Annotated in this window: 43 protein-coding genes (2 of these 43 running past the window's edge); 38 read left to right on the top strand and 5 right to left on the bottom strand. The window is 64.3% G+C overall.

What is annotated here, in order from left to right:
- The 38 genes from BZG29_RS00695 to tatC all read left to right on the top strand — a co-directional run.
- Window positions 1–10,192: the 3' portion of a filamentous haemagglutinin family protein gene (locus tag BZG29_RS00695; RefSeq protein ID WP_077398241.1), read on the top strand. Its footprint begins 3,512 nt before the window's first position; only the last 10,192 of its 13,704 coding nucleotides appear in the window; its start codon lies off the left edge, out of view; its stop codon occupies window positions 10,190–10,192.
- A 147-nt stretch (window positions 10,193–10,339) separates the two neighbouring features.
- Entirely contained in the window at window positions 10,340–11,977 is a 1,638-nt protein-coding gene (locus BZG29_RS00690; RefSeq protein WP_216350339.1) for a ShlB/FhaC/HecB family hemolysin secretion/activation protein, read from the top strand.
- 56 nt (window positions 11,978–12,033) lie between these two features.
- The gene (locus BZG29_RS00685; protein ID WP_077398240.1) at window positions 12,034–13,824 is read left to right on the top strand and encodes a DUF2341 domain-containing protein; all 1,791 of its coding nucleotides are present in this window, start codon (window positions 12,034–12,036) and stop codon (window positions 13,822–13,824) included.
- A 13-nt stretch (window positions 13,825–13,837) separates the two neighbouring features.
- A complete protein-coding gene (locus BZG29_RS00680; protein ID WP_034753784.1) occupies window positions 13,838–14,248 on the top strand; it encodes a biopolymer transporter ExbD in 411 nt (136 codons plus the stop codon).
- A 10-nt stretch (window positions 14,249–14,258) separates the two neighbouring features.
- Window positions 14,259–14,975, top strand: a complete 717-nt coding sequence (locus BZG29_RS00675) for a hypothetical protein (RefSeq protein WP_253192740.1) — start codon at window positions 14,259–14,261, stop codon at window positions 14,973–14,975.
- Window positions 14,976–15,012: 37 nt separating this feature from the next.
- Entirely contained in the window at window positions 15,013–16,746 is a 1,734-nt protein-coding gene (locus BZG29_RS00670; RefSeq protein WP_077398239.1) for a putative porin, read from the top strand.
- Window positions 16,747–16,752: 6 nt separating this feature from the next.
- Entirely contained in the window at window positions 16,753–17,457 is a 705-nt protein-coding gene (locus tag BZG29_RS00665) for a hypothetical protein (RefSeq protein WP_150130779.1), read from the top strand.
- 29 nt (window positions 17,458–17,486) lie between these two features.
- Window positions 17,487–17,975: a YbjN domain-containing protein gene (locus tag BZG29_RS00660; RefSeq protein WP_253192739.1), complete on the top strand. Its 489-nt coding sequence runs from the start codon at window positions 17,487–17,489 to the stop codon at window positions 17,973–17,975.
- 208 nt (window positions 17,976–18,183) lie between these two features.
- On the top strand, window positions 18,184–21,288 hold the full coding sequence (locus BZG29_RS00655) for a DEAD/DEAH box helicase (protein ID WP_077398236.1): 3,105 nt from the start codon (window positions 18,184–18,186) through the stop codon (window positions 21,286–21,288).
- Window positions 21,289–21,337: 49 nt separating this feature from the next.
- Window positions 21,338–22,465: a PAS domain-containing sensor histidine kinase gene (locus tag BZG29_RS00650; RefSeq protein WP_077398235.1), complete on the top strand. Its 1,128-nt coding sequence runs from the start codon at window positions 21,338–21,340 to the stop codon at window positions 22,463–22,465.
- A 138-nt stretch (window positions 22,466–22,603) separates the two neighbouring features.
- Window positions 22,604–23,284, top strand: a complete 681-nt coding sequence (locus BZG29_RS00645; RefSeq protein ID WP_034753797.1) for a response regulator transcription factor — start codon at window positions 22,604–22,606, stop codon at window positions 23,282–23,284.
- 154 nt (window positions 23,285–23,438) lie between these two features.
- Window positions 23,439–24,146 (top strand): transposase, encoded by a 708-nt coding sequence (locus BZG29_RS00640; protein WP_077398234.1) that lies wholly within the window; start codon window positions 23,439–23,441, stop codon window positions 24,144–24,146.
- 194 nt (window positions 24,147–24,340) lie between these two features.
- On the top strand, window positions 24,341–29,041 hold the full coding sequence (locus BZG29_RS00635; protein WP_077398233.1) for a glutamate synthase-related protein: 4,701 nt from the start codon (window positions 24,341–24,343) through the stop codon (window positions 29,039–29,041).
- A 79-nt stretch (window positions 29,042–29,120) separates the two neighbouring features.
- Window positions 29,121–30,584: a glutamate synthase subunit beta gene (locus BZG29_RS00630; protein WP_077398232.1), complete on the top strand. Its 1,464-nt coding sequence runs from the start codon at window positions 29,121–29,123 to the stop codon at window positions 30,582–30,584.
- 259 nt (window positions 30,585–30,843) lie between these two features.
- On the top strand, window positions 30,844–31,653 hold the full coding sequence (locus BZG29_RS00625; protein WP_034753922.1) for an ABC transporter ATP-binding protein: 810 nt from the start codon (window positions 30,844–30,846) through the stop codon (window positions 31,651–31,653).
- Window positions 31,650–32,432 (top strand): lipid asymmetry maintenance ABC transporter permease subunit MlaE, encoded by a 783-nt coding sequence (gene mlaE, locus BZG29_RS00620; protein ID WP_034753807.1) that lies wholly within the window; start codon window positions 31,650–31,652, stop codon window positions 32,430–32,432. Before BZG29_RS00625 ends, mlaE begins: the two co-directional genes overlap by 4 nt.
- Window positions 32,433–32,512: 80 nt before the next feature.
- Window positions 32,513–32,983, top strand: coding sequence for an outer membrane lipid asymmetry maintenance protein MlaD (gene mlaD / locus BZG29_RS00615; RefSeq protein ID WP_070346035.1), 471 nt, complete (start codon window positions 32,513–32,515; stop codon window positions 32,981–32,983).
- Window positions 32,980–33,864 (top strand): VacJ family lipoprotein, encoded by an 885-nt coding sequence (locus tag BZG29_RS00610; protein WP_077398231.1) that lies wholly within the window; start codon window positions 32,980–32,982, stop codon window positions 33,862–33,864. Before mlaD ends, BZG29_RS00610 begins: the two co-directional genes overlap by 4 nt.
- Before the next feature lie 72 nt (window positions 33,865–33,936).
- Window positions 33,937–34,572, top strand: a complete 636-nt coding sequence (locus BZG29_RS00605) for a phospholipid-binding protein MlaC (RefSeq protein ID WP_077398230.1) — start codon at window positions 33,937–33,939, stop codon at window positions 34,570–34,572.
- Window positions 34,573–34,624: 52 nt separating this feature from the next.
- Window positions 34,625–34,972: an STAS domain-containing protein gene (locus tag BZG29_RS00600; protein ID WP_077398229.1), complete on the top strand. Its 348-nt coding sequence runs from the start codon at window positions 34,625–34,627 to the stop codon at window positions 34,970–34,972.
- A 210-nt stretch (window positions 34,973–35,182) separates the two neighbouring features.
- The gene (locus BZG29_RS00595; protein WP_077398228.1) at window positions 35,183–36,100 is read left to right on the top strand and encodes an ABC transporter ATP-binding protein; all 918 of its coding nucleotides are present in this window, start codon (window positions 35,183–35,185) and stop codon (window positions 36,098–36,100) included.
- A complete protein-coding gene (locus tag BZG29_RS00590) occupies window positions 36,097–36,858 on the top strand; it encodes an ABC transporter permease (protein ID WP_034753822.1) in 762 nt (253 codons plus the stop codon). The genes BZG29_RS00595 and BZG29_RS00590 overlap by 4 nt, the downstream gene beginning before the upstream one ends.
- Window positions 36,859–36,916: 58 nt before the next feature.
- Window positions 36,917–37,153, top strand: a complete 237-nt coding sequence (locus BZG29_RS00585) for a BolA/IbaG family iron-sulfur metabolism protein (RefSeq protein WP_034753824.1) — start codon at window positions 36,917–36,919, stop codon at window positions 37,151–37,153.
- A gap of 4 nt (window positions 37,154–37,157) precedes the next feature.
- Window positions 37,158–38,408 carry a UDP-N-acetylglucosamine 1-carboxyvinyltransferase gene (gene murA, locus BZG29_RS00580; RefSeq protein WP_077398227.1) on the top strand — a complete coding sequence of 417 codons (1,251 nt, stop codon included), beginning with the start codon at window positions 37,158–37,160 and terminating at the stop codon, window positions 38,406–38,408.
- A 12-nt stretch (window positions 38,409–38,420) separates the two neighbouring features.
- Window positions 38,421–39,089 (top strand): ATP phosphoribosyltransferase, encoded by a 669-nt coding sequence (gene hisG, locus BZG29_RS00575; protein ID WP_077398226.1) that lies wholly within the window; start codon window positions 38,421–38,423, stop codon window positions 39,087–39,089.
- Window positions 39,090–39,115: 26 nt separating this feature from the next.
- Complete coding sequence (hisD, locus tag BZG29_RS00570; RefSeq protein WP_077398225.1) at window positions 39,116–40,441, top strand: histidinol dehydrogenase; 1,326 nt, start codon at window positions 39,116–39,118, stop codon at window positions 40,439–40,441.
- Window positions 40,438–41,400 (top strand): site-specific DNA-methyltransferase, encoded by a 963-nt coding sequence (locus BZG29_RS00565; RefSeq protein WP_077398224.1) that lies wholly within the window; start codon window positions 40,438–40,440, stop codon window positions 41,398–41,400. Before hisD ends, BZG29_RS00565 begins: the two co-directional genes overlap by 4 nt.
- 33 nt (window positions 41,401–41,433) lie before the next feature.
- Window positions 41,434–42,528, top strand: a complete 1,095-nt coding sequence (hisC, locus tag BZG29_RS00560) for a histidinol-phosphate transaminase (protein ID WP_077398223.1) — start codon at window positions 41,434–41,436, stop codon at window positions 42,526–42,528.
- A 19-nt stretch (window positions 42,529–42,547) separates the two neighbouring features.
- Entirely contained in the window at window positions 42,548–43,138 is a 591-nt protein-coding gene (gene hisB, locus BZG29_RS00555) for an imidazoleglycerol-phosphate dehydratase HisB (RefSeq protein ID WP_010402123.1), read from the top strand.
- A 38-nt stretch (window positions 43,139–43,176) separates the two neighbouring features.
- Window positions 43,177–43,815: an imidazole glycerol phosphate synthase subunit HisH gene (gene hisH, locus BZG29_RS00550; RefSeq protein ID WP_077398222.1), complete on the top strand. Its 639-nt coding sequence runs from the start codon at window positions 43,177–43,179 to the stop codon at window positions 43,813–43,815.
- Between the two features lie 49 nt (window positions 43,816–43,864).
- Complete coding sequence (gene hisA / locus BZG29_RS00545; RefSeq protein WP_070219639.1) at window positions 43,865–44,638, top strand: 1-(5-phosphoribosyl)-5-[(5-phosphoribosylamino)methylideneamino]imidazole-4-carboxamide isomerase; 774 nt, start codon at window positions 43,865–43,867, stop codon at window positions 44,636–44,638.
- Between the two features lie 60 nt (window positions 44,639–44,698).
- Entirely contained in the window at window positions 44,699–45,460 is a 762-nt protein-coding gene (gene hisF, locus BZG29_RS00540) for an imidazole glycerol phosphate synthase subunit HisF (protein WP_070290307.1), read from the top strand.
- A 26-nt stretch (window positions 45,461–45,486) separates the two neighbouring features.
- Window positions 45,487–45,924 (top strand): phosphoribosyl-AMP cyclohydrolase, encoded by a 438-nt coding sequence (hisI, locus tag BZG29_RS00535; protein WP_034753847.1) that lies wholly within the window; start codon window positions 45,487–45,489, stop codon window positions 45,922–45,924.
- Window positions 45,921–46,292 (top strand): phosphoribosyl-ATP diphosphatase, encoded by a 372-nt coding sequence (locus tag BZG29_RS00530; protein ID WP_034753849.1) that lies wholly within the window; start codon window positions 45,921–45,923, stop codon window positions 46,290–46,292. The genes hisI and BZG29_RS00530 overlap by 4 nt, the downstream gene beginning before the upstream one ends.
- 15 nt (window positions 46,293–46,307) lie before the next feature.
- Window positions 46,308–46,679, top strand: a complete 372-nt coding sequence (locus BZG29_RS00525) for a histidine triad nucleotide-binding protein (protein WP_077398221.1) — start codon at window positions 46,308–46,310, stop codon at window positions 46,677–46,679.
- 80 nt (window positions 46,680–46,759) lie between these two features.
- The gene (gene tatA / locus BZG29_RS00520; RefSeq protein WP_034780931.1) at window positions 46,760–46,996 is read left to right on the top strand and encodes a Sec-independent protein translocase subunit TatA; all 237 of its coding nucleotides are present in this window, start codon (window positions 46,760–46,762) and stop codon (window positions 46,994–46,996) included.
- Between the two features lie 48 nt (window positions 46,997–47,044).
- Window positions 47,045–47,578, top strand: coding sequence for a Sec-independent protein translocase protein TatB (gene tatB / locus BZG29_RS00515; protein ID WP_034780928.1), 534 nt, complete (start codon window positions 47,045–47,047; stop codon window positions 47,576–47,578).
- Window positions 47,575–48,330 (top strand): twin-arginine translocase subunit TatC, encoded by a 756-nt coding sequence (tatC, locus tag BZG29_RS00510; protein ID WP_077398220.1) that lies wholly within the window; start codon window positions 47,575–47,577, stop codon window positions 48,328–48,330. The genes tatB and tatC overlap by 4 nt, the downstream gene beginning before the upstream one ends.
- A 93-nt stretch (window positions 48,331–48,423) precedes the next feature.
- Here the strand turns inward: tatC and BZG29_RS00505 are convergent, their stop codons facing one another.
- The 5 genes from BZG29_RS00505 to BZG29_RS00485 all read right to left on the bottom strand — a co-directional run.
- Complete coding sequence (locus BZG29_RS00505; protein ID WP_077398219.1) at window positions 48,424–48,957, bottom strand: hypothetical protein; 534 nt, start codon at window positions 48,955–48,957, stop codon at window positions 48,424–48,426.
- Window positions 48,958–49,128: 171 nt separating this feature from the next.
- Window positions 49,129–50,988, bottom strand: coding sequence for a DUF885 domain-containing protein (locus tag BZG29_RS00500; RefSeq protein ID WP_150131075.1), 1,860 nt, complete (start codon window positions 50,986–50,988; stop codon window positions 49,129–49,131).
- A 167-nt stretch (window positions 50,989–51,155) separates the two neighbouring features.
- Entirely contained in the window at window positions 51,156–51,644 is a 489-nt protein-coding gene (locus BZG29_RS00495; RefSeq protein ID WP_077398217.1) for a hypothetical protein, read from the bottom strand.
- A 69-nt stretch (window positions 51,645–51,713) separates the two neighbouring features.
- A complete protein-coding gene (locus tag BZG29_RS00490) occupies window positions 51,714–55,895 on the bottom strand; it encodes a DEAD/DEAH box helicase (RefSeq protein ID WP_077398216.1) in 4,182 nt (1,393 codons plus the stop codon).
- Window positions 55,892–57,671, bottom strand: the 3' portion of a protein-coding gene (locus BZG29_RS00485) for a S9 family peptidase (protein WP_077398215.1). Its footprint extends 164 nt past the window's final position; 1,780 of the gene's 1,944 nt are visible here — the last part of the coding sequence; its start codon lies beyond the right edge, outside the window; its stop codon occupies window positions 55,892–55,894. The genes BZG29_RS00490 and BZG29_RS00485 overlap by 4 nt, the downstream gene beginning before the upstream one ends.

Here is a 57,671-nt window from a genome sequence, read left to right as displayed (position 1 = left end):
TGCGCCGCAGGACCTGGTGGTCAAGCCGCTGCTGGTGCTGGACAATGAGCTGTTCCAGCGCGGCTTCGCGCACTACAACATCAACGGCCAGCAGGGCGTGCAGGTGGCGCAGGGCGCCACCATCGACGTCAGCATGCCCTTGCTGCGCGCCGACCTGGCGCTGGCGGCGCAATTGCCGACCGGCGCCGATTCCGCCGCCGTCCTGCAACCGTGGCTGGCCCCGCTGTGGCAGGAAAATGCCGCAAAAGGCGTGCTCAAGCAACGCGCCGGCGCCGATATCGCGCTGTCGGCCGGCACCCGCAGCGCCAAGGCGCCGCTGGTGGTGGGCCAGGGCGCCACGCTGCGCGTGGATGACGGCAAGAGCATCAGCCTGACCGGCAATGGCCAGATCACCGTGGAAGGCACGCTGAGCGCGGCCGGCGGCCGCATTTCCGTGTTGCCGGGCATGCTGATCACCGGTGGCGAGATCAACCGTCCAGACGGCAGCGCCAATGCCCAGTCGATCTGGATCGGCGAGCGCGCGCTACTCGACGTGGCCGGACGGGCGGCCACCGCCACCGACGCCCAGGGCGGCGTGTATGGCCATGTGGGCGCCGGCGGCACCATCGAGATCGGCGCCAGGCATAACCTCGACGCCACCCAGGTCGAGGCGGCCGACGCCTTTGTCATCGTGCGCCCCGGCGCGCGCCTGGAAGCGTCCGGCGCCGCCGCCTTGCTCGACTTGCCCGGCCAGGGCAGCGTGCAGGTGGCCAGCGACGGCGGCAGCATCGCGCTGAGCTCCTTCCGCGGCTTGTTGCTTGACGGCACCATGCATGCGGCAGCGGGCGGGACAGGCGCTGCCGGCGGCACGCTGGCGCTCAACCTCGAAGCGCCGAACTACGGCATCGTCGGCAAGCTCGACTTGAAGGGTCTGGGCGTGGAAGACGCGGTGCGCGTGCCGCGCGAGCTGGTGCTGTCGCGCCTGCAGGGCGAAAGCAGCCTGGCCGCCGACCTGCAGGTGGGCGACAGCGATCCTGCGCTGCGCTACGGCGTGGCCCGCCTCGGTGCGGACCGCGTGGCCGCCGGCGGCTTCGACCACCTGGCCTTGCTGTCGAACGGCTTGATCAGTTTTGATGGCAACCTCGACCTGTCGCTGGGGCAGAGCCTGCGCCTGACATCCAGTGCATTGGCCCTGGCCGGGCATGCCGACGGCGCCAGCGCGCAAGTCAAGCTGGCGGCGCCCTACATCCGCCTGGCCGGCACCAGCCGCACCCAGAGCGACGACCACCTGATGCCCAATCCGGTGCGCGGCTCCGGCAACGGCGGCGTCGGCGCCGGCAAGCTGGGCGTGCCCAACGTGGACGACCACGCCAGCCTGACGCTGAATGCCGCGATGATCGACCTCGCCAATGCCGTCAATGTCGGCAGCAACGGCGTGATCGGGCAAAACGCCGCCGCCGACCTGGAAGTCAAGCGCGATGCCTTTGGCGAGCTGGCGCTGCGTTCGAGCGGCGACATCCGCATGCGCACGGCGGCCGCGCTGTACACGCCCGGCAATCTGACCCTGGCGGGCGCGCAAATCTATCCGGTGAGCGGCGCTACCGGCAAGGTGGAGGTGGGCAAACGTAACGTGATCAACGAATTCGGGCAATTGGCGACCGAGTTCGATCCGGCCCGCAGGCTGACCATCGAGCGCAGCGGCGACCCTGCCGCGCCGTTGCCGGCCCTGCCCTACTCGGTGTTCGGTTCGCTTGAACTGAGTGCCGGCACGGTGAACCAGGGGGGCGTGCTGCGCGCGCCGCTGGGCAAAATCACGCTGGGCCAGAATACGAATGGCGCAGTGACCGGCCACACCAATCTGCTGCCTGGCAGCGTGACGTCGGTCAGCGCCAACGGCCTGGTGATGCCGTACGGCGGCTCGCTCGATGGCCTGAGCTACATGATGGACGGCGTCGACGTCGTGTACAAGGGCGTGGGCAATGACCCGGCCGTCGTGCTCACCGGCAAACACGTCGATGTGCGCGCCGGCGCCGTGCTCGACCTGTCAGGCGGCGGCACCCTGACCGGCGCGGCCTTCCTGGCCGGACGCGGCGGCTCGACGGACGCCCGCCTCAACCCGCTGGTGCAGACGTCCGGCAAAGGCAGCTTCGTGCTGCCGGGCCTGGCCACCAATCCCGTCTACGCCATCGTTCCGGGCGCGCAGCCGGGGTATGCGCCCATCGTGGCCGAGAATGGCGCCGGCGATCCGGCGCTGGGGCGCCAGATCACCATCGGCGCCGGCGTGCCGGGCCTGGCCGCCGGCACCTATACCTTGCTGCCGTCGAGCTTTGCGCTGCTGCCCGGCGCGTTCCGGGTGGAATTGAACGGCCTGGCCGCCGGCGGCTTGCCCGTCGGGTCGGCCACGGCCATGCGCAACGGCTCGTTTGCCACCGCCGTGCAGCTGGGCACCAGCAATACCGACCGGCGCGCGGCGCTGCCATCGCAGGCGGTATTGACGCCGGCCGACGTGCTGCGCAGCTATTCGCAATACAATGAAACGAGCTACGGCGCATTCGCGCTGGCGCAGGCGGTGCGCGACGGCGTGCCGCGGCCGCTGCTCGAACGCGACGCCAAGGCGCTGCACATTGAACTGGTGCAGTCCAATGCGGGTGCTGGCGGCACGGGCGTGATGCAAGATGCGCTGCGCTTTGCCGGCACGACCAACTACACGCCAGGCAAGGACGGTTTCGGCGGCAGCGCGCTGCTGCTGGGCGGCTCCGGCAAGAACTACGAAATCATCGGCGGCGCCAGCGCGCCCACCGTCGACTTCAAGGGCATGGCGGTGCGGGTCGACGCCCTGAACGCCATCGGCGCCCCGCGCCTGGGCATCGGCGGTTTGCCTACCGTCAACTACAGCAGCACCAACGGCAACCAGCAAGCCAATATCGCCCAGTTCCAGGGCGGCGTCGATAACATCGTGGTGCGCGACGGCGCCGTGCTCAAGGCTGGCGAAGTCTTCCTGGTGACCAATAGCAAGGCAGGCGGCATCGTCATCGAGCAGGGGGGCGGCATCAATACCCTGGGCCGTGGCGCCGCCGCCTGGGATTCGGGCAACGGCTACGTGTATGCGCCGGGCACGTCCAGCGTGCTGGCCGTGTCGAATGGCCGGCTGGACATGCTGGCGCCCGGCGTGAGCACCGATCCGCGATCCGGACCGGGCCGCATCGACATCGGCGCCTGCGCGGCGGGCGCCGTGTGCAGCGGCAGTACGCCGCTGTATTCGGAAGGCAGCATTGTCGCCGCCACCGACCAGAGCTTCAACCTGCGCGACGCCACCACCTACGGCACGCGCAACCTGGTGCTGGCCGTGGGCGGCATCAATGTGGGCAGCGAAGCGTCGCTGGCCGCCATGGCTGCGCGCGACGCGTTGCCGGCCGGACTGACCCTGAACCAGGGCATCCTCGACCGCCTGCTGCGCGGCGACGCCAGCGCGGGCGCGCCGGCGCTGGAAAGCCTGGCGCTGACGGCGCGCGACGCCATCAATTTCTATGACAGCGTCGAATTGTCGACCATCAATGCGAGCACGGGAAAATCGTCGCTGGAGCGGCTGGTGATCGGCACCCCGGCGATCTACGGCGCCGGCGGCAGCGACGCCGTGGCGCGCATCAAGACCGATGTGCTGGTATGGAACGGCGCCACGACCGCGCCGGGCCTGGTCGCCGCCGGCGGCGCCGGCCGCGGCAGCGGGCGCTTGCAGGTCGACGCCCGCCAGGTCGAGTTCGGCTATGGTCCGAACAGCCGGCCCGACACCATCCACGGCATGGACCGCCTGATCCTCGGCTTTGCCGATGTCGCCATCAATGCCAGCGAGCGCATCACCGCCAACCATACGGGTTCGCTGTCGGTGTACCAGTCGCAAAGCGGCTGGGATACGGCCAGCAAGGGCTATCTGCGCAGCGGCGGCAACCTGGCGCTGAACACGGCGCTGCTCACGGGCGCCGCCGGCTCCGTCAACAAGATCAAGGCGGGCGGCGACATCCATGTCGCCAGGCCGTCCGGCGCGGCCGCCACCGCCCCGGATGCGGCCGCGCTGGCCGGCGCACTGGGCGCCGAAGTGGCGCTGGACGGGCGCAGCGTGACGCTCGACACGGCCGTGCTGTTGCCAAGCGGCAAGCTCAGCGTGTCCGCCGAGCAAGACGTGGTGCTGGGCGACGGTGCCCGGCTCGACCTGGCCGGCCGCAAGATCGATTTCAACGGCGTGCCCAAGTACAGCTGGGGCGGCGACGTGGTGCTCGACAGCCGCCACGGCGACGTGCGCCAGGCGGCCGCGTCCACCATCGATTTCTCGGCTGTCTCCAATCGCGCCGGCAAGCTCACCGCCACCGCGCTGGACGCGCAGGCGGGCAGCGTGGCGTTGCTGGGCAGCATCACCGGCGGCAGCAGCGGCCACTACGACGCGGGCGGCACCGACGTGCCGTTCGCGGCGGGCGGCCTCGACGTGCGCGGCCAGCATATCGAGGATTTCAAGGGCTTGAACCAGCGCCTGAGCAAGGGCGGCGTGTTCGGCAGCCGCAGCTTCCAGCTCAAGCAGGGCGACCTGGTGCTGGAGAATGAATTGAAGGCGCGCGAAATCACGGTTTCGGTGGATGGCGGCCGTCTGGCCGTCAACGGCACCGTCGACGCCAGCGGCGAGCAGGTGGGCAGCATCCGCCTGGCCGCGCGCGACGGCGTCAGCGTGGGCGGCAGCGCGCTGCTCGACGCCCACGGCAGCGTGCTGCGGGTCGACAGCTACGGCCAGGTGATCGAGGCGCCCAACCGCGCCGTGATCGACATCGATGCCGGCAGCGGCCGTCTGGTGCTCGATACCGGTGCGCGCATGGACTTGCGCGCCGGCACGGCCGGGAAGGCCGAGCGCATCGCCTCGCTGGGCACGCTGGAACTGAACGCCCGGCGCCTCGGCGGCGCCACCGGCAACGACGTCGCCATCGATGCGGCCGGTCCGCTGGCCATCGACGGCGCCCGCGCCATCACGGTCAACGGTTTCTGGTCGTACACGGACGCCCGCCCGGGCACGGAAACGACGGCCGACGGCCGCCCTTACCAGGTCATCGACCAGGCTTACCTGGACCGCAAGCACGACGATAGCGTCGATTTCATGAAGGGCGCCCTGGCCAACGACGGGCTGATGAACGGCCGCCTGTCCGGCCTGCGCAACTACAAGGACGCCTTCCACCTGCGTCCGGGCGTGGCCATCCTCAGCGCCACGCCGGACGGCGACCTGCATGTCGATGGCGACATCGACCTGTCGGGCCATCGCTACGCCAGCGTCAATCCGCACACGCAGAAGACCGGCGTGGCCGGCTCCGGCGAAGCGGGCGCGCTGGTGCTGCGCGCCGGCGGCAACCTGAACGTCTTCGGCAGCATCAATGACGGCTTCGATGGCAAGGCCTTGCCGGTCACGCCGGACGACAAGGGCTGGATGCTGGCCAAGGGCCGGGTGCCGTTCGGCGCCGACGTCATCGTGCCGCATGGCCAACTGGTCACGCTGGCCGACGACACCTTCTTCCAGTCCGGCCGCACCCTGAACTACGACCTGCCGATGAAACCGATGAGCTTGCGGGCGGGCACGGCGTTGCCGTCGCAAGCCACCCTGACGGCCGCCGTGGAATTGCCGGCCGGCACGGTGCTGGGCGGCGCCGTGCGCAATGCCGCCGGCGATATCGTGTATGCGGCGGGCACCGTGCTGGCGAAGGCCGTCACGCTGGGCAGCGGCACGCGGCTCGATGCCGGCACCCGCTTGCCCGTGGGAATGTCCGTGGCGGCCATGACCTGGCCCGGCGGCGTACCGCTGCCGTACCCGGTGGGCGCGGTCAGGGACACGCCGAGCCCCGACTACGATGGCGATGGCACCCCCGATACGCCTGCCAATGGCGTGGCGCTGGCCGGCGAACTGCAGCTGCGCAAGGGCGCGCTGGTGCCGAGCGAAACCTGGGTGCGGCTGCCTGGCGGCGCCGATTCGGTGGCCCTGCGTCCGGCCGATGCCGACGGCAACCAGGGCCGCAACTGGGCGCTGGCGCCGATGCTGGCCAGCGGTTCGCAGTCGTGGTCGATGCGCCTGGTGGCCGGTGCCGATATGCAGGCGGCCGATAGCCGCGCGCTGCGCCCCATGGGCGACAACCGCAGTCTGCTGCTGGCCGACCACCACTACGGCGCGGTCCTGGGGCTCAGTCTGCCGAAGGTGGCGGCGCCGCCGATCGACGGCGTGGCGGGCAATTTCTACTGGATGGGCAACTCGGAGATGTTCGGCTATCCTCCCGGCACGCTGGTTAATCTCGCCGAATTTACTAGCGTGGAAGCCTTGCTGGAATACAACAATTTCGGCCCGGATGTGGGCGATCTGGTGACCTGGCTGCCCGAAGGCGCCAGTTTCCCGATGGTAGCGCTGCCTGCGCGGCAACAGCTGTTCAGCGTGCTGCGTACCGGCACGGGCGACCTCGATCTGCTGGCCGGCGGCAACTTCAGCCAGAATTCGCCGTACGGCGTGTACACGGCCGGTACCCAGGCGGCCAACGTGGCGGCGGCTTACCGGCTGCCGCGCGCGGCCGATCGCAAGGGTTCCATCCTCGGCCCCGATGGCGATGCCTTCAAGCCCTACGTCGACGGTGGCGCGCAAAGCCTGTACCAGGCCTGGTATCCCGAGCATGGCGGCAACGTGCTGGTGCGCGCGCAGGGCGACGTCACCGGCGACCTGGTGGGGGGCGGCTACACCACGGAGCGTCGTCCCGACGATGTGGGCTATTTGCGTCCGCAGCAGGACAGCAGCGCCGTCGGCACCTGGCTGTGGCGCCAGGGCACCGGCAGCGCGGTCGCCCAGGGCGATGGCGTGCCCACCGCCTGGTGGATCAACTTTGGCAGTTATGTCGCTGGCGGTCTTGGCACGAACTTCCTGTACGAGACCCAGCCCGTGATGACCGGCTTTACCGGCATCGGCACCCTGGGCGGCGGCAACCTGGTACTCGAGGCGGGCAGGGCCGCCGGCATGCTGTCGCCGCGCACCGATCCAGGCGCGAAATTCGTCTCGCGCAGCCAGGGCCTGAACCTGGCGGTGGCCAGCACCGGCCGGGTATCGGCCGACGGTTCCGTGCTTACGCTCACCGGCGGCGGCGATCTCGACGTGCGCATTGGCGGCGGCCTCAATCCGGTGGCCGAGGTGCGCTCGTTTGCCGACACGACCGGCGAGATCACGCCGGATACCCGTTTTTCCGGCACGCGTGGCGACCTCAATAGCACCTTCGTCAACCTGCGCGGCGCCTTGCGCATGGAGGCGGGATCGGTGGGCGGCATCGAGCTGCGCTTCGACATGGGCGACAGCCAGGAGTCGCGCGCCTATCAGGTCTACACGGCCACCTCGTCCATCGCGGGCGGCGGGCCGGTGGTGGTGCCGGGCGACTCCGGCGTGCGCATCGATGCGCGCGGCGACCTGGTGCTGGGCGGCGTGGGCGACGCCGGCCGCGTCACCCAGATCAACAACGGCACGCCGTTCACCGCGAAGGGCGTGGCGCAGGACGGCGAAGGCTACAGCTGGTTCTCGCTGTGGACGCCGTCGACCGCCATCGACCTGTTCAGCGCGGGCGGCAACCTGACGCCGTCCACGGCCTGGAGCGACGACCGCGCCAGCGGCAATCAGGCTTCCAGCGGCGGGCGTTTCGTGATGCCGTCGCAATTGCGCGCCGTGGCCGCCAGCGGCAGCCTGTATGTCGGCAACTCCGCCCAAGGGGCGAGGGATATGGACACCAGCACCAATGCGCCGGCGCGGCCGGCCACCGGCCTGCTGCTGGCACCATCGCCGGTCAATGCGCATTTCACCCGCCGCACGCCGGGGCAGCTGGAATTGCTGGCCGCCGATTCGATCTACGCCGGCGCCTATACGGTGACGGCGTCGGGCGCCGATCCGACCGCGCTGCCAAGCCCGTTCAATCCGGGTTTCGCGGGCGTTTCCGGCACCACCGCGTATGGCGACATGTACACGCATAACGTCAACCAGGAGGCACAGGCGCCCAGCGTGCTGTTCGCGTCGCGCGAAGCGGGCGCTTCACCGCAGCGTTATCCGCTGTTCACGCTGACGCCGCCCACCGCCTCGGGCTACGCGGTGCAAGACCAGCTGCCGGCGCGCTACTACGCGCTGGCAGGCGACATCATCGGCCTGCGCACCGGTTCCATCATCACGCGCGGCGGCGGCAATGCGGCCAGCCACAGCACCTGGTACGAGGGCGCCGGTCCGGTCGATATCCGTGCCGGCCGCGACATCGTCAACTCCGGCACGGCGCTGGGGCTGGTCGAAGCCACGCCACAGGGATTGCTGGGCTGGACGTCGGAGATAGCGTACGCCAATCCGTCGCTGCCGCTGCGGCCGACGGAAAACTTTGTCGGTTCGGCGCGCGGCAATTTGATACTGCACAACAATCCGGACGAGGTGTCGGTCGTGCATGCCGGCCGCGACATCCGCTATGGCACGTTCTACGTGGGCGGTCCGGGCACGCTGGAAGTGACGGCCGGGCGCGATATCGACATGGCCGACAAGGCCGAGCTGAAGAGTATCGGCGCGGTGACGCATATCACGCCTGGCGACCGCAGCAGCGGCGCCAGCATTGCGGTGGCGGCCGGGGTCGGGGCGTACGGCCCCAACTATGACGCCTTTGCCGCGCGCTATCTCGACGCTGCCAACCTGATCGATCCAGGCAAGCCGCTGGCCGACCAGCCCGGCAAAGCGGTGGCCGTGTATGGCGGCCGCCTGGGCCTGGCCGACTGGTTGCGCGCGGAATTCGGCTACAGCGGCGACGCGGCGGGTGCGCCCGCCTTCCTGGCGGCGCGCCAAGGCGAGCTCGACAAGTCTCTCCAGGCCAGCAGCGGCGGCGCCAGGCGCGACCTGCAGCGCGAATACGGCCTGTCGAGCCAGCTGCACCTGGTCAACTGGCTGGAAACCCGTTATGGCGCCGGACAGCGCAATGGCGCCGGGCTGACCTTCGATGCCGCCAGCATGGATGCGCGCAAGTTTTTCGCGGCCTTGCCGGCCGAACAGCAGCGCGTCTTCCTGCGCAACGTGTATTTCGCCGAACTCAAGGCTGGCGGGCGCGAGTACACGGCTGCCGGCGGCGTGCGCGAAGGCAGCTACCTGCGCGGCCGCGAAGCCATCGCCACCTTGTTCCCGAGCAAGGATGCGCAGGGCAAGCCCGTGACTTATGCGGGCGACCTGACCATGTTCAGCGGCGCCACCTACTATCTGGACGGCGCCTCAGGCGGCAGCACCAAGCGGCCGCGCAAGGGCGTCAATTATCTGACGCGTGAGCAGTATGTGCGTTTGGGCGACACCCACGCGCCGGTGTTCGACCTGGCCGATGCCGGCATCCACACCGATTTCGGCGGCAACATCGACATCCTGACGCCGGGCGGACGGACCCTGGTGGGCGTCGATGGCGGCTTCGTGCCGGGCGAAGGCTCGGGCGTGCTGACGCAGGGCGCCGGTGAAATCCAGATCTACGCCCGGGACAGCATCCTGCTGGGCCAGAGCCGCATCTTCACCACTTTCGGCGGCAACATCCTGGCCTGGTCGGCGCAGGGCGACATCAATGCGGGGCGCGGCTCCAAGTCCACCGTGGTGTTTGCGCCGCAGCGCCGGGTCTACGACGACATCGGCATGGTGACCTTGTCGCCGACCACGCCGAACACGGGCGCCGGCATCGCCACCCTGAACCCGATCCCGGAGGTGCCGCCCGGCGACATCGACCTGATCGCCCCGCTGGGCAGCATCGACGCGGGCGAGGCGGGCATCCGCGTCTCGGGCAACGTCAACCTGGCGGCCTTGCAGGTGGTCAACGCGGAAAACATCCAGGTGCAGGGCAAGGCCACGGGCATGCCGGCCATTGCCGCCGTGAACGTGGGGGCGCTCAGCAATGCCAGCGCGGCCGCCTCGCAAGCCGTGACGGCGGCGCAGGACGTGCTGCAGCGCGAACGGGCCGCCACGCGCCAGGCGCAGCCATCGCTGTTCACGGTGAAAGTGTTGGGTTTTGGCAACGAGCAGGCGGACGAAGCCGGTGTTGGCAAGCACACGGGCGGCGAACCGCAGGCGTCCAGCTACCAGCCGGCCGGCGTGGTGCAGGTGCTGGGGGCGGGGCCGTTGACGGCGCCGCAGCTGCAGGCGCTCACGCCGAACGAACGGCGCGGTTTACAGCCTTGAGCGGAGTTTTATGAACATTTGATGACATTCGGCAGTCGTCGCGCGCGGCGGCTGTCTAGGCATCAGTAGATCAGCATTAGCAACAAACAATACGCCGGCCCAGCGCCGCAACACAGGGCAACCGTTTGATTTTAAGGTGAATGGAAGATGCGTGAAATGACAACCAAGGGCAGGGGCGTGCCGCCAGCGGCGCCTGCGACCGCCTTGACGATGCTGTGCCTGGCCATGCTGGCGCTGCCCGGCATGGCGCGCGCGCAGGACGCGGTCCCGGCGGCCGCTCCTGTGGCCGGGCCGGAACGGCAAGTGACGATCGAGGAATACCTGGTGCGCGGCAATACCGTGCTCGATGCGCGTGCCATCGAAGAGGCGGTGACGCCCTTCCTGGGGCCGGGCCGCACCCTGAAGGACGTGGAAGGGGCGCGCGACGCCCTCGTTGCGGCATATCAAGCCCGCGGCTACCAGTCCGTCTACGTGGATTTGCCGGAGCAGCAGGTGGAGCAGGGCGTGGTGGTGCTGCAGGTGAGCGAAACGAAGGTGGGACGCTTGCGCGTCGTCGGCGCGCAATACAACTCGCCGCTCGACGTGCGCCAGCAAGTGCCGGCCCTGACGGAAGGCAAGGTGCCGGACTTTACGCAGGCGCAAGTGGAGCTGACGGCCCTGAACCGCGGTCCCAAGCGCCAGGTGATGCCGCTGGTCAAGCAGGGCAGCCTGCCCGGCACCATGGATGTGGACTTGAAAGTCGAGGACAGCAGCCCGTGGCGCGCCAGCATCGGCTTGAACAACGATTACAGCGCCGATACCAAGAAGCTGCGCAGCAGCATGTCGGTCGGTCACGACAATCTGTGGCAGCTCGGGCATAGCGCCACCCTCAGCTTTTTCGGCACGCCGGGCGATCTGAACCAGACCAAGGTGTGGTCCGCCTCGTACGTGGCGCCGATCGGCACGCAGGGCTGGAGCGTGGAAGCGACCGGCTACCAGTCGAACAGCAACGTGGCCAGCACGGGCGGCACCAGCGTGCTGGGCAAGGGCCACGCGCTGGGCATGAAAGTCAACTACACGGTGCCCAACAGCGGCATCTGGTGGCACAGCTTTTCTGCCGGCATCGACTTCAAGGATAACCAGGAAGCGCTCAAGCTTAATGGCACGGGCAGCAATATTCCGCTCAAGTACGTGCCCCTGAGCGTGTCGTATAACGGCTTTGCGCAGACGGATGCGGCGACCTATGGCCTGGGCCTGTCGCTGGTGGCCGGCACGCGCGCCGCGTTCGGCTATGGCAGCAACAGCGCCGCCTACGACAACAAGCGCTACAAGGCTTCGCCCAGCTTCCTCGTGCTGAAGGGCGACGCCAACGCCACTTACACCCTGGGCAGCGGCGCGCAGCTGCACGGGCGCATGTCGGGCCAGCTGGCCGATGCGGCGCTCGTGTCGGGCGAGCAGATGGCCGCCGGCGGCGCCAATTCCGTGCGCGGCTACCTGTCGGCCGAGGCGACGGGCGACTACGGCATTTCCGGTACCGTCGAATGGCGCACGCCCCAGCTGACGTATTTCAGCCGTCTGGAAAACTGGCGTTTATTCGCCTTTGCCGATGGCGCGCGCCTGCGCCTGCGCGATCCGATGATCGAGCAGAAAGACCTGTTCGGCCTGGCCTCCGTGGGCGTGGGCAGCAGCTTCCAGTTCCTGCGCTACCTGAATGGCCGCATCGATTTCGCTTACCCGCTGCGCGATGGCCCGCGCACGCACAAACACGTGCGCCGCATCAATTTCAACCTGTCGGCCAGCTACTGACGGGCCAGCTCATCAGCACTGCACTTTTTTAGACTTTTCTTCGGAGAATCACTGTCATGCAACGTTTTCGACGTCTGTTATTCCTGCTCACGATCCTGGGCACGCTCGTTCCCGGCCTGGCGCATGCCTGGTGGCAGCCCGACTGGGCTTACCGCAAACCCGTCACCGTCGACGCCGGCCCGAAGGCGGGCGCCGTGGGCGGCGATCCCGGCCGCATTCCAGTACTGCTGCGCTTGCATTCTGGCAATTTCAACTTCGAAGGCGTCAGCGACAACGGCGCCGACCTGCGCTTCGTGGCGGGCGACGACAAGACGGTGCTGAACCACCAGATCGAACAGTTCAATCCGCTGCTGGGCATCGCCCTGATCTGGGTCGACGTGCCGGCCCTGACGGCCGGCACGCCGCAGCAGTTGTGGATGTATTACGGCAACCCGAAGGCGCCCGCTTCCGGCAACGGCCAGCGCACTTTCGACCCCGATTACAGCCTGGTGTACCACTTCAGCGAGCCTGGCGTGCCTTCGCGCGACAGCACCGCCTACGGCAACCATGCCCAGACGGCCGTGCCGGCACTCGACGGTTCCGTCATCGGCGCCGGTGCCCGCCTGGGCACGGCGCCCCTGATGCTGCCCGCCTCGCCTTCGCTGGCGCTGGCCGCCGGCGCGCCCTTCACCTTTTCCGCCTGGGTGCGTCCCGACAACCTGGGTGCGCAGCAAGTACTGTATGCGCGCCGCGACGGCGCCAGTGAATTGCTGATCGGCGTCGACCAGGGCGTGCCTTTCGTGCAGGTGAATGGCCAGCGCAGCAAGCCGGGCCAACCGATCCAGGCCGCGCAATGGTCGCACCTGGCCGTCAAGGCCGACAAGAACAACGTGGCCCTGTACGTGGGCGGCCGTCCGGCCGTGTCGCTGGCCACCGCCCTGCCGGCGTTCAGCACGGCGGCCTCGGTGGGCGCCGATGCAGCGCCGGTCGCTTCCGGTGCTTCCACCCTGGCCAACTTCACGGGCGCCATCGACGAGCTGCGCCTGTCGCGCACGGCCCGTCCCGACGCCCTGCTGCTGGCCGACGCCGTCTCGCAAGGTTCCGAATCGCGCCTGGCCGTGTTTGGCGCAGATGAACAGCAAGCGGGCAAGAGCCATTTCGGCTTCATCATCGCCGCCATGCCGCTCGACGCGTGGATCGTCGTCGGCGTGCTGGGCCTGATGATGGTCTTGTCGTGGATCATCATGATCGGCAAGGGCCGCAGCTATGGCGCCATCTCGCGCGCCAATGCGCAATTCATGCAATCGTTCCACGAAGCGGCCGGCGCGCCGCTCGATCACCTGGCGCGCAACGGCAAGCTGAGCGCTTCCGTGAAGACGGATTCCTCGCTGTGGCGTTTGTATGACGTGGCCATCGACGAGATGCGCCGCCGCCACGACCGCGGCTACGACCTGAACGCCGTTTCGAACGCCACCATCGGCGCCATCCGCGCCGCCATGGATGGCGTGATGGTGCGCGAAAGCGAGCGCATGTCGAAACGCATGATCTGGCTCTCGACTACCATCGAAGGCGCGCCGTATGTCGGCCTGTTCGGCACCGTGATCGGCATCATGCTGGTGTTCGTCGTGGCGGCCATGGCCGGCGCCGTGGACATCAACTCGGTGGCGCCGGGCATGGCGGCAGCGCTGCTGTGTACGGCTGCGGGCCTGGGCGTGGCAATTCCCGCCCTGTTCGGCTACAACTGGCTGTCGTCGCGTTCGGACGCCATCGTCGCCGATATGGCCGTCTTCGTCGACGAATTCGCCACGCGCCTGGCTGAAGAGCAGGGCGACGGACGCCAGATGCGTCCCGTGCTGCAACAGGCGTGAGGGGCGCATAACCATGGCCACCTCCGCCAAGTTTACCCCCCGCAAGCGTAGCGGCGGCATCAACATCACGCCCTTCGTCGACGTGCTGCTGGTGGTGCTGGTGATCTTCATCCTGACCAGCAATGCCAGCATTCCCGGCATCAAGGTCGACCTGCCCAAGGCCAGTTCGGCCATGGCGCTGGAAAAACCGAAGACCAAGGCCATCACCATCGACAACGCGGGCCAGGTCTTCCTCGACGCCTATCCCGTCACCTTGCCCGAGCTGGAAGAGCGCTTGCGCACGGAAAAGGCCCTGACGCCCGACTTCCCCGTGATCGTGCGCGGCGATGCCGCCGTGCAATACGCGAAAGTGGTCGAAGTGCTCGACTTGCTGCGCCGCATAGACCTGAACCAGGTGGGCCTGGTGACCGGCAAGCCGGCATGAGGAGCGCAAGGTGAAGCGTGACGACATGATGAAGATGGCCGCCTCGGAACCGTCGGGCGCGGCGCAGTGGTGGCGCCGCTGGGGCGGCGTGGCCGGCGGCGCGCTGCTGGCCGCTGGGCTGGCCGCGCTGGTCTGGTATTTGCTGTCGGACACGGCGGCCACCAAGCGCGAAGTGGCGGCCCCGCCGATGCTGATGCTGCCCCCGCCGCCCCCGCCGCCGCCGGAACCTGAAAAGCTGCCGGAACCGACGCCCGACAAGGTGGTGCCGGAAGTGTCGGAGCCGGAACCGACGCCGGCCGACAAGCCGATGGATGACGCGCCGGAAAGCCCGTCGCCGGACAAGGGCGACCCCGTCACCATCGACGGCGCGGCGCAGGCCGGCAGCGACGCCTTCGGCATTCAGGCCGGGCGCGGCGGCGGCATGACGGGCGGCGGCGGTGGCGGCGGACTCGGCGCGGGATCGTATGGCCGCTATGTCGCCAACGCGCTGCAGCTGGCCTTTGCCCGCGACCCGCGCACGCGTCAGCTGGCGTTTGCCGACATCCGCGTCGACCTGTGGCTCGATGCGGAAGGCCGGACGTCGAAGGTCCACCTTGTGCAAGGCACGGGCAATGCGCAGACGGACGAGCAGGTGCTGGCCATGGTGCGCGACTTCCGCGCCGACGAGCGGCCGCCCGCGTCCCTGCGTTTCCCGGCCCGCGTATCCATCAAAGGCCGCCGGCCATAGCGTCCTTAATTCATATTAATTTTTACCGAAAGAAACAATGAATTCCATATTTTCTTCCCCACAGCGCATGCGCCGCCTTCCGCTGGCGCTCGCTGCCCTGGCCCTGAGCGTGGCGGCGGGCGCCGTGCAAGCGCAGGCACCGGCCGACAGCACCATGGTCAAGCTGATTCGCGGCCTGATCCAGAGCGGCGCCCTCAACAAGGATGCCGGCGAAGCCTTGCTGGCGCAGGCGCAGAGCGAAGCGCTGGCCGCGGCGCAAGCCCGTCCGGCCGCCGCGCCGGCCGCCCTGGCGCAGGTACAGCCGGGCGACGTGCGCGTGCCCTACATTTCGCAAACCGTGCGCGAGCAGATCCGCGACGAAATCAAGGGACAAGTGCTGGCCGAGGCGAAGGCGGGCGGCTGGGCGGCGCCGAACGAAACGCCGGCCTGGACCAAGCGCATCCGCGTGGAAGGCGACGTGCGCGCGCGCTACGAATCGCGCTATTACGACATGGCCAACAGCAATATCGAGATCGACTGGCGCTCGCTCAACAGCGGCAGCGGTTACGACGTCAATTCCAACACCAACCTGGCCCTGCCGGCGCTGCTGAACACGCGCGAAGACCGCAAGCACTTGCTGCGCGCGCGCGCCCGCCTGGGCATCCTGGCCGACATTTCCGACAGCACGCAGGCCGGCATCCGCCTGGCCAGCGGCAATGACGACAGCCCCGTATCTACCACGCAAACCCTCGGTGGCGGCCTGGGCAAGAAAAACATCTGGCTGGACCAGGCCTGGCTGTCCTACCAGCCCGCTTCCTGGCTGAAACTGACGGCGGGCCGCTTCGACAATCCGTTTGTTTCCAGCGATGAATTGTTTTCCAGCGAACTCAATTTCGACGGCATCGCCGCCAAGGTGCAGCAACCGGTGGGCGACAGCAAGGACGTCACCGTGTTCGGTACCCTGGGCCTGATTCCGCTCGAGTATTCGTCCGACAATGCGCCGAGCCGCAGCCAGGCAAAAATGTCCAGCGAAAACAAATGGCTGCTCGGTGCGCAAGTGGGCGCGTCGTGGAAGATCAACAGCGACCACCAATTGCGCGGCGCGCTGGCCTACTACAACTTCCGCAACATCAGCGGCGAGTATTCGCAGCCGTGCGCGCTGTACGCAGGCGCCGATGGCTGCAACACGGACTGGTCGCGTCCATCGAGCATGCAAAAGGGCAACAGTTTGATGCTGCTGCGCAATATCGCCCTGAATCCGCTGGACCCGGCGAACACGCCGCAGCCGCAATTCGTGGGCCTGGCGTCGAAATTCCGCCTGGCCAACCTGAATGCGCGCTGGGATAGCAAGGTGGCCGGCGGCACGGACTTGCGCATCGAAGGCGATTATGTGCGCAACATGGCCTACGACAAGAGCGACATGTGGGCGCGCGCCAAGGGCGGCATCATGAACAACTTCGGCGGCACGGGCGGCGTCTCGCAAGCCGATTTCAGGAGCGGCGGCAATGCCTACATGCTGCAGGCGACCCTGGGCAAGGCCAGCCCGGCGGCGCGCGGCGACTGGAACGTTTTGCTCGGTTACAAGCGCATCGAACCGGATGCCTTGCCTGACGCCTACAACGATTCCACCTTCCACCTGGGCGGCACGAATGCGCGCGGCTACTACCTGGGCGGCGCGTATGCGCTCGACAAGAATACCTGGCTGAACGGCCGCTGGACGTCGAGCCGCGAAGTGTTCGGTTCGGCGCTGTCGATCGACACCCTGCAAATCGAATTGAACGCGCGTTTTTAAGGAGCCATGATGTTGATATCCAACAAAATGCGCGTGCCGCTACTGTTGCTGAGCTTGCTGGCCGCCGGCACCGCCCAGGCGCAGGGACAGAAGGGGCAAAGCATGGAAGAGCGCCTGCGGGCCGAGTTGCGCAATGTCACGGCGCAACTGCAGCAGACGCGCGGCGAGCTGGAATTGCTGAAAGCCAAGGGCGTGCCTGCCGCCAAGGCGGCGCCCGCTGCTGCTACTGCGCCTGCCAGCGATGGCTTGAAAAAGGAACTGGCGCGCAGCCAGTCGCAGCTGGCGCAGGAACGCGCGCAACGGGAAAAACTGGGCGAGCAGCACCAGCGCAGCGCCGCCGCCGCGCAAGAGGCAAGCGCCAGCCTGGCGCAGTACCGCCAGGCCAGCGAACAGCTGGCCGCCACGGGCAAGCAGATCGAAGCGGAGCGTGCGCGCCTCGACGGCGAAGTGGCGTCGCAGCGGGGCGCCCTGGCGCGCTGCGAAAGCAAGAATGCCCAGCTGTATGCGGCCGGGCAGGAAATCCTGCAAGCGTATGAAGGACTCGATGTGCTGGACGTCATGAAGGCGCGCCAGCCGTTCGCCGCGCAAAGCCGGGTGAAACTCGAGCAAATCGCCCAGCAGTACGGCGACCAGCTGTACCAGGGCCGCTTTGATGCGCGTCAAACCGAAGCGGCAGCAACGCCGGCCGCCCCCGCGCCGGCCCCCCAATAATTTTACTTTTTGAAATGAATGGAATGACGATGGAAAACACGAATAGCTTGCTGACCACCCTGAATGCGGAACAAACGGCCGAGGCCATCAAGGCGGCCGGCTGCGCCGTGACCTGCATCGAGCACGACGGTGTCGTGCGCCTGCACAGCGCCAGCCATGGCATCGGCTTTCAGGTGCTGTGGGGCAATGAAGCATCGCCTGGCCAGTACGCGGACCTGACCCTGAGCTGCCCGCTGCGCGTGCAGGGCGGCGACTTGCCGGCCGGCTTGCTGGCCGAATGGCACCGCAGCAAGCGTTTTGCCCGCGTGGCCCAGCATGGCGATTTCGTCGTGCTGGAAATGGATGTGCTGGTCGCCGGCGGCGTCAGCCGCGAGTACCTGAATATCAATCTGCAACTGTGGACGCAGATGATGGGTCAGTTCTTCTTGTTTTTGCGCAACTTTACGCCGGCCGATACGAGCACCGCTCCGCTCGTCGAGGCTGTCAACGTGGCAGAAGAAGAAACGGTGCCGGCCTGACAAGCGGGCCAACGGCGGCAAAAGAGGCCCGTGACGGGCCTTTTTTGCCGTCTGCGAGCCCCAAGTGTCGTATTAAATACTTATTTTTTAGGCATCGCGCATTAAAACTGCTCAAAGAGCGTGTGTGAATCAAGCCAGCAACGGCTGTATGGCGGATAATATTGCCTGTTGCCGATTTGGATACGACCTTTACACAAAAATGCGCCCCATGGATTTTACCCGCGACGAAACCAGTGAAACCCCAGTTGCCCCGGCCAGCGCGCCGGGAGCGCCTTTGCCGTACGCCGTCGCCACCTGGCTGCAGCGGGTGGAGGCTGCCGCCCATCCGAAGGCCGTGCTGACGATTGCCGAGCCCGATCCCAAACTCAACCAGCATCGATTGATCTACGTGCTGGCGCCCACCAGCGGCGGCCGCCACGTGGCCCTGTGCCTGTACAAGGCGCGGCTGCGGCCGAATGGCGACGTGGCGGCGGCTTCGCCCATCAGCGAAATCTTTTCCCTGCTGTCGGCGCCGCCCACATTCCTGACGCCAGCCGACGAAGACCTCGTGCGTTTCTTCGTGGCCATGCGCAGCGGGCAGAATTCGCAGACGGGCAGCGCCACGGAGCCGAAGGGCAAGGTGGGCGCGGCCCTGCTGAAAATGCTGGCCGAGCAGGATAAATTGTTGTGGGCCAATTCCTGGGCCGACGTCGGCAACGGCCTCGTGTACCCGTTGAAGGAAGGTCCCGTGCGTCCCGCGCGCCTGTTCTGGCGCGACGAGGGCAAGACCATGCGCCTGGGCTGGCAAGTGGACCCGCCGGAAGGCGCGAAGCACCATGGCGCCGACCAGATCGACTACATGCTGCCCACGGATCCGCCGTGGTACATCGACAACCTGTCGTGCGGCGTGCTGGAACTGAACCAGGGCGGTTCCGACATTTCCCTGGCCGACTTGCAGGCGCTGGTGGCGCAGGCGCCGCCGTTGAACGCGAACGACAAGGTGCGCGTGTCGCAGCTGTTGCTGGCGCAGGGCTTGCAGCATTTGATGCCGCTGCCGCAACCGTTGCCGCAGCGCTTGCGCAAGGACGTGCCGGCGCAACCGGTGTTGCTGCTCGATAGCGCCATGCTGGCTGACGGCAGCGCGCAGCGCTGGAGCGATTTCGCCGTGCTGTCCTACGACTACGATGGCGAGCGCGTCTCGTTCGACCCGTCGCAGCGCGTGGTGCGGCAAGTGGGCGAGGTGACGGAAATTATCCAGCGAAACACGGTCGATGAAGCGCGCGCGCTGGCCACCCTGGCCGAGCTGCAATTCAAGAAGCCGGGCTCGGCCCCCTTGAGCGGCTTGAAGGGCGCCTTGCAACTGCCTTCCCAGGCGGAATGGCTGCGTTTTGCCGAGTCCGGCATCGACGCCTTGCTGGCGCAGGGCTGGATCGTGGAAAAGACGGCCAAGTATCGCTACGACGTGAGCGACGTGGGCGACTGGTACGCGGAAATCGACGACCAGGACCCGGACAGCGGCAACGCCTGGTTCGAGCTGGAACTGGGCATCGTCGTCAACCACGAGCGCGTGCCGCTGCTGCCCGTGCTGGTGCAGCTGATCCGCAACGCGCCCAACGATTTCAACCCGAAAGTCATCGAGGCGCATGCCGACGATGACCAGATGCTGGCAACCTTGCCGGATGGCACGCGCGTGGCGCTGCCGTGGGGCCGCGTGCGCCCCATCCTGAACACCCTGGGCGAACTGTATTTCAGCGACAAGATCAAGCATGCAGTGCGCATGTCGACCCTGGATGCGGCGCGCCTGGAAGAGCTGGCGCGCGGCCTGGACATGCAATGGACGGGCGGCGAGCAGTTGCGCGCCATGGGCCGCAAGCTGAGCCAGTTCGGTGCCGTGCAAAAAGTGGCAGCCCCAGCCGGCTTGCAGGCGACCCTGCGCGACTACCAGGCCGATGGCCTGGCGTGGATGCAATTCCTGCGCGACCATGACCTGGCCGGCATCCTGGCCGATGACATGGGCTTAGGTAAAACTGTGCAAACCCTGGCGCATATCCTGGTGGAAAAGGAAGCGGGCCGTTTGACGCATCCGGCGCTGGTGATCGCACCGACGAGTTTGATGGGCAACTGGCAGGACGAGGCGGCAAAATTTGCGCCCGGCTTGAAGGTATTGCTGCTGCAAGGCAAGGACCGCGCCCAGCAGTTCGACCAGATCGACCAATGCGACCTGGTGCTGACCACCTACGCCCTGTTGCCGCGCGATGAGGAAACCTTGCGCGAGCACGATTTCCACCTGGTCATCCTCGACGAATCGCATTACATCAAGAATACGCGCAGCAAGGCGGCGCAAAGCGCGGGCCTGCTGCGCGCGCGCCACCGCCTGTGCCTGTCCGGCACGCCGCTGGAAAATCACCTGGGCGAGCTGTGGTCGCAATTCCACTTCCTGCTGCCGGGCTTGCTTGGCGACGAGAAGACGTTCAACACCCAGTTCCGCCATCCGATCGAGCGCCAGGATGACCCGCTGCGCCGCATGCTCTTGAATCGCCGCATCAAGCCTTTCCTGCTGCGCCGCACGAAGGACAATGTGGCCAAGGAATTGCCGCCGAAAACGGAAATGGTGCGCAAGGTGGAATTGACGGGGCCGCAGCGGGACCTGTATGAAACCGTGCGTCTTGCGATGGATCAAAAAGTACGCGAAGAAATCGACAAGAAGGGCGTGGCGCGCAGCCAGATCGTCATCCTCGAAGCGCTGCTGAAACTGCGGCAAGTGTGCTGCGACCCCCGCCTGGTGAAATCCTTGCCGGCGAAGAAGCAATCGGCCGGTTCGGCCAAGCTGCTCGACCTGATGCAGATGGTGGAAGACTTGCTCGACGAAGGGCGCAAGATTCTCGTCTTCTCGCAATTTACCAGCATGCTGGAATTGATCGAGGAAGAGCTGGAATCGCGCGACATCCCCTACGCCTTGCTGACGGGCGAAACGAAGGACCGGGGCGCGCAAGTGGCGGCCTTCCAGCAGGGCGCCGTGCCGATCTTCCTGATCAGTTTGAAGGCGGGCGGCGTGGGCCTGAACCTGACGGCCGCCGACACGGTGATCCATTACGACCCGTGGTGGAATCCGGCGGCGGAAAACCAGGCCACGGACCGCGCCTGGCGCATCGGCCAGGACAAGCCCGTGTTCGTCTACAAATTGATCGCGAAGGGCACCTTGGAAGAAAAAATCCAGCTGCTGCAGCAAAAGAAATCGGAGCTGGCGCAATCGATCCTGGCCGAAGGCGAATCGCAGAAGATGGCCCTCACGCAGGAAGACTTGCAGCAGATTTTCGCCCCGCTGGAAGATTAACGTTGCCGCACGCTTATACTTGGCGATTCTTTCTTGCCAGGTATAACGCATGCTGCCCTTTCTCCTTCTGCTGCTTGCCGGCGTCATCCTCATGGCGCTGCGCTTCGTCCAGTTGCGCCGCGCCCTGCTGCGCGCGCGGGCGGGCGAAGCGCAGTTCCGCCTGCTGGCCGAACACGGCCGCGATGCGGCCTTCCTGCTCGATGCCGCCACCCTCGAATTGATCTACATCAGCCCCGCCGCGCAGCGCCTGACGGGCCACGACTTGCCTGCCTTGCGCGAGCACGCGGCACAGCTGGCGGCGGACGTGCCGGCACGGCTGCAGCGCTGGCGCGACGGCGATACGAGCCGTTTGACCCTGCTGCGCGAAGTGGAATTGCCGCACGCCGACGGCCGCCTGCTGGCCCTGGAAATCCATTCCACCATCGTGCCCGCGGCGGCAGGGCGGGGCGTGACCTTGGCTGGTACCTTGCGCGACGTCAGCGCCGCCCAGGCGCAGGAAGCGGAACGGGAAAAGGAGCAGAAACGCTTCGCCTCGATGCTGTCGCACGAATTTCGCACCCCGCTGGCCACCATCGACGGCGCCATCCAGCGCCTCGTCTCGACATCCACCGAGGCGGACGAGCCCACGCGCAAGCGCTACGTGAAAATCCAGACGGCTGTCGACCGTTTGTTAGGCATGATCGACGACTATTTGTCGCCCGAACGCATGGCGGCCATCGGCCGCGAGCGGGCCGCCGACGGCATCGCGCCGCTGGCCTTGCTGCAGCAGGCGGCCGCCACCGTGCCTGTCAGCCACCGCGTGCAGCTGGAACTGGACGAAGACTTGCCGGCCAGGCTGCGCTGCGACGTGCCCGGCATGGCCCTGTGCCTGAAAATCCTGCTGGACAACGCCGTCAAGTTCAGTCCGCCGGGCAGCAGCATCGGCTTGTCGGCCAGGCTGGTGCCCGAGGGCGGCGTGGCGCTGTGCGTGCGCGATGCGGGGCCCGGCTTGCGGGAAGAGGAACTGGCGCAGCTGTTCCAGAAAGGTTTCCGTGGAACCGATGCCACGCATCCGGGCGCGGGCCTGGGCCTGTACATGGCGCGCGCCGTGGTGGACGTGCATGGCGGGAGTTTGCAGGGGCATAATCTGCCCGAAGGCGGGGCACTTTTCCGCATTTGGCTGCCGCTTCCTGTCTAGACAAGGAAAAGCCTTGCTTCCGCTGAAGGCAACCGTGATAATTCCTTGACGTAAACCTATTGTGCCGTCCATCATGGTGTAGAAGTGCATGGCATGGTTTGCCCTCGGTGTGCTCACTAACGGAAGAATGGCGTAGCAATGACGAAAATACTGATCGTCGAAGACAATCTCGACTACGCCGAAGACATGGCGGAGTTCCTCGTTGAGCTCGAACACGAAGTCCATATCACCAGCTCCGCTGGCGGTATGTGGACGGCGTTGAGCCATGGCAATGTCGGCGTGGTCGTACTGGACCTGGGTTTGCCCGATGAAGACGGCTTCAACGTCATCCCCCGCATGCGCCAGCTGTATCCGCAAATCGGCGTGCTGGTGCTGACGGGGCGTGTCGCCTTCGACAGCCGCATCCTGGGCTTGCGCCTGGGTGCCGACCACTATCTGACCAAGCCGATCAAATTCCCCGAACTGGCGGCCCACATCGAAGCGCTCGACCGCCGCGTCGGGCCGCAAGATCCCGTGCCCGAGCCGGGCAAGTGGACCTTGAAAGTAAGCGCTCGCCAACTTGAATTGATGGGCGCCGTCATCGCCCTGACGGAAAAGGAATTCAACTTCCTGCACCTGCTCACCATCAATACCCGCCCCGTGCCGCGCGACGTCATCGTGGCCGGCATGGGCGGCGAAGATCCCGATGCGGGCCGCCGGGTCGACATGCTCGTGTATCGTTTGCGCAAGAAAGCCAAGACGGGCCTGGGCCAGGACTTGCCGCTGCGCAGCGCGTATGGCGAAGGCTACAGCCTGTCGGCCAGTTTCAACCTGTCCTGATGACCTTGTTGCGCCGCCCGCAAGTGGTCGGCGCAATAAAAGGGACAGAGTCAAGCGCTTTTTTCAGTATTTCAAATAAAACAGGGTCAGAGTCGTGCCTTGCGCTCGCAAGTGTGTAAAATCAAGGCCTTAGCCTATTTTTACCGACTCTGCCATGGCCCGTTTGCCCCGTCTCATCATTCCAGCACTGCCCCATTACGTAATCCAGCGCGGCAGCAACCGCCAGCCCGTGTTCCAGGACGCGGCGGACTACGCGCAATTCCTGTCCTGGCTGAAAACGGGCGCGAAAATGTTCAAGGTGGCCATCCACGCCTATGTTTTATTGCCTGATCAGCTACATTTGCTGGCCACGCCCGGCGATGCGACGGGCCTGGGACAGCTGATGCAGTGGCTGGGGCGCTATTACGTGCCGTACTTCAACCAGAAATACGGCCGCGAAGGCGCCTTGTGGCAGGGACGCTACAAAACTTCCGTCATCGATCCCGACAATTTCTTCCTTACGTGCTGCCGCTACCTGGAATGCGTGCCCGCGCAGACGGGCCTGGCGGGCCAGGCGCTCGATTACAGCTGGTCCAGCTATGCCCACCATGCGGGCGTGCGGCCCGATCCCGTCATCACCGACCATGCGCTGTACTGGGCGCTGGGCAACACGCCGTTCGACCGCGAGGCGGCGTATCTGCGCCTGTTCGAGCAAGGCCTGGGCAGCAGCCAGGTCAAGGTGGTGGAACAGGCTGTATTGAAGGGCTGGCCGCTGGGTTCCGACGCTTTCAAGCAGGCGCTGGAACAGAAAATGCAGCGGCAAGTGCTGCCTGCCAAGCGGGGCCGTCCCCGCAAAATCGTCGCCGATACCACCTTCAATTGAAAAGCATTCGCATTTAAAACAAAAAATGGTTCCTTTCTGACGTTTTATTGAAATGGCTTCGACTATGTCCCTATTAAATTTTTAGAGCGACGGAATCGAATTTAATTCGACTCCGACCCTAATTTTTCTAGTTGAGTTTTTTGTTGCGTTGCACTACTCTAGTTTTTCGATAGTCATATGCAGCGGAGAAGCCCATGAAAGCGCAAGGCCTGTACGACCCAGCCAATGAACACGATGCCTGCGGCGTCGGTTTCGTCGCCCATATCAAGGGCAACAAGACCCATTCGATCGTCGAACAGGGTTTGCTGATTCTGAAAAACCTCGATCACCGGGGCGCCGTGGGCGCCGATGCGCTGATGGGCGATGGCGCCGGCATCCTGATCCAGATTCCCGACCAGTACTACCGCGAAGAAATGGCCAAGCAGGGCGTGGAATTGCCGCCGCCTGGCGAATACGGCGTGGGCATGGTCTTCCTGCCGAAGGAACACGCATCGCGCATCGCGTGCGAACAGGAAATCGAACGCGCCGTGCGCATCGAGGGCCAGGTCGTGCTGGGCTGGCGCAACGTGCCCATCGATACGGACATGCCGATGTCGCCCACCGTGCGCGCGAAGGAACCGGTGATTCGCCAGATCTTCATCGGCCGCGGCCCGGACATCATGGTCACCGACGCGCTGGAACGCAAACTGTATGTGATCCGCAAATCGTCGGGCCACGCCATCCAGGCCTTGAAACTGCTGCACGGCAAGGAATTCTTCGTGCCCTCGATGTCGGCCCGTACCATCGTCTATAAGGGCTTGCTGCTGGCCGACCAGGTGGGCGTGTACTACAAGGACTTGCAGGATGCGCGCTGCATCTCGGCCCTGGCCCTGGTGCACCAGCGTTTCTCGACGAATACCTTCCCGGAATGGCCGCTGGCCCACCCGTACCGCCTGATTGCCCATAACGGCGAGATCAACACGGTGAAAGGCAATTTCAACTGGATGCGCGCGCGCGAAGGCGTGATGAAGTCGGCCGTGCTGGGCGACGACCTGCAGAAACTGTTCCCGCTGATCTATGAAGGCCAGTCCGACACGGCGTGCTTCGACAATGCGCTGGAATTGCTGCTGATGGCCGGCTACCCGATCGCCCAGGCGATGATGATGATGATTCCGGAAGCGTGGGAAAACCACACGACGATGGACGACAACCGCCGCGCCTTCTATGAATACCACGCGGCCATGATGGAACCGTGGGACGGCCCCGCCGCCATGGCATTCACGGACGGCCGCCACATCGGCGGCACGCTGGACCGCAATGGCTTGCGTCCGGCCCGCTACATCGTCACGGACGACGACCTGGTGGTGATGGCGTCGGAATCGGGCGTGCTGCCGATCCCGGAATCGAAAATCATCCAGAAATGGCGCTTGCAGCCCGGTAAAATGTTCCTGATCGACCTGGAAGCGGGCCGCATCATCGACGACCAGGAACTGAAAAACACCTACGCCAACGCCAAGCCGTATAAAGCGTGGATCAACTCGGTGCGCATCAAGCTCGACGAGATCAAGCTGGCCGAAGGGCAAGCCAAGCTGGACCGTGCCCAGGGCGAAAAAGCCCAGCCCTCGCTGCTGGACCGCCAGCAGGCGTTCGGCTACACCCAGGAAGACTTGAAATTCCTCATGGCGCCGATGGCCGTGGCCGGCGAAGAGGCGACGGGCTCGATGGGCAATGACTCGCCGCTGGCCGTCATGTCGAACAAGCTCAAACCGCTGTATAACTACTTCAAGCAACTGTTCGCGCAAGTGACGAATCCGCCGATCGACCCGATCCGCGAAGCGATGGTGATGTCGCTCGTGTCCTTCATCGGCCCGAAACCGAACTTGCTCGACACCAACAACGTTAACCCGCCGATGCGCCTGGAAGTGGCGCAGCCCGTGCTGGGCTTTGACGACATGGCCCGCTTGCGCAACATCAGCGCCCACACGGGCGGCAAGTTCAAGTCGTACGAGCTGGACATCTGCTACCCGCTGGCCTGGGGCAAGGAAGGCGTGGAAGCATGCCTGGCCTCGCTGTGCGCTGAAGCCGTCGACGCCGTGAAATCCGGCCACAATATCCTGATCGTCTCGGACCGCGCCATTTGCGCCGACCAGGTGGCGATTCCCGCGCTGCTGGCCACCTCCACCGTGCACCAGCACCTGGTGAGCAAGGGTTTGCGCGCGTCCACCGGCCTCGTCGTGGAAACGGGCTCGGCCCGCGAAACCCACCACTTCGCCTTGCTCGCTGGCTATGGCGCGGAAGCCGTCCACCCGTATCTGGCCATGGAAACCCTGGCCGAGATGGCGCACGGTTTGCCCGGTGACTTGTCCGGCGACAAAGCCATCTACAACTACACCAAGGCGGTGGGCAAAGGCTTGATGAAAGTCATGTCGAAGATGGGCATTTCCACGTATATGTCGTACTGCGGCGCGCAAATCTTCGAAGCCATCGGCTTGAACAAGTCGCTGGTGGACAAATACTTCAAGGGCACGGCATCGAACGTGGAAGGCATCGGCGTGTTTGAAGTGGCGGAAGAGGCGCTGCGCCTGCACGCGCTGGCTTTCGGCAACGATCCCGTGCTGGCTGACAAGCTCGATGCGGGCGGCGAATACGCATTCCGCGTGCGCGGCGAAGACCACATGTGGACGCCGGATGCGATTGCGAAATTGCAGCATTCCACGCGCAGCAACAATTTCTCCAGCTACAAGGAATATGCGCAAATCATCAACGACCAGAGCCGTCGCCACCTGACCCTGCGCGGCCTGTTCGAGTTCAAGCTCGACCCGACCAAGGCCATCCCGCTCGACGAAGTGGAGCCGGCCAAGGAAATCGTCAAGCGCTTCGCCACGGGCGCCATGTCGCTGGGCTCCATCAGCACGGAAGCACACGCGACCCTGGCCGTGGCCATGAACCGCATCGGCGGCAAGTCGAACACGGGCGAGGGCGGCGAAGATCCGAACCGCTACACGCAGGAATTGAAGGGCATCCCGATCCGCCAGGGCGACACCATGGCGTCGGTGGTGGGCGCCGAGCAGATCGTCGTCGATATTCCGCTGCAGGAAGGCGATTCCATGCGCTCGCGCATCAAGCAGGTGGCGTCGGGACGTTTCGGCGTCACGGCGGCCTACCTGAACTCGGCCGACCAGATCCAGATCAAGATGGCGCAGGGCGCGAAACCGGGCGAAGGCGGCCAGTTGCCAGGCCATAAGGTGTCCGAATACATCGCCAGCCTGCGCTTTTCCGTGCCGGGCGTGGGCCTGATTTCGCCGCCGCCGCACCACGACATCTATTCGATCGAAGACCTGGCGCAGCTGATCCATGACTTGAAGAACGCCAATCCGCGCGCCTCGATTTCCGTGAAACTGGTGTCGGAAGTGGGTATCGGCACCGTGGCAGCCGGCGTCACGAAGGCAAAAGCCGACCACGTGGTCGTCGCCGGCCACGACGGCGGCACGGGCGCCTCGCCATTGTCGTCCGTGAAACATGCGGGCACGCCGTGGGAGCTGGGTCTGGCAGAAACGCAACAAACGCTGGTCTTGAACGGCTTGCGCAGCCGCATCCGCGTGCAAGCCGACGGCCAGATGAAGACGGGCCGCGACGTGGTCATCGCGGCCCTGCTGGGCGCCGACGAGATCGGTTTCGCCACGGCGCCGCTGGTGGTCGAAGGCTGCATCATGATGCGCAAATGCCACCTGAACACGTGTCCGGTGGGCGTGGCCACGCAAGATCCGGTGTTGCGCGCCAAGTTCTCGGGCAAGCCCGAGTATGTCGTCAATTACTTCTTCTTCGTTGCCGAGGAAGCCCGTCAATTGATGGCGCAGCTGGGCATCCGCACGTACGACGAACTGATCGGCCGGGTCGATTTGCTCGATAAATCGAAGGCGATTTCGCACTGGAAGGCGCAGGGGCTGGACTTCTCGGCCATCTTCCACAAGCCGGAAACCCCGGATGGCCAGGCCTGCCGCCACGTGGAATTCCAGGACCATGCGCTGGAAAAAGCACTCGACCACAAGCTGATCGCGCAAGCGCGCGCGGCGCTGGAAAAGGGCGAGCGCGTTTCCTTCATCTCGCCCGTGCGCAACTTGAACCGCACGGTGGGCACCATGCTGTCCGGCGAAGTGGCGAAGAAATACGGCCATGCCGGCTTGCCGGACGACACCATCCACATCCAGCTGCAAGGCACGGCGGGCCAGTCGGCCTGCGCCTTCCTGGCGCACGGCATCACCATCGACCTGGTGGGCGAGGGCAACGATTACGTGGGTAAAGGTTTATCCGGCGGACGCATCATCGTGCGGCCGAATACGGAATTCCGCGGCTGGGCCGTGGACAACATCATCATCGGCAACACGGTGCTGTACGGCGCCATCGCCGGCGAAGCCTTCTTCAATGGCGTGGCCGGTGAACGCTTTGCCGTGCGCAACTCGGGCGCCACCACGGTGGTCGAGGGCCTGGGCGACCATGGCTGCGAATACATGACGGGCGGCACGGTGGTGGTACTGGGCAACACGGGACGCAACTTCGCGGCCGGCATGTCGGGCGGCATCGCCTATGTATATGACCCGGCGGGCGACTTTGCCAGCAAGTGCAACACGGCCATGGTCAGCCTGGACAAGGTCGTGTCGGCGGCGGAACAGCATCTGGACCGCGACGCCTGGCATACGCAGCACCGCGACGGCGTGCCGGAAGCGGATGAAGTCATCCTCAAGCGCCTGATCGAGCGTCACTTCAAGCACACGGGCAGCACCCGCGCCCGCGTCCTGCTCGACGACTGGGCTGCGGCGCGCGGCAAGTTCGTGAAAGTCTTCCCGAACGAATACAAGCGCGCGCTGATCGAAATGGCAGCTGACGCCGCCATGGAAGTGCAAGCCGTCGCCGCCTGAGCCAGCTAAGCTCATTGCCAAATGAATGACCAGGGAGCGGCCTAGCCGCTCCCCGCCAGCCAAATACAAAGGAAACATCGTGGGTAAAATTACCGGCTTCATGGAATTCAAGCGCCAGGACGAACACTATCTGGAGCCTGCCGCGCGTCTGAAGAACTACAAGGAATTCGTCTTGCACCTGTCGGACGCGCAAGCGACGGTGCAGGGTGCGCGCTGCATGGATTGCGGCATTCCCTTCTGCACCACGGGTTGTCCCGTGAATAACATCATTCCCGACTGGAATGACCTGGTGTACCGCGGCGCCTACCGCGAAGCGCTCGACATCCTGCATTCGACGAATAACTTCCCGGAATTTACGGGCCGCATCTGCCCGGCGCCGTGCGAATCGGCCTGTACCCTGGGCATCCATGAAGATCCGGTCGGCATCAAGTCCATCGAGCATAAAATCATCGACATGGGCTGGGAGCACGGCTGGGTCACGCCGCAGCCGGCAGGCTTCAGCACCGGCAAGAAAGTGGCCATCGTCGGTTCCGGTCCCGCCGGCCTGGCGGCGGCGCAGCAGCTGGCGCGCGCCGGCCATGCCGTCACCGTGTTTGAAAAGAGCGACCGGGTCGGTGGTTTGTTGCGCTACGGCATCCCTGACTTCAAGATGGAAAAGTCGCACATCGACCTGCGCGTAAAACAGATGGAAGCCGAAGGCGTGGTGTTCCGCACCAGCGTATTGGTCGGCAAGGATTTCCCGGCCCACGTCAACAACTGGGCCAAGGAAACCATTTTCCCGGAAGACCTGGAAAAAGAATTCGACGCCGTCATCATGGCCGGCGGCGCCGAGCAGCCGCGCGATTTGCCCGTGCCGGGCCGTGAGCTGAAAGGCGTGCATTTCGCCATGGATTTCCTGCCGTTGCAAAACAAGGTCAACGCGGGCGACAAGCTCAAGGACCAGATCAAGGCCACGGGCAAGCATGTGGTGGTGATCGGCGGCGGCGACACGGGTTCCGACTGCGTCGGCACGTCGAACCGCCATGGCGCCGCCTCGGTGGCCCAGTTCGAACTGATGCCGCAGCCGCCGGAACAGGAAAACAAGCCGCTGGTGTGGCCGTACTGGCCGACCAAGCTGCGCACCTCGTCCTCGCACGAGGAAGGCTGCGAGCGCGACTGGGCCGTGGCCACCAAGCGTTTCGAAGGCAAGGGCGGCAAGGTGGAAAAGCTGATCGCCTGCCGTGTCGAATGGAAAGACGGCAAGATGAGCGAAGTGCCGAACTCGGAATTCGAGATGAAGGCGGACCTGGTCTTCCTGGCCATGGGTTTTATTTCCCCTGTGCAACAGGTGCTGGAAGCGTTCGGCGTCGACACGGATGCGCGCGGTAATGTCAAGGCGACAACGGACGGCGCCGGCTGCTACCAGACCTCGGTGCCGAAAGTCTTTGCGGCCGGCGACATGCGCCGTGGCCAGTCGCTGGTGGTGTGGGCCATCCGCGAAGGGCGCCAGTGCGCGCGTGCCGTCGATGAGTTCCTGATGGGGGCTTCCCTGCTGCCGCGCTAATTAACGAGCAATTGTTCGTTTTTTTCCAGGGCCACGGCGCGGAATGCGACGTGGCCCTGGTTATTTTTACTTGTCAAGTCAACAGCTGTGAACATCGCCGGACAGGGACGCGATGTGCGGGCCAAATTTCCACTACAATATCTGACTTTCGATTCATTAGTGTTGTATTCTTCCCCTTTACGGGGCTGTCCCGAGGGGTGTCTCAGCAGAGGTTGGCGTTTCTGCACTACAATACGCCATTAAAATAGTGAGCTTCGTCGTGCCAAATCTTGTTGAGATCCGTGATTTACACTTTGCCTATGGAGAACGTTCGATTTTATCGGGCCTTCAAATGGATTTCCCACGTGGAAAAGTTGTGGCCGTCATGGGTGGCTCCGGCAGTGGCAAGACGACCGTATTGCGCTTGATCGGCGGGCAGCTGCGTCCCAGTTCCGGCTCCGTGAATGTCGACGGCCAGATCGTGCATACGCTGGGAACCGACGAGCTGTATCAGCTGCGCCGCAAGATGGGCATGCTGTTCCAGCACGGCGCGCTGTTTACGGACCTGACGGCGTTCGAGAACGTGGCCTTCCCCCTGCGCGAACACACGGATTTGAATGAAGAGCTGATCCGCACCCTGGTGCTGATGAAGCTGCACGCCGTGGGCTTGCGCAATGCGGCGCAATTGAAACCGGCCGAGATATCGGGCGGCATGGGCCGCCGCGTCGCGCTGGCGCGCGCCATCGCGCTCGACCCCGAACTGATCATGTACGACGAGCCGTTTGCCGGCCTGGACCCGATTTCCATGGGCGTGACGGCGAATTTGATCCGCAATCTGAACGATGCGCTGGGCTCCACGTCTATCCTGGTATCGCACGATGTGAAGGAGTGTTTCGCCATCGCTGATTATGTCTATTTTCTGTCATCGGGCAAGATTGTGGCGCACGGCACGCCGGCCGAAATGGCCGTGTCGACGCATCCGTACGTCAAGCAGTTCGTCAATGCCGAGGCCGATGGCCCCGTACCGTTCCATTACCCGGGCAAGTCGCTGGCCGACGACCTGGGCTTGCAGGCGGGGGGCGGCCGATGATCGCGCGTTTCCTGGCGGCGATCGGAGCGTGGTTGCGGCGGTCGGTACAAGACCTCGGCTTTGCCGTGCGTTCGTTTTTCATCATCATCGCCTCGTCGGGCGGCCTGTGGCGCCGTCCGCGCTTGGTGATTGAGCAACTGTTTTTTATCGGTAACCGCTCGCTGGTGATTACCGCCGTCTCCGGCTTGTTTGTCGGCATGGTGCTGGGTTTGCAAGGCTATTACACCCTGACCACGTATGGCGCCGAGCAGTCGCTGGGCTTGCTGGTGGCGCTGTCGCTGACGCGCGAACTGGGCCCCGTCGTCACGGCGCTGCTGTTTGCCGGCCGCGCCGGCACCTCGCTGACGGCGGAAATCGGCCTGATGAAGGCGGGCGAGCAATTGTCGGCCATGGAAATGATGGCCGTGAACCCGATCCAGCGCGTGCTGGCGCCCCGTTTCTGGGCCGGCGTGATCGCCATGCCGATCCTGGGCGCCATCTTCACGGCCGTCGGCATCATCGGCAGCTACCTGGTCGGCGTGGTGCTGATCGGCGTCGACGAAGGCTCGTTCTGGTCGCAGATGCAGGGCGGCGTGGATGTCTGGAAAGAAGTGGGCAATGGCACCATCAAGAGCCTGGTGTTCGGCATCGCGGTGACCTTCATCGCGTTGTTCCAGGGGTACCAGGCACAGCCGACGCCGGAAGACGTGTCCGGCGCCACCACGCGCACGGTGGTCATTTCATCGTTGATGGTGTGGTGGCTCGATTTCATGATGACGGCGTTGATGTTTAGCAAGTAATTGCCGATCAGCGACAAAACAGCGGGCCTGGGCAAGATGTTGCGCAGGCGGCAGCAAGTAAAAATTATTTAGGATTGTTTATGCAACGTAAATCTTTGGATGTCTGGGTCGGCTTGTTCGTCTTGCTGGGTGTGGCGGCATTGATGTTTCTGGCGCTCAAGGCCGGCAATATGAGCTCGCTGTCTTTCAGCAAGACGTATACCATTAGTGCCAAGTTCGACAATATTGGCGGCCTCAAGCCGCAGGCGCCCGTCAAGGGTGCTGGCGTGGTGGTGGGGCGCGTGGCGGAGATCCGCTTTGACGACAAGACGTACCAGGCGCTGGTGAAACTCGACATCGAAGATGGCTACAAATTTCCGAAAGACAGCTCGGCCAAGATTTTGACGGCCGGTTTGCTGGGTGAGCAATATATCGGCCTGGAAGCAGGCGGCGATCTGGCGAACCTGGCGGAGGGCGACAAGATCGCCCGTACTCAATCGGCCACAGTGCTGGAAGACCTGATCAATCAGTTCATCTACAGCAAGGCAGCGGAAGGAAAGGACAGCAAATGAGCGAGTCGACCAAACAATCCCAAGGCAGCCTGGCGCGTATCGGCCTGGCCCTGGCCATCGCCGCCAGCGTGAGCGCTTGCGCCACCGGCACCAATCCGCGCGACCCGCTCGAGGGTTACAACCGCGCCATGTTCAAGTTCAACGACACCGTCGACCAGGTGGCCCTGAAACCGGTCGCCACGGCTTACAAGACCGTCACGCCGTCGTTCGTGCAAACGGGCGTGGGCAACTTCTTCGGCAACTTGTCCGATGTGTGGAGCGCCGTGAACAACTTGCTGCAAGGCAAGGGCGAAGCGGGCTTGCAAGACGTCGTGCGCGTCAGCATGAACTCGACCTTCGGCATCTTCGGCCTGATCGACATCGCGTCGCAGGCGGGCATTCCGAAGCATAACGAAGACTTTGGCCAGACCCTGGGCTGGTACGGCGTTCAGCCTGGTCCGTACGTGATGCTGCCGCTGCTGGGCCCATCGACCGTGCGCGACACGGTGGCCCTGCCGCTCGATATCACGGGCGACCCATGGCGCTACAAGGATCCTGTCTCGGTGCGCAATATCGGCACGGTGACGCGCGTGGTCGACAAGCGCGCCGCGCTGCTCGACGCGACCAACCTGATGGAAGCGGCCGCGCTGGACCGTTATGAATTCATCCGCGACGGCTTCCTGCAGGCGCGCGAAAGCAAGGTGTTCGATGGCGATACGGACCGCCGCGACCGCAAAGTGCCAAAAAACGACACCAGCGATTACGAGCCGGCCTATGAGGCGCAACCGCAGCCTGTCCCAGCGGAAACGCCGCCTGCGACGGCAGCGGCCGATGTGGCGCCGGCGGACCTCGTAACATCTGGTAGCAATACCGTGGCTTCCCAGGCTAGGCCTCAGGAGTAAACTGCGGTAAAGAAACACCACGGCTGCGATCGACGCCAGCCGGTGCATAGCAACACCATGAAAGGTAGAACCATGAAATTGATGAAACAACTGCTGGCGATGGCCACCATCGCCTTTGCCACCGCCGCCCAGGCCGCTCCCGCCGTGGAAGCGCCGGACGTCTTGGTCAAACGCATCAGCCAGGACGTGATCGAGACGGCCAAGAACGACAAGGCCATCCAGGCTGGCGATATCAAGCGCGTCACCGAATTGGTGGAAAGCAAGATCCTGCCGTACGTGGATTTCCAGCGCATGACGGCCCTGGCCGCCGGCCGCTTCTGGCGCGACGCCACGCCGGACCAGCAAAAGCAGCTGTCCAGCGAATTCCGCACCCTGCTGATCTACACGTATTCGGGCGCCCTGTCGCAGATCAAGAACGAAACCGTGGAATTCAAGCCGCTGCGCGCCGACCCGGCCGACACGGAAGTGGAAGTGCGCTCGCAGGTGAATGTGGCGCGCGGCGAACCCGTGCCCCTGAACTACCGCGTGGCGAAAACCCCCACCGGCTGGAAGATCTATGACATCAACGTGCTGGGCGCGTGGCTGGTGGAAACCTACAAAAGCAGCTTTGCCAGCGAGATCAGCAAGGGCGGCATCGATGGCCTGATCAAGACCTTGCAGGCAAAAAACAAGGCCCTGGCCAGCCGTCCCGCTGCCAAAGCCAAATAATCGGCTATCATATAGCTCCTGACCCAGCTCCAGACCAGCGCAGCCCGACGCCATGCCCGACTCTCTCGACACCTTGCAGTCTCTGACTTCCCTGACCGTGCACAATGCCACTTCGGCATTGGAGCAGGGTCTGGACGCCATCCGCTCGGGTCAGACGAAGTTTGACTTGCGCAACGTCAAGGCTGTCGATTCGGCAGCCGTCTCTGTCATGCTGACGTGGCAACGCGCCGCGCAGGATGCCGGCGGCGTGCTGGAGCTGAAAAACCTGCCGGACAACCTGAAAAACCTCACCAAGCTGTATGGCGTCTGCTCGCTCGTTTCGAGCACGTTGACGACCGACGACTGCGCCAGCGCCGGCGGCCATGCCGAACGCAGCCCGTCCGACCTGCATCATCATTGATCCTGTCCCACTCCCCGCATCAGCAGTAGCTTTCAAGCCGGCAGGCCAGCAGCGCCGCCGGATTGATCTCCAAGTGTTCCACGAAGTTTCCAACTATAATTGACTGTTGCGCCACCCTCTGCGGAAGGGGCGCCCTGCACCGGCCAGCCGGCCTGCATTGCACCGGCAGCCGGCGCATCACACCAGACGCATTACACTTGAAACAAGCACATGACCGCAATTCAAATAACGAATGTAGAAAAGAGCTATAAATCGCTCAAGGCGCTGGGCGGCGTGTCGCTGGCCATCGAGGAAGGCGAATTTTTCGGCCTGCTCGGCCCGAATGGCGCCGGCAAGACCACCCTCATTTCCATCATCGCCGGCCTGATACGCCCCGACGCGGGCACCGTCAAGATCCATGGCCACGACGTGGTCACGGACTTCCGCAATGCGCGCCGCAACCTGGGCGTGGTGCCGCAGGAGCTGGTGTTCGACCCGTTTTTCACCGTGCGCGAAACCCTGCGCCTGCAGTCCGGCTATTTCGGCTTGCCGAACAACGACAAGTGGATCGACGAGGTCATGGAAAACCTCGACCTGACCGGCAAGGCCGACACGAATATGCGCGCCCTGTCCGGCGGCATGAAGCGCCGCGTGCTCGTGGCCCAGGCGCTGGTGCACAAGCCGCCCGTCATCGTGCTCGATGAGCCGACGGCCGGCGTCGACGTGGAACTGCGCCAGACCCTGTGGAAGTTCATCTCGCGCCTGAACCGCGAAGGCGGCCACACGGTCGTGCTGACCACGCACTACCTGGAAGAGGCGCAAGCCATGTGCCAGCGCGTGGCCATGCTGAAGACCGGCAAGGTGGTGGCGCTCGACACCATGTCGGCCCTGATCCGCCGCATCGCCGGCTCGCAGCTGCAGCTGCACCTCAAGAATGGCAGCCTGCCGGCCGACTTGCAGCACCTGGTGCTGCACCCGGAAGAACAGCAGGCGCCGAACAAGTTCAGCCTGCGCGTCAACGAATACAGCGAAGTCGAAAAAATCCTCGCCCGCCTGCGCGAAGCGGGTGCCGAGATCGATGAAATGCAATTGCAACAAGCCGACCTGGAAGATATCTTCTTGCAGATCATGGATAAAGGTACCGTATGATTTCGACAGGATTTCGCACCCTCGTCTACAAAGAGACGCTGCGCTTCTGGAAAGTGGCGACGCAAACCGTGGCCGCGCCCGTGCTCACGTCGATGCTGTACCTGCTGGTGTTCGGCCATGTGCTCGACGGCCGCGTGGAACCGAGCCCCGGCGTCAGCTACACGGCCTTCCTGATTCCCGGCCTGGTGATGATGAGCGTGCTGCAAAACGCGTTCGCCAATTCCTCGTCCTCGCTGATCCAGTCCAAGATCACGGGCAACCTGGTGTTCGTGCTGCTCACGCCCCTGTCGCACTGGGAAATCTTCTCGGCGTATGTGCTCGCTTCCGTCGCGCGCGGCCTGGCTGTGGGCTTTGGCGTGTTTGCCATCACTTGCTGGTTCGCCGACCTGTCGTTCGTCGCGCCGCTGTGGATCGTCGTCTTCGCCTTCCTGGGTGCCGCCATGCTGGGCACCATGGGCCTGATCGCCGGCATCTGGGCCGAGAAATTCGACCAGCTGGCCGCCTTCCAGAACTTCCTGATCATGCCGGCCACCTTCCTGTCGGGCGTGTTCTATTCGATCCACTCGCTACCCGCCTTCTGGCAGACGGTGTCGCACCTGAACCCCTTCTTCTACATGATCGACGGCTTCCGCTACGGCTTCTTCGGCGTGTCCGACGTCAGCCCGTGGCTCAGTCTTTCCATCGTCGCCGGCTTCCTCGTGATCCTGGCGCTGGCGTCGATCCGCCTGCTGAAAAGCGGTTATCGTTTGCGACACTAATTGCGCCGTTGATTGCGGCACATCACATCACTACATTATTCAATATCAAGGACTTATCGTGACCACCACTCCAGAACTGATCCACGGCTATCTGTCGGCCGGCCTCGAATGCACGCACCTCGAAGTGGAGGGCGATGGCCAGCACTTCCAGGCCGTGATCGTTTCGCCCGCGTTTGCCGGCAAGCGTTTGATCCAGCGTCACCAGATCGTCTACGCGGCGCTGGGCGACCGCATGCGCGAGGAAATCCACGCGCTGTCGATGAAAACCCTGACACCTGAAGAATTCCAAGGATAAGCACATGGACAAGCTCCTCATCAACGGCGGCAACCGCCTGAACGGCGACATCGCCATCTCCGGCGCGAAAAACGCCGCCCTGCCCATCCTGTGCGCGGGCCTGCTGACCGCGGGCGACCTGGACCTGACCAACGTGCCGCACCTGCACGACGTGGCCACCATGTTGAAGCTGCTGGGCCAGACGGGCCTGAAAGTGCAGCAGGACGGCGACCGCGTGGTTCTCAACGGCAGCGCCATCGACACCCTGGAAGCGCCGTATGAACTGGTGAAAACCATGCGCGCCTCGATCCTCGTGCTGGGCCCCCTGCTGGCGCGCTTCGGCGAAGCCAAGGTGTCCTTGCCGGGCGGCTGCGCCATCGGTTCGCGTCCCGTCGACCAGCACATCAAGGGCCTCGAAGCGCTGGGCGCCGAGATCCGCATCGAAGCGGGCTACATCTACGCCAAGTGCGCCAAGCTGAAAGGCGCGCGCATCGTCACCGACATGATCACCGTCACCGGCACCGAGAATTTGCTGATGGCCGCGACCCTGGCCGAAGGCGAGACCATTCTGGAAAACGCCGCCTGCGAACCGGAAGTCACCGATCTGGCGCACCTCTTGGTGGCCATGGGCGCGAAGATCGACGGCATCGGCACCAGCCGCCTGGTGATCCAGGGCGTCGACGCCCTGCACGGCGCCTCGCACGCGGTGATCGCCGACCGTATCGAAACGGGCACCTTCCTGTGCGCCGTGGCGGCCACCGGCGGCGATATCACCCTGCGCAACGTGCGCACCGATATCCTCGACGCGGCGCTCGACAAGCTGCGCGCCATGGGCCTGACCATGACCTTCGGCGCCGACTGGATCCGCGCCGAGATGTCGGCCCGTCCGAACCCCGTCAGCTTCCGCACCACGGAATACCCGGGCTTCCCGACCGACATGCAGGCGCAGTTCATGGCCGTCAATACGATCGCGAATGGCGCCAGCCGCGTCACCGAGACGATCTTCGAGAACCGCTTCATGCACGTGCAGGAAATGAACCGCCTGGGCGCCGACATCACCATCGAAGGCAACACGGCCATCATCGCCGGCGTCAAGCAGCTGCGCGGCGCGCCCGTGATGGCGACCGACCTGCGCGCTTCGGCGTCGCTGGTGATCGCGGCCCTGGCCGCCGATGGCGAAACCCTGATCGACCGCATCTATCACCTCGACCGCGGCTACGACCGCATGGAAGTGAAATTGTCGGCCGTCGGCGCGAACATCGTACGCATTAAATAACAAGGAACGAGCATGAACGGATCGAACACGGGCGACAATTCGCAGCTGATACTGGCGCTCTCGAAAGGCCGCATTTTTGAGGACACCATGCCGCTGCTGGAAGCGGCCGGCATCAAGGTGCTGGAAAACCCGGAGACCTCGCGCAAGCTGATTTTGGCCACCAACGATCCGAACGTGCGCGTCATCATCGTGCGCGCCAGCGACGTGCCGACCTACGTGCAGTACGGCGCGGCCGATTTCGGCGTGGCGGGCAAGGATGTCTTGCTCGAACACGGCGGCGAAGGCCTGTACCAGCCGATCGACCTGAATATCGCCTCTTGCCGCATGTCGGTGGCGGTGCAGGCCGGCTTCGACTACGAAAAGGCCGTGCACCAGGGCGCGCGCCTGCGCGTGGCCACCAAGTTCGTGCACACGGCGCGCGAGCATTTCGCCGCCAAGGGCGTGCACGTCGACCTGATCAAGCTGTATGGCTCGATGGAGCTGGCGCCTTTGGTGGGCCTGTCGGACGCCATCGTCGACCTGGTCAGCACGGGCAGCACTTTGCGCGCGAACAACCTCGTCGAGGTCGAGCACATCATGGAAATTTCGTCGCGCCTGGTGGTCAACCAGGCGGCATTAAAGCTCAAGCGCGAGCGCTTGCAGCCGATCATCGAGGCGTTTGAACGCGCTTCGCAAGCCTAGATACCTTCAGTAGCAGAAAGCCGATTATGCCGATACAGATACGCAAGCTCGATTCAAGCCAGGATGGTTTCCAACAATCGCTCGATACGCTGCTGGCGTTCGAGGCGGGCACCGATGCAGCGATTGAAACGTCGGTCGCAAAAATCCTGGCCGATGTGAAAACGCGCGGCGACGCCGCCGTGCTGGAATACACCAACCGTTTCGACCGCATCCCGCATGGCGGCGCGGCGGAAATGGCGGCGTTTGATATTTCGCAAGCCGAATTGCAGGCAGCTTTGAACGGCTTGCCGTCGGCCCAGCGCGAGGCGCTGCAGATCGCCGCGCAGCGCATCCGCGCCTTCCACGAACGCCAGCGCGAGGAGTTGCGCGGCTTTACCTACACCGAACCCGATGGCACGGTGCTGGGCCAGAAGATCACGCCGCTGGACCGGGTCGGCATCTACGTCCCGGGCGGCAAGGCCGCCTACCCGTCGTCCGTGCTGATGAACGCCATTCCCGCGCATGTGGCGGGCGTGGGCGAAATCATCATGGTCGTGCCGACGCCCGACGGCGTGAAAAACCAGATGGTGCTGGCCGCCGCCGCGATTGCCGGCGTGACGCGCGTGATCACCATCGGCGGCGCGCAAGCCGTCGGCGCGCTGGCCTACGGCACGCAGACGATTGCCGCCGTGGATAAAATCGTCGGTCCCGGCAACGCCTACGTGGCCGCCGCCAAGCGCCGCGTGTTCGGCATCGTCGGCATCGACATGATCGCCGGACCGTCGGAAATCCTGGTGCTGTGCGACGGCACGACGGACCCCGACTGGGTCGCGATGGACCTGTTTTCGCAGGCCGAGCACGACGAACTGGCGCAAGCGATCCTGCTGTGCCCCGACGCGGACTACATCGCGCAAGTCGAGGAGAGCATCGCCAAGCTGCTGCCGACGATGCCGCGCCAGGCCACCATCAGCACCTCGCTGGCCGACCGCGGAGCGCTGATCAAGGTGCGCAGCATGGCAGAGGCGTGCGAGATCGCCAATGCCATCGCCGCGGAACACCTGGAAATCTCGGCGGAAAACCCGCAGCAGTGGGCCGAGCAGATCCGCCACGCGGGCGCCATGTTCCTGGGCCGCTTTTCGTCCGAATCGCTGGGCGACTATTGCTGCGGCCCCAATCACGTGCTGCCGACGTCGCGCACGGCGCGTTTCTCGTCGCCGCTGGGCGTGTACGACTTCCAGAAGCGTTCGTCCATCATTCACGTCAGTGAAGCGGGCGCGCAAACCCTGGGCCGCGTCGCCGCCACCCTGGCGTATGGCGAAGGCTTGCAGGCGCACGCGCGCAGCGCCGAATTGCGTCTGAAGCCGCAGCCATGACGAAGTTGGCGGAGCAGCCGGACTGGGTCAACCGGGTCTATTGCGAAGATGCGCTGGCGGGGCTGGCGCGCATTCCCGATGGCTCGGTGGACCTGATCCTGACGGATCCGCCGTACAACCTGGGCAAGGACTACGGCAATGCCTCGGACCAGCAGTCGGTGGCCGACTACCTGCGCTGGACGGAAGAATGGATCGATGCGGCGCTGCCCAAGCTGAAAGCCAACGGCAGCCTGTATATTTTTCTGACCTGGCGCTATTCGCCGGAGATCTTCGTCATGCTGAAACAGCGCATGGCGATGATGAATGAAATCATCTGGGATCGCCGCGTGCCGTCCATGGGCGGCAGCGTGCGCAGCTTTTCATCGGTGCACGACACCATCGGCTTCTTCGTCAAGCGCAAGGATTACTACTTCGACCTTGACGCGGTGCGCATCGCCTACGACGCGGCCACCAAGAAAGCCCGTTCGCGCTCGATCTTCATCGGCGCCAAATGGCTGGAAGTGGGCTACAACCCGAAAGACTTGTGGAGCGTGTCGCGCTTGCACAAGGAACACCCGGAACGGGCCGACCACCCGACGCAAAAGCCGCTCGAAATCATCGAGCGCATGCTCAAGGCTTCGTGCCCGCCCGGCGGCGTGGTGCTCGACCTGTTCATGGGCAGCGGCACCACGGCGCTGGCGGCGAAGCGCTGCGGGCGCGATTTCGTCGGCTTTGAGTTGAACCCCGATTACTGCGCCATCATCGAACAGCGATTGGCGGCGCTGGCGCAGGAGCTGGCCGAACCGGCCGCGCCGAAGGCGGAAAAGAAGGCGCCGGCCAAGCGCCGCGCCGCCGCCGTGCCCAAGGCCGCCAAGGCGGCCAGTAAACAACCGGCTGCCGTGAAAAAGCCGCCCGCCGCGAAAAAAGCGCCGGCCCGCAAGGCGCGCAGCGCTAGCGTGCCGGAAGACGTCGTCATTTAGTCTCCATTTAATTTCATCAGGAGTGTTTGCAGCATGTCTTTCCTCGATCAGTTAATCAGCAACACCGTGCGGTCCGATGTGCGGGCCGTCAAAAGCTACCAGGTAGCCGATGCCAGCGGTTACATCAAACTCGATGCGATGGAAAACCCGTATCCGCTGCCGGCGCAGCTGCGCGAAGAGCTGGGCGCGCGCCTGGCCGGCGTGGCGCTGAACCGCTATCCGCCGTCGTACGCCAGCCTGCAGGCGGCCATCTGCGCCAAGCTGGGCGTGCCTGCCGGCTTCGACGTCATGCTGGGCAACGGCTCCGATGAGCTCATTTCCGTCCTGGCCATGGCGTGCGCCCATCAGGAGCCGGGCAAGCGCGCCGTGCTGCTGGCGCCCGTGCCCGCCTTCGTCATGTATGCGCGCTCGGCGCAGTTCGCCGGCATGGATTTCGTCGGCGTGCCCTTGAAAAGTGATTTCAGCCTGGACATGGACGCCATGCTGGCGGCGATTGAACAGCACCGCCCGGCGCTGGTGTTCCTCGCCTATCCGAACAACCCGACGGGCAACCTGTTTGCCAGCGCCGACATCGAACGCATCCTGGCCGCCCTGGGCGACACGGGCATCGCCGTCGTCGACGAAGCCTATGAGCCGTTCGCGCAGCACAGCTTCATGGGCCGCCTGCCCGAGTTCGAGAACCTGGTGGTGATGCGCACCGTGTCGAAACTGGGCCTGGCCGGCATCCGCCTCGGCTACATGTCGGCCGCGCCGGCCCTGCTGGCGCAGTTTGAAAAAGTGCGCCCGCCGTATAACGTGAATGTGCTGACGCAGACGGCGGCCGAATTCGCGCTCGAACACCTCGATGTGTTGAATGCCCAGGCGGACCTGCTCAACAGCGCGCGCGATACGCTGGCGCTGCGCCTGGCGGAGCTGCCGGGCGTGACCGTGTTTCCCTCGAAGGCAAATTTTCTTCTGATTCGTGTGGCTGATTCCGACGATGTTTGCGCAAAACTGCTTGCCCGCAGGGTTTTAATTAAAAATATGAGTAAAATGCATGCTGCGCTGGCCAATTGCCTGCGCATCAGCGTCAGCACCCCGGAAGAGAATTCCCTTTTTTACGATGCCTTCAAGGCATCCCTCGTTTAGCCTATCGCCAGAGCCTCCCATGAACCGCACCGCAGAAATCACGCGCAACACCAATGAGACGCAAGTTCGCGTCGCCCTCAACCTCGATGGCACGGGCCAGCAAAAGCTCAATACCGGCGTGCCCTTCCTCGACCATATGCTGGACCAGATCGCCCGCCACGGCTTGATCGACCTGGATATCGAAGCGACGGGCGACGTGCATATCGACAACCACCATACGGTGGAAGACGTGGGCATCACCCTGGGCATGGCCGTGGCCAAGGCTATCGGCGACAAGAAGGGCATCCGCCGCTACGGCCATGCGTACGTGCCGCTGGACGAGGCGCTGTCGCGCGTGGTGCTCGATTTCTCGGGCCGCCCTGGCATCGAATACCACATCCCGTTTACGCGCGCCATGATCGCCGGCTTCGATGTCGACCTGACCCTGGAATTTTTCCGCGGCTTCGTCAACCATGCGGGCGTGACATTGCATATCGACAACTTGCGCGGCACGAATGCCCACCATCAATGCGAAACCGTGTTCAAGGCCTTTGGCCGCGCGCTGCGCATGGCTGCCGAGCTCGACGAGCGCGCGGCCGGCATCATTCCATCGACCAAGGGCAGCCTGTAAACGCCGCGCTCGCTATATTGTAGATTCCGGGATCAAACATGAATAAAATTGTGGTGGTGGATTACGGCATGGGCAACCTGCGCTCGGTGGCGCAGGCCCTGCGCGCCGTGGCGCCGGAAGCCGACGTGCGCATTTCCGGATCGGCGCAAGACATCGACAGCGCCGACCGCATCGTCTTGCCGGGCCAGGGCGCCATGCCCGACTGCATGCGCAGCCTGCGCGAATCGGGTGTGCTCGAAGCGCTGCTGCGCGCGGCCGACAGCAAGCCCGTGCTGGGCGTGTGCATCGGCGAGCAAATGTTGTTCGACGGCAGCGAAGAGGGCGATGCGGCCGGTCTGGGCTTGCTGCCAGGCAAAGTCGTGCGCTTCCAGCTCGACGGCCAGGTGCAGGAAGACGGCTCGCGCTTCAAGGTGCCGCAAATGGGCTGGAACCAAGTGCGGCAAACGGCGTCCCATGTCATGTGGGATGGTATCGCCGACAACGCCTATTTTTACTTTGTGCACAGCTATTTTGCTCAACCTCAAGAAGCGGCGCACACGGTGGGCGAGACTGTCTATGGCGCGCCGTTCGCTTGTGCCGTCGCCCGTGATAATATTTTCGCGACACAGTTTCACCCTGAAAAAAGCGCTGCCGCTGGCTTGCAGCTGTACAAGAACTTCGTTCACTGGCAACCTTAACGTTAGCTATCCGGCTTCCGCCTCTCACTCACTCTAAATCACACTGACCATGCTGCTCATTCCCGCCATCGACCTGAAAGACGGTCACTGCGTACGCCTGAAACAAGGCGATATGGAACTTGCCACCGTATTTTCCGAAGACCCGGCCGAGATGGCCCGCCATTGGCTGATGCAAGGCGCGCGCCGGCTGCACCTGGTCGACCTGAACGGCGCCTTTGCCGGCAAGCCGAAGAACGAAGGCGCCGTGAAGGCCATCCTGAAGGCCGTGCAAGATTTCGCGGTGGAAAATGATATCGAGGAAATCCCCGTGCAGCTGGGCGGCGGCATCCGCGACCTCGACACCATCGAGCGCTACCTCGACGCCGGCATCACCTACATCATCATCGGCACGGCGGCCGTGAAAAGCCCCGGCTTCCTGCACGACGCCTGCGGCGCCTTCCCGGGCCACATCATCGTCGGCCTCGATGCGAAAGATGGCAAAGTGGCAACTGATGGCTGGAGCAAGATGTCGGGCCACGAAGTGATCGACCTGGCGAAAAAATTCGAAGCCTACGGCGTCGAATCGATCATCTACACGGACATCGGCCGCGACGGCATGATGGGCGGCATCAATATCGAGGCCACCGTCAAGCTGGCGCAAGCCGTCAAGATCCCCGTCATCGCTTCGGGCGGTCTGCACAATATCGGCGACGTGGAAGCGCTGTGCGCGGTCCAGGCCGAAGGCATCGAAGGCGTGATCTGCGGCCGTTCCATCTATGAAGGCACGATCGACCTGGCGCAGGCGCAGGAACGCGCCGACGAACTGACCGACGCCGCCGTTTAAGCCAGCCCGGCCGGGGTGTGCGCGTGCACGCCCTGGCCTGGCGACAATCTGGAACCCATCATGCTTGCAAAACGTATCATCCCCTGCCTGGACGTGACCAATGGCCGCGTCGTCAAAGGCGTCAATTTCACGGAATTGCGCGACGCCGGCGACCCGGTGGAAATTGCCCGCCGTTATGACGAGCAGGGCGCCGATGAAATCACTTTCCTCGATATTACCGCCTCGAGCGACAACCGCGGCCTGATCTTCGACATCATCGAAGCCGTGGCGTCGCAGGTGTTCATTCCGCTGACCGTGGGCGGCGGCGTGCGCGTGGTGGAAGACGTGCGCCGCCTGCTCAACGCGGGCGCCGACAAGGTCAGCATCAACACCTCGGCCGTGACGAACCCGCAGCTGGTGTTTGAGGCATCGCAAAAGCACGGCTCGCAATGCATCGTCGTCGCCATCGACGCCAAGCAGGTGTCGCCCGGCAAGTGGGAAGTGTTTACCCATGGCGGACGCACGGCCACGGGCCTGGACGCATTCGAGTGGGCGCGTAAAATGGAAAGCCTGGGCGCCGGAGAAATCTTGCTCACCAGCATGGACCGCGACGGCACCAAGGTCGGCTTCGACCTGGGCCTGACGCGCGGCGTGTCCGACGCCGTCAGCATCCCCGTCATCGCCTCGGGCGGCGTGGGCGGCTTGCAAGACCTGGTCGATGGCATCAAGGTGGGCCGCGCGGACGCCGTGCTGGCCGCCAGCATCTTCCACTATGGCCAGCACACGGTGCAGGAAGCCAAGCAGTTCATGGCGCAGCAGGGCATTCCCATGCGCCTGGCGTAAATAAAATAGTACCCAGGATACAGAACATGCAAAACGGAACCATCGTAGCAAGCAATGCCAAGTGGCTGAAAAAGGTCAAATGGGACGAGCACGGCCTGGTGCCCGTGATCGCGCAGGAAGCGGGCAGCAATGACGTGCTGATGTTCGCCTGGATGAACCGCGACGCGCTGGCGCGCACGGTGGAGCTGGGCGAAGCCGTGTACTGGAGCCGTTCGCGCAAGAAACTCTGGCACAAGGGCGAAGAGTCGGGCCACACGCAAAAGGTGCTGGAAATCCGCCTCGATTGCGATGAAGACGTGGTCTTGCTGAAAATCGAGCAAGCCGGCGGCATCGCCTGCCATACGGGCCGCCACTCGTGCTTCTTCCAGAAGTTCGAAGGCGACGAAAAAACGGGCGAATGGCAAGTCACCGACCCCGTCCTGAAAGACCCTGAGACGATTTACGCGGAAAGCAAGAGCAAATGAGTGAAACGTTAAAACGCCTGGCCGCCGTGATCGAATCGCGCAAGCTGGCCAACGGCGGCGACCCCGCCACCTCGTATGTCGCGCGCCTGTTTGCCAAGGGCGACGATGCGATTTTGAAAAAAATCGGCGAAGAAGCGACGGAAACGGTGATGGCCGCCAAGGATGCGCGCCGCGACAACGACCCGTCGAAGGTTCTGTACGAGTGCGCCGACCTGTGGTTTCACAGTCTGGTGATGCTGGCGCAGTTCGACCTGACGCCGCAGCAGGTGCTCGACGAGCTGGCGCGCCGCGAAGGCCTGTCCGGCCTGGAAGAAAAGGCGGCACGCAAGGATGAGCTGCGCGACGCCGGCGAAACAGACAAACACTGACCTACTGGAGCGTGCGTGGATAACTGTATTTTTTGCAAGATTGCTGCAAAACAAATTCCCTCAGCCATCGTGTATGAGGACGAGGACTTGCTGGCCTTCAAGGACATCAACCCGGCCGCCCCCGTGCATCTGCTGTTGATCCCGAAGCGCCACGTGGCCAGCCTGTCCGACTGCGACGACAGCCATACGGAGATGCTGGGCAAGCTGCTGCGCCTGGCGCCGAAGCTCGCTGCCGAGTTCGGCTGCGCCGTCACGTATGACGCCGATGGCACGCCTGCCGGCGGCTTCAAGACCATGATCAACAGCGGCCCGAACGGCGGGCAAGAGGTGTATCACCTGCACATGCATGTGTACGGCGGCCCGCGTCCCTGGCGCGGTCAACACTGATTTCGCTGCGCGCCGGGTTCGCGTGTATACTACCGGCATTGGTCGACGCTATTCGGGCACCGTCCCGCAAGGAGAATGTGATGGGTTCATTGAGTATTTGGCACTGGGTGATCGTTCTGGTCATTGTGATGCTGGTCTTCGGCACCAAGAAACTGGGCAATATCGGCGGTGATATCGGCAAGGCCGTCAAAGGCTTCAAGGATGGCGTCAAGGGCGAAGATGACGCCCCGGCAGCCAATACCCCTCCTGCTGCGCCATCGCAAGTGGCCGACAAAAGCACCATCGACGTCGAAACGAAAGAGAAAAGCAAGTTCTGATAGCGTGGCGGGGCGCTTGCCTCGTCCGGTAACAGCCCTTGTCCGCTTATGATCGATCTCGGTCTCTCTAAAATCGCCATCATCGGCGTGGTTGCGTTGATAGTCATCGGCCCTGAAAAGTTGCCGAGAGTGGCGCGCATGGCCGGTACCCTGTATGGCCGCGCGCAACGCTATCTGAACCAGGTGAAATCCGAAGTCTCGCGCGAAATTGAAATGGAAGAGCTGAAAAACCTGCAGAAGGAAGTGCAGGATGCGGCCCATTCCGTCAAGCAAAGCGTGGAGAAATCCATGCATGGCGTGGAAAATTCGATCTCCGGCAACCTGGCCGAGGTGGAGAACGCCTGGCGCGGCGATTCCAGCTCGTATGAGGGGCATCATGATGCCCATGAAGCCATGCTGCGCGCCACCAACGATGACCTGGCCCGCAAGGCGCGCGAATTCCGCCGCAAGAAGCTGGTGCGCAATTCCGCCATCCCCGGCTGGTACAAGCAGCGCCATGGCGGCAAGCTGCACGTGCAGTCGGCCGCCGCCCGCGTGGCGCGCTTCCGTCCGCGCGCCAGTTCCTCCTCCTTTTACTCATGAGTAGCAAATCTCCGGTGGAAGAAACCTTTATCTCGCATCTGGTCGAGCTGCGCAACCGCCTGGTCAAGGCCTCGATCGGCATCGCCGTCGTCTGCGCCGTGCTGTTTTACTGGCCCGGGCCCTCGCATATCTACGATTTTATTGCGGCGCCGATGATCGCCTCGCTGCCTGCCGGCTCGAAAATGATCGCCACCGGCGTCATTTCACCGTTCCTGGTGCCGATGAAAGTGACCCTGGTGATCGCCTTCATCGTCGCCTTGCCCTGGGTGCTGTACCAGATGTGGGCCTTCATCGCCCCCGGCCTGTACACGCATGAAAAGCGTTTGATCGCGCCGCTGGTCATTTCGTCGTCCCTGCTGTTCATGGCCGGCGTGGCCTTCTGCTATTTCTTTGTGTTTGGCCGCGTCTTCCACTTCATCAGCGATTTTTCGCCCTCGTCGATCGCCGTCACGCCCGATATCGAAAATTACCTCGATTTCGTCATGTCGATGTGCCTGGCCTTTGGCGCCACCTTCGAAGTGCCCGTGGTGGTGGTGATCCTAGTGCGCATGGGCTTGGTTACTATCGCGAAACTCAAGGAAGTGCGTCCCTACATCATCGTCGGCGCCTTCGTGATTGCCGCCATCGTCACGCCGCCGGACGTGGTCAGCCAGTTCTCGCTGGCCATCCCGATGTGCCTGCTGTTCGAGCTGGGCCTGCTGGTGGCGCCCATCTTCGTCAGGGCCACCCAGGCGCCGGAAGAGGCGTCCTAGACGCAAACTGGCACGTGCAAGATACGCCGGCAAAAGCCGCTGACCTCCTTCCGGAGCAGCGGCTTTTTCATTGTTATGGAAGTGAGTGTGTGCTTACTGCAGCATCAGCTTGCTGAGGATGCCCAGGTTGAGCAAGATCAGGGTGCTCATCATCCAGTACACGTGTTTCATGTCCGCGCCATGGCGCAAGTCCATGCGCTCCAGGCGAGCGTCGAGTTTTTGCTCCAATGCCTCTAATTTGGTATCGAATTTTTGTTCCAATGCCTCTAACTTGGCATCGAATTTCTGCTCCAATGCATCTAACCTGGTAGCGAATTTGTGCTCCAGCGCATCGATCCGCGTATCGAGTCTGAGTTCCAAGGCATCGATCCGGGTATCGAGTCTGAGTTCCAGCGCATCGATCTTCAACTCCAGGGCGCCCAGCTTGGTATCGACGTTTTGCGACACCAGCTTGATTTCCCCCAGCAGATTGCGCTCCAGCGCCGCCAGTTCGCCATGCACGACCACGGCCGAGCCCAGTACTTCACCCAGTGCCGTCGCATGCGCTTCCGCCTGCTGGGTGGGCACGCCGGCCGAGGCGAGGCGTTTGGCGTAATCGAGGGTGTCGAACTGGATGGGCATATGCATGGACGCTCCTGTATCCAGCCTAGCAGGAAAATCGGCAATTGCCAGTGAGGAGTGCGGTGGCGCCTGCCTTCCCATGAGCTTAATGGACAGGCGCGCCGGTGGTTTGCGGTGGCGCAAACGCATGCAAAAAGGGCGCCGCAGCGCCCTTTGCAAGCTGACGACGAGCGCCAGTTAATTCATCAGTTCCTTGATGACTTTCACGGGCGCGCTGCCGTAGCTGAGGAATTGCTCATGGAAATCCTTCAGCACGAATTTGCTGCCCAGCGCTTGCTTGCGCTGTTCGCGCAAGTCCATGATTTCGCTGTAGCCGCTGAAATAGCTGGTCAGTTGCACCGAGCTCAGCTGCACGCGGCGCCATTTTTCCGTTGCTTCGCGCTTGGTCTGGAAGGCCTGGCGCGTCAGCAGGTCGAGCGCCTGCGCTTCCGTCATGCCCAGCACGTGGACGCTGTAATCGAGGATGGTGTTGGTGACGCTGCGCAAGTTCCACTTCGAATACATCAGCCACATTTCCGGCGCGTTATTGCCATAGCCGGACTCGAGCATCATGCGCTCGCCATACACGGCCCAGCCTTCGATCATGGCGCCGTTGCCGAAGATGGACTTGACCAGCGACGGCGACTTGTTGGCGTACACGAGCTGCGTGTAGTGGCCGGGAATGGCTTCGTGGATATTCAGGATCTGCAAGATCCAGTGGTTGTATTCGCGCAAGCTGCTTTCCGCCTGTTCCGGCGTTTCGCCGTCGAGCGGCGTCACATTGTAATAAGTGCGGTCTTGCGGGCGATACGGGCCGGGCGCCTCGATGCTGGCGCCGGCCACGCCGCGCTGGTAGGCGGGCGTTTCGCGCACGACCAGGGGCTTTTTCGGGTCCATCGTCAGCAGGTTGTGGCTGGTCACCCATTCCTGCAGCTCGGGAATCTGGCGGCGGATTTCCGGCACGAAATCGGCAGGCGCCACGTGGTTGCTGGACAGCTTGTCGATCACCATGCCGATCTTCGCCGTGCGGTCCGCCGGCTTGGCCGTGGCGCCCATGGTTTTCACCCACAGCTCGTCGGACAGGCTATCCATGTGCTCGAGCAGCTTTTCGCGCGCGGCAAGGGCCTTCTGGTACATCTGCTCGGCGCTGACGCTGGCCTGGATATCGTAGGCGAATTTCTGCTCATACAACTCCTTGCCGATGCGGAAGGAGCGCGCGTTGCCGTTCTGCGCCAGCGCGGCATCCTGTTCCGTCAGCCATGCGGCGTAGCCTTGCACGGCCGTGCGGGCCGCGGCGATGCGGGCGTTGTACAGCTGCTTTTCCACCGGCGTCAGGATGGAGCCCTGTGCAGTCTTGTTCAGGTCGTCAAGCACGCTGAGCACGCCGGCGCTCTGGGCGATGGCCAGCTGCGTGTGTTCGCGCGTGGGGTGATTGATACTGGCGCGCGCGGCCGCATAGTATTGCGGCACGCTGGCGATGCGCTTGAGCAAGGTGCGCAGGCGCTGCGGCTGGGCCGCGTATTCCGTGTTCAGGATGAAGTCGATGGAACCGGCCACGTTGTACTGGGCGGGATTCCATTCGAATTCGCGGAAGGTGGTCAGATACCAACGGTCCGATTGCAGTTTATTCGTCAGCAAGGCCAGGTCGGTACGTTGCTTGTCCGACATTTTGCCGGCATTCAGCTTGCCGAATTTACCGAGCCATTCTTCGATGAAGGCCAGTTGCTTCTGGCGGCTGGCCGCGTCGGGAATGCTCAGGTTGGCGGCGCCATCGTACTTGCCGACCGAAATCGCGCTTTCCGGGTCCAGGCGCCACAGGGCCGTGAGGAACTGGCCGCTGAGGTTATTCATGGAACGGTCGCTGCTGTTCTCGCTGGCGACGGCGGCGACCGTGGCCGCCGTGGCCGCCGTGACGACGGCCGCCTTCTTGCCGACGGTTTTTTTCTTGCTGCTGCTGGTGCTGGCCTTGCCTTGCTTCTGCGACTTCTTGGCGGCGCTGGCCGGTGTCAGGGTAAAGGCCATCATCAATGCGGCGAGCGCAACTTTATTTTTTATCAGCATAGTTTATCTCTTGAATATTTTGCTGTTTGTTCATATCAGGAAATAATAAACTGATAATATAAGTAACAAACAACTATTGAAAGGTTGGCCTTGCTTGCCTGGGCGGCCCAAAGATTAGCATTAATTGCCGCGCTTGCGCAGTTTTTTGCCGCCCGTCCGCCGGGCTAGACGACGATGGCGCTGCCGTGCAGCAATTCCTGGTGGCGCGCATTGATGGCCGCGACGGCATCCTTGCCGCGCGCCATGCCGGCGGCGTGGATTTCCGTTTCCTGCGTGTAGCGCTGGCTGACGCGCACCGTATAGGATTGGAACAGCCAGCTCCAGAAGTTTGTTTCATAGACGGCTTCATCCATGTCGCGCCATTTCACGCCCGTCAGTTTCTTTTTCCACGGCAAGATGCCGGACGCCAGCCAGACGCCCGCCTCGTCGTAGTACAGCTGATAGCTGCGGATGGTCAGCAGGCGGTAGCCGACGATCAGGGCCGAGCCGATCAGCACGACGAAGGCGGCGCGCGCGTTGTACTTGAAGGCCAGCGGCAGGGCGGCAAAGAACAGCAGCACGGCGATCAGGAAGGTGCTGACGTAGGCGGTCCAGGATTTGCCGCACAAAAAGGTGGCGCGCTGGCCGGCGCTGGTGGCGATATAGTCGGTCATGGCATGGCATCAAAACAGGGAAAAACGATCATCGCATGGAACGCGGTGGCGCCGCTCATTTTTTCAAGCTCATCGCTTCAACCCGTCCTGCAGCATGCCCAGCATGTCGCTGGCCGACATGCGCGCCGCCGCGTCGCTGCCTTCCAATAAACTGTCGGCCAGGTCGCGCTTGTGCTGGTGCAATTCGACGATGCCTTCCTCGATCGTGTGTTTCGCCACCAGCCGGTAAATGGTGACGGGACGCAATTGCCCCATGCGGTGGGCGCGGTCCGAGGCCTGGTCTTCCACAGCCGGGTTCCACCACGGGTCCATGTGGATCACGTAATCGGCCGCCGTCAGGTTGATGCCCATGCCGCCCGCCTTCAGGCTGATGAGGAAAACGTCGCCCTCGCCCGCCTGGAAGGCATCGACGCGGCGCTTGCGCTCCTGCATGGGCGTGCTGCCGTCGAGATACTGGTAACTCACGCCGTGCTGCTCCAGGTGTTGGCGGATCAGGGTTAAATGGTCGACGAACTGGCTGAAGACGAGCACCTTGTGGCGGTTTTCCAGCAAGCCCGACAACAACTGCGCGAACGCCGCCAGCTTGCTGCTGGCCAGGCCCAGCTCGGGAGCCACCAGTTGCGGATTGCAACAGGCGCGGCGCAGCTTCATGATCTCCGCCAGGATCTGGATGGCTTTCTTTGACGCCGGCCCTTCCACCATGGCCAGTTTTTCCAGCGCTTCGCGGCGCAGCGATTCGTACAGCGCCGTTTCCTGCGGCGACAGTTCCACCTCCAGCACGATTTCCGTGCGCGACGGCAATTCCGACAGCACTTGCGTCTTCGTGCGGCGCAAGATGAATGGCGCGATCAGGCGGCGCAGGCGCAAGCGGGCGCCGGCCGCCGCCCGTTTGTCTTGATCTTTCTCAATGGGGCCGGCAAAGCGCAAATTAAACTGGTCGAGGGTGCCCAGCAAACCGGGGTTGATGAAGCGGAACAGGTTCCACAATTCACCCAGGTGGTTTTCCAGCGGCGTGCCGCTGGCCACCATGCGGAAATCGCCTTGCAAGGCCATCACGGCTTGCGAGCGCTTGGTGGCGCCATTCTTGATCGCCTGCGCTTCGTCGAGCACGATCGTATGCCAGCGCACGCCGGCAAACATGGCCGCTTCCTGCTGCAGCAAGCCATAGCTGGCCACCACCACGTCGAACGGCTGCAAGGTGTCGAGCATGTCGGCGCGGTCGCCGCTGCCGAACAGTTTGATGTTCAACGTCGGCGCGAAGCGCTGCGCCTCGCTGATCCAGTTCATGCACACGGAGGTGGGCGCGACGACGAGGGTGGGGCCGTTCGGCGCGCGCGCCAGGATCAGGGCCAGCGCCTGCAAGGTCTTGCCAAGTCCCATGTCGTCGGCCAGGCAGGCGCCCACGCCCCAGTGTGCCAGGCGCGCCAGCCAGTTAAAACCGGCCAGCTGGTAGTCGCGCAAGTCCGCCTGCAAGGTGCTGGGCAGCTGCGGCTGATAGTCGTCGAGGGCGCGCAGGCGCAGCAAGTGTTCGCGCCACAGTTTGTCGGCTTTGACGCCGCCCGCATCGTTGGCCAGTTCTTCCAGCGCAAACGCGGCCAGCGGGTGGATGTGCACGCCATCGGCATGCGCTTCGCCATACGCGGCAAGTTCGGACAGCCGGCGGTGCAATTCGTCGCTGAGCGCGAGGAACTGGTTGTCTCCCAGGGCCACGAAGCGGCTTTTATTGTTCTGCATCAAATCGAGCAGGGCGCGCAAATCCATCACCTTGTCTTCGTCGATCTGCACTTCGCCGCTGGCGGCAAACCAGTCTTTTTCGCTCTTGATGTTCAGGCGCATCTGGCCGCTATCGATGCGCTTCGACACGCGCATGGTTTCGCCTTCCGGCCAGGCCAGCACCATGCCGTCCGGGTCCAGCGCCTGCAGCTCCACCAGCAGTTGCAGGCCCAGGGCAGGCTGGCCCAGCAGCCACTCGCCATGCTCTTCTTCCGCCTCTTCCAGCACCAGGCAGCGACCGATGAGCTGGCGCTGCGCTTCGCGTTCCGCATTCAGGTCGCGCCGCGCCTGCACGGCCCGGCCGGCCACATCGGCAAACACGCTTTCGGCGCCGCTGCCCGGTGCGTAATAGGCGCCGTTGTCGAGCAGGGGCCGGACCAGAATCTGCATCTTCAAACCCTGCTGGTAGGGCAGCAGGTGCACGTGCAGGCGGTGGTCGGCCGTGATCGCTTCCGCGTCGCCTGCGCCGCCGCCGATGTCCGATTGCACGGTGACCATGGACGAGATGGCGCCGATCGCCTGCATCACCTGTTTTTCCGCATGCAGCGGCACGGACAGGCCCAGGCCCACGATGGCGCCGATGCGCCGGTGCTCGTCGAGGATGTGCACCACGCGCAGGCGCGTCGGCGTCTCGCGCTGCACCACGACGTTGCTGCCGTTGTCGGGCAAGGGCGGCTGCATGCCCAGCCACAGCTGCCCCTCGTGCGACTTGATGAGGAGCTCGGGCGCGCCGGCGATCAGTTCCACTCTTGTGTCGGGGTTATCAAGCCAGAAGACGAGCGGGTGGCCCACCAGCAAGATGGCGGCCTTGTCCAGCTCGACTTCATAGCGCGGCGCCGACGAATAATATTGTTTAAAAGGCGCGATGCTGCCCGCAGCGCGGGCGTCCTGCGGCGTGAGGAAATCGATGTCGCCCGCCTCTTCGGCCAGGCGTTTGAGGCCCATGGCGCGGCCCTTGCTCCAGCCGCCCCGCGCGTCGCGCTTCTGCTCGCGTACTTCCACGGCCGTCAGGCCGAAGCGCGGGTCGAACGCCACCAGCCACACGAGGCGCGAGACGCCGCCCAGCGCTTCGGCGGGCGCGTTCTGCTGCAGGTTGATCAGCGCGCTCAGCTGGCGCTGCCACGCTTCCTGGCGCTCGAACCACGGCGCCATGTCCGTCAAGCCATGTTGCGCCCGCTTGGAGGTGGCATAGCGCTCCTGCTGCGGCTCGCCCAGCAAGCCCAGCAAGCCGGCCGCCTGCGCGGCGATCAGGTCGTAGCCGGCCGCGTCCGCTTGCTGCACCAGCAAACGCAGCTGGTCCTTGCGTTCGCTCAACTGCGGTAACGCCAGCCAGTAGTACAACAAGGCCTGGAACAGTTGCGCCTGCAGTGCCGTTTCCCAGCTGCGCGTGGGGATGCTTTCCGCCAGCTGCACGCCGGCGCGCACCAGGCGCAGGGTATTCAGTTGCTGGTAGACGATGCTGTCGTGGTTCGGCTGCGCGTGCAGGGCGATATCGAGGTAAGTTTCCGCGCTTTTCAGCAGCTTGGCGTCGTTGCTGCGCAGCAGGGCCAGCACATACAAGTGGCCGCCGATGCCCGTGAAGCACAGCTTGCGCTTGCCTGTTTCCTTGCGCAAGCCCTTCAAGGCTGTCTCGAAGCCCGCCACGGCGTGCGCATGTTCGCCGCGCAACAGGGCGATGCTGCTGTCGAGAAACAGCACCTGCGGCCCCTGCTGGCCTGCCAGGTAGCGCGCGGCCGCGTCGAGTTCGCCGCACAGCAGGGCGTCTTCGGCCAGGGCCAGCGGCAGGGCGGCGCCGATATGGTCGCCGGCCGCCGCCTGGCGCGCGTGGTGGGCGCGCGCGTACGCGCGGATGGCGTGCGCCATGCCCGGTTCGCGCGGCGCGTTGCCCAGCAGCACGGCGAGGATGTCATCCTGCAATTGCGGCATGACGAAAGACAACATTTCCGGCTCGAACGGCCGGCCGAAGATTTCGATCAGCGGATGCAGCTGCTGCGCTTCATAGCACGCCATGCAGGCGGCCAGGATGGCGGCCACGTGGCGCACCTCGTCATTGCGCAGCAGGGCGATGCGCAGGCGCGCCACGCCTTGCCGGTAGCTGCGCAATTCCACATAGCCATCCCAGTTGCGGCGCACGGGGTTGATCAGCTCGATGGCCTGGCACAGGTCGCGAAACACCAGGTGTTCGATGGCGGCGCGCATGGCGGGCCAGCGCAGCCTCGCTTCGCAGGCAAAGCCGCGTCCCACGATTTCCGACGCCAGCGCCAGGCGCGTCAGCCGCTGCAGCATGTTGGTCACCACCAGCAGGGAAAACGGCGTGCCGTCCGGCTCGACGACATTGGCGCGCTGCAAGTGTTCATACACGGCATGCTTGCCCACCGGTTCGCCCGTGATCGCCAGCAGGGCCAGGATCATCTGCTCATGCTGCTCCAGTGCGGCGAACTCGTCCAACAGATGCTGGTCGACATTTTGCTCGGTCATGCGGGCAAATTGGCGATATGCACGGGAGGCTCGCCGGCCGCCACGGGCAGGCCGAACACGCGCTGGTAGAAATACAGTTCCGCGTCCAGCGTGCGCACGATGTTTTCCGCCTTGCGGAAGCCGTGGCCCTCGCCTTCGAGCGGCACATACGCGACGGGTACGCCGCGCGCCTGCAGGGCGTCGACCATCAGCTGCGACTGCTGCGGCGGCACGACCTTGTCGTCGAGGCCCTGGAAGAAGATCATCGGGCGCGACAATTTATCCGTGTGGTGGATGGGCGAGCGCTCGCGGTACAGCGCCTCGGCTTGCGGCTGCGGGGCGATCAGGTAGTCGGTGTAGCGCGATTCGAACTTGTGCGAATCGTCGTCCAGGCCCTTCAGGTCGGACACGCCGTAGTAACTGGCGCCGGCCTTGAAGACGTCGTGGAACGTCAATGCGCACAGGGTCGTCAGGCCGCCCGCGCTGCCGCCGCGGATGATCAGGCGTTCCGGGTCGGCCAGGCCGTTGGCGGCCAGGTAGCGCGCGCCGGCAATGCAGTCTTCCACGTCGACGATGCCCCACTGCCCGCGCAGCGCGTCGCGGTATTCGCGGCCGAAGCCGCTGCTGCCGCCGTAATTGACGTCAAGCACGCCGATGCCGCGGCTGGTCCAGTACTGCGTCGCCAGCTTTAAGGTATTGCTGGCCATGCTGGTGGGGCCGCCGTGGCTGATGACGATGACGGGCGGCAACGTTCCTGCCGGCGCCTGCACGTCGCCATTCGTGGGCGCATAAAAGAAGGCGTGGGCCGTGCGGCCATTGTTGCTGGGGAAACTCAAGCTGCGCGGCACGGACAGGTAGCCGAGCGCGGGCAGGGCAGCGATCGACTGCGCCAGCACTTCCAGCTCGTGGTTAGCCAAATCGATGCGCGCCAGTTCCAGCGCGATGGTGGGGCTGCCGCCGAGCAGCGCGACGAAGCCGGAGCCCACGCGCAGTTCGCGGATTTCCTGGTACGGGTGGGGAATCGGCTCCAGCTTGGCCGCCGCCACGCTCAATTGCGCCAGGTAGCTGATGCCCGCCTGGATATACGTGCAGACGATCTCGTCGTCGGACAGGAAACCGTACATGCTGCCGCCGAAGGTCCAGTGCGGCGTGGCAAATTCCGCTTCCATCGGGCACAGCGCCTCGATGTCGGCGCCGTGCAGGCGGTACAGATTCCACCAGCCGCTGCTGTCGGAAACGAAGTGCAGCAAGCCGTTCGGCGACCATTCCGGTTGGCAAATCGACTCGCGCGCGCCGCCGGCGATCAGGCGCGGCGAACCGAGGCTGCCGTCCGCCTGCACGTCGGCCAGCCACAGCTCCGTGCCTTGCCACGGCAGGCGCGGGTGGTCCCAGCTGATCCAGGCCAGCTGGCTGCCGTCCGGCGACAAACGCGGCGCCGCATAAAAATCGTGGCCGCGCGCCAGCACCGTTTCGCGCCCGTCGAAGCCGACGGCGGCCAGGCAGTTTTCCGGCAGGGCATGGCCTTCCTGCGGATGCTGCTCGCGCACGGCGATCAGGCGGGAACGGGCCGCATCGACGACGAAATCCGCATGGCGCGTGTTGCCGCCCGTGGTGAACGCTGCGGGCGCGGCGTCGCCGCTCACGCGGTACAGGCAATTGTCGGCGAAATGCGAAAAGTAGACGGTATCGCCGGCCACGGCATACGCGCCGCCGCCGTATTCGTGCACGCGGGTGCGCACATTGAACGGCGCCGGCGTCAATTCATCGACGCGCGCGCCGCGCTGGCGCAGCAGGGTG

Source organism: Janthinobacterium sp. LM6, assembly GCF_002002885.1.
In the GTDB taxonomy this organism is placed as follows: Bacteria; Pseudomonadota; Gammaproteobacteria; order Burkholderiales; family Burkholderiaceae_D; genus Janthinobacterium; species Janthinobacterium kumbetense.
Note: the sequence above shows the minus strand (reverse complement) of the source record. Positions and strands in the feature narration are given on the sequence as shown.

What these genes read in the sequence shown, in the direction of transcription:
- BZG29_RS00690 (WP_216350339.1), top strand. Translation starts at nt 10,340, where the DNA reads ATGCGTGAAATGACAACCAAGGGCAGGGGCGTGCCGCCAGCGGCGCCT.
- BZG29_RS00685 (WP_077398240.1), top strand. Translation starts at nt 12,034, where the DNA reads ATGCAACGTTTTCGACGTCTGTTATTCCTGCTCACGATCCTGGGCACG.
- BZG29_RS00680 (WP_034753784.1), top strand. Translation starts at nt 13,838, where the DNA reads ATGGCCACCTCCGCCAAGTTTACCCCCCGCAAGCGTAGCGGCGGCATC.
- BZG29_RS00670 (WP_077398239.1), top strand. Translation starts at nt 15,013, where the DNA reads ATGAATTCCATATTTTCTTCCCCACAGCGCATGCGCCGCCTTCCGCTG.
- BZG29_RS00665 (WP_150130779.1), top strand. Translation starts at nt 16,753, where the DNA reads ATGATGTTGATATCCAACAAAATGCGCGTGCCGCTACTGTTGCTGAGC.
- BZG29_RS00660 (WP_253192739.1), top strand. Translation starts at nt 17,487, where the DNA reads ATGGAAAACACGAATAGCTTGCTGACCACCCTGAATGCGGAACAAACG.
- BZG29_RS00655 (WP_077398236.1), top strand. Translation starts at nt 18,184, where the DNA reads ATGGATTTTACCCGCGACGAAACCAGTGAAACCCCAGTTGCCCCGGCC.
- BZG29_RS00650 (WP_077398235.1), top strand. Translation starts at nt 21,338, where the DNA reads ATGCTGCCCTTTCTCCTTCTGCTGCTTGCCGGCGTCATCCTCATGGCG.
- BZG29_RS00645 (WP_034753797.1), top strand. Translation starts at nt 22,604, where the DNA reads ATGACGAAAATACTGATCGTCGAAGACAATCTCGACTACGCCGAAGAC.
- BZG29_RS00640 (WP_077398234.1), top strand. Translation starts at nt 23,439, where the DNA reads ATGGCCCGTTTGCCCCGTCTCATCATTCCAGCACTGCCCCATTACGTA.
- BZG29_RS00635 (WP_077398233.1), top strand. Translation starts at nt 24,341, where the DNA reads ATGAAAGCGCAAGGCCTGTACGACCCAGCCAATGAACACGATGCCTGC.
- mlaE (WP_034753807.1), top strand. Translation starts at nt 31,650, where the DNA reads ATGATCGCGCGTTTCCTGGCGGCGATCGGAGCGTGGTTGCGGCGGTCG.
- mlaD (WP_070346035.1), top strand. Translation starts at nt 32,513, where the DNA reads ATGCAACGTAAATCTTTGGATGTCTGGGTCGGCTTGTTCGTCTTGCTG.
- BZG29_RS00610 (WP_077398231.1), top strand. Translation starts at nt 32,980, where the DNA reads ATGAGCGAGTCGACCAAACAATCCCAAGGCAGCCTGGCGCGTATCGGC.
- BZG29_RS00605 (WP_077398230.1), top strand. Translation starts at nt 33,937, where the DNA reads ATGAAATTGATGAAACAACTGCTGGCGATGGCCACCATCGCCTTTGCC.
- BZG29_RS00600 (WP_077398229.1), top strand. Translation starts at nt 34,625, where the DNA reads ATGCCCGACTCTCTCGACACCTTGCAGTCTCTGACTTCCCTGACCGTG.
- BZG29_RS00595 (WP_077398228.1), top strand. Translation starts at nt 35,183, where the DNA reads ATGACCGCAATTCAAATAACGAATGTAGAAAAGAGCTATAAATCGCTC.
- BZG29_RS00590 (WP_034753822.1), top strand. Translation starts at nt 36,097, where the DNA reads ATGATTTCGACAGGATTTCGCACCCTCGTCTACAAAGAGACGCTGCGC.
- murA (WP_077398227.1), top strand. Translation starts at nt 37,158, where the DNA reads ATGGACAAGCTCCTCATCAACGGCGGCAACCGCCTGAACGGCGACATC.
- hisG (WP_077398226.1), top strand. Translation starts at nt 38,421, where the DNA reads ATGAACGGATCGAACACGGGCGACAATTCGCAGCTGATACTGGCGCTC.
- hisD (WP_077398225.1), top strand. Translation starts at nt 39,116, where the DNA reads ATGCCGATACAGATACGCAAGCTCGATTCAAGCCAGGATGGTTTCCAA.
- BZG29_RS00565 (WP_077398224.1), top strand. Translation starts at nt 40,438, where the DNA reads ATGACGAAGTTGGCGGAGCAGCCGGACTGGGTCAACCGGGTCTATTGC.
- hisC (WP_077398223.1), top strand. Translation starts at nt 41,434, where the DNA reads ATGTCTTTCCTCGATCAGTTAATCAGCAACACCGTGCGGTCCGATGTG.
- hisB (WP_010402123.1), top strand. Translation starts at nt 42,548, where the DNA reads ATGAACCGCACCGCAGAAATCACGCGCAACACCAATGAGACGCAAGTT.
- hisH (WP_077398222.1), top strand. Translation starts at nt 43,177, where the DNA reads ATGAATAAAATTGTGGTGGTGGATTACGGCATGGGCAACCTGCGCTCG.
- hisA (WP_070219639.1), top strand. Translation starts at nt 43,865, where the DNA reads ATGCTGCTCATTCCCGCCATCGACCTGAAAGACGGTCACTGCGTACGC.
- hisF (WP_070290307.1), top strand. Translation starts at nt 44,699, where the DNA reads ATGCTTGCAAAACGTATCATCCCCTGCCTGGACGTGACCAATGGCCGC.
- hisI (WP_034753847.1), top strand. Translation starts at nt 45,487, where the DNA reads ATGCAAAACGGAACCATCGTAGCAAGCAATGCCAAGTGGCTGAAAAAG.
- BZG29_RS00530 (WP_034753849.1), top strand. Translation starts at nt 45,921, where the DNA reads ATGAGTGAAACGTTAAAACGCCTGGCCGCCGTGATCGAATCGCGCAAG.
- tatA (WP_034780931.1), top strand. Translation starts at nt 46,760, where the DNA reads ATGGGTTCATTGAGTATTTGGCACTGGGTGATCGTTCTGGTCATTGTG.
- tatB (WP_034780928.1), top strand. Translation starts at nt 47,045, where the DNA reads ATGATCGATCTCGGTCTCTCTAAAATCGCCATCATCGGCGTGGTTGCG.
- tatC (WP_077398220.1), top strand. Translation starts at nt 47,575, where the DNA reads ATGAGTAGCAAATCTCCGGTGGAAGAAACCTTTATCTCGCATCTGGTC.
- BZG29_RS00505 (WP_077398219.1), bottom strand. Translation starts at nt 48,957, where the DNA reads ATGCATATGCCCATCCAGTTCGACACCCTCGATTACGCCAAACGCCTC.
- BZG29_RS00495 (WP_077398217.1), bottom strand. Translation starts at nt 51,644, where the DNA reads ATGACCGACTATATCGCCACCAGCGCCGGCCAGCGCGCCACCTTTTTG.
- BZG29_RS00490 (WP_077398216.1), bottom strand. Translation starts at nt 55,895, where the DNA reads ATGACCGAGCAAAATGTCGACCAGCATCTGTTGGACGAGTTCGCCGCA.